The 54,129-nt window shown below is 41.7% G+C and carries 69 protein-coding genes, 7 tRNA genes and 1 pseudogene (1 of these 77 only partly in view); 65 read left to right on the top strand and 12 right to left on the bottom strand.

The window, feature by feature from the left end:
• The 49 genes from NNC77_RS05490 to NNC77_RS05255 form a co-directional block, all read left to right on the top strand.
• Window positions 1-326: the 3' portion of a hypothetical protein gene (locus NNC77_RS05490; RefSeq protein ID WP_254970056.1), read on the top strand. It extends 304 nt beyond the left edge of the window; 326 of the gene's 630 nt are visible here — the last part of the coding sequence; its start codon lies off the left edge, out of view; it ends in the stop codon at window positions 324-326.
• A complete protein-coding gene (locus NNC77_RS05485) occupies window positions 323-943 on the top strand; it encodes a DUF7222 domain-containing protein (RefSeq protein WP_254970057.1) in 621 nt (206 codons plus the stop codon). The genes NNC77_RS05490 and NNC77_RS05485 overlap by 4 nt, the downstream gene beginning before the upstream one ends.
• An 11-nt stretch (window positions 944-954) precedes the next feature.
• On the top strand, window positions 955-1,560 hold the full coding sequence (locus NNC77_RS05480) for a hypothetical protein (protein WP_254970058.1): 606 nt from the start codon (window positions 955-957) through the stop codon (window positions 1,558-1,560).
• Between the two features lie 164 nt (window positions 1,561-1,724).
• Window positions 1,725-2,060: a hypothetical protein gene (locus tag NNC77_RS05475; protein WP_254970059.1), complete on the top strand. Its 336-nt coding sequence runs from the start codon at window positions 1,725-1,727 to the stop codon at window positions 2,058-2,060.
• 125 nt (window positions 2,061-2,185) lie between these two features.
• On the top strand, window positions 2,186-2,479 hold the full coding sequence (locus tag NNC77_RS05470; RefSeq protein WP_254970060.1) for a helix-turn-helix domain-containing protein: 294 nt from the start codon (window positions 2,186-2,188) through the stop codon (window positions 2,477-2,479).
• A 7-nt stretch (window positions 2,480-2,486) separates the two neighbouring features.
• Complete coding sequence (locus NNC77_RS05465) at window positions 2,487-3,044, top strand: hypothetical protein (protein WP_254970061.1); 558 nt, start codon at window positions 2,487-2,489, stop codon at window positions 3,042-3,044.
• 286 nt (window positions 3,045-3,330) lie between these two features.
• Window positions 3,331-3,480: a hypothetical protein gene (locus NNC77_RS05460; protein ID WP_254970063.1), complete on the top strand. Its 150-nt coding sequence runs from the start codon at window positions 3,331-3,333 to the stop codon at window positions 3,478-3,480.
• A gap of 6 nt (window positions 3,481-3,486) precedes the next feature.
• Entirely contained in the window at window positions 3,487-3,744 is a 258-nt protein-coding gene (locus tag NNC77_RS05455; protein WP_254970065.1) for a hypothetical protein, read from the top strand.
• A 2-nt stretch (window positions 3,745-3,746) separates the two neighbouring features.
• On the top strand, window positions 3,747-4,268 hold the full coding sequence (locus NNC77_RS05450; protein WP_254970066.1) for a hypothetical protein: 522 nt from the start codon (window positions 3,747-3,749) through the stop codon (window positions 4,266-4,268).
• Between the two features lie 15 nt (window positions 4,269-4,283).
• Entirely contained in the window at window positions 4,284-4,580 is a 297-nt protein-coding gene (locus NNC77_RS05445; protein WP_254970067.1) for a hypothetical protein, read from the top strand.
• A 23-nt stretch (window positions 4,581-4,603) separates the two neighbouring features.
• Window positions 4,604-5,596, top strand: a complete 993-nt coding sequence (locus tag NNC77_RS05440) for a hypothetical protein (RefSeq protein ID WP_254970068.1) — start codon at window positions 4,604-4,606, stop codon at window positions 5,594-5,596.
• On the top strand, window positions 5,583-5,864 hold the full coding sequence (locus NNC77_RS05435) for a hypothetical protein (protein ID WP_254970070.1): 282 nt from the start codon (window positions 5,583-5,585) through the stop codon (window positions 5,862-5,864). Before NNC77_RS05440 ends, NNC77_RS05435 begins: the two co-directional genes overlap by 14 nt.
• A 142-nt stretch (window positions 5,865-6,006) precedes the next feature.
• The gene (locus NNC77_RS05430) at window positions 6,007-6,753 is read left to right on the top strand and encodes a hypothetical protein (RefSeq protein WP_254986864.1); all 747 of its coding nucleotides are present in this window, start codon (window positions 6,007-6,009) and stop codon (window positions 6,751-6,753) included.
• A gap of 20 nt (window positions 6,754-6,773) precedes the next feature.
• Window positions 6,774-6,941, top strand: coding sequence for a hypothetical protein (locus tag NNC77_RS05425; RefSeq protein WP_254970072.1), 168 nt, complete (start codon window positions 6,774-6,776; stop codon window positions 6,939-6,941).
• Window positions 6,938-7,183, top strand: a complete 246-nt coding sequence (locus NNC77_RS05420; RefSeq protein ID WP_254970073.1) for a hypothetical protein — start codon at window positions 6,938-6,940, stop codon at window positions 7,181-7,183. Before NNC77_RS05425 ends, NNC77_RS05420 begins: the two co-directional genes overlap by 4 nt.
• 3 nt (window positions 7,184-7,186) lie before the next feature.
• Window positions 7,187-7,426 carry a hypothetical protein gene (locus tag NNC77_RS05415; protein ID WP_254970074.1) on the top strand — a complete coding sequence of 80 codons (240 nt, stop codon included), beginning with the start codon at window positions 7,187-7,189 and terminating at the stop codon, window positions 7,424-7,426.
• Between the two features lie 53 nt (window positions 7,427-7,479).
• Window positions 7,480-7,893 (top strand): helix-turn-helix transcriptional regulator, encoded by a 414-nt coding sequence (locus NNC77_RS05410; RefSeq protein ID WP_254970075.1) that lies wholly within the window; start codon window positions 7,480-7,482, stop codon window positions 7,891-7,893.
• Complete coding sequence (locus tag NNC77_RS05405) at window positions 7,890-8,387, top strand: hypothetical protein (protein ID WP_254970076.1); 498 nt, start codon at window positions 7,890-7,892, stop codon at window positions 8,385-8,387. The genes NNC77_RS05410 and NNC77_RS05405 overlap by 4 nt, the downstream gene beginning before the upstream one ends.
• Window positions 8,388-8,435: 48 nt before the next feature.
• Entirely contained in the window at window positions 8,436-8,891 is a 456-nt protein-coding gene (locus tag NNC77_RS05400) for a hypothetical protein (RefSeq protein ID WP_254970077.1), read from the top strand.
• Window positions 8,888-9,208: a hypothetical protein gene (locus NNC77_RS05395; RefSeq protein ID WP_254970078.1), complete on the top strand. Its 321-nt coding sequence runs from the start codon at window positions 8,888-8,890 to the stop codon at window positions 9,206-9,208. Before NNC77_RS05400 ends, NNC77_RS05395 begins: the two co-directional genes overlap by 4 nt.
• A 364-nt stretch (window positions 9,209-9,572) precedes the next feature.
• Entirely contained in the window at window positions 9,573-9,890 is a 318-nt protein-coding gene (locus tag NNC77_RS05390; RefSeq protein ID WP_254970079.1) for a DNA mismatch repair protein MutS, read from the top strand.
• Between the two features lie 228 nt (window positions 9,891-10,118).
• The gene (locus NNC77_RS05385; RefSeq protein WP_254970080.1) at window positions 10,119-10,649 is read left to right on the top strand and encodes a hypothetical protein; all 531 of its coding nucleotides are present in this window, start codon (window positions 10,119-10,121) and stop codon (window positions 10,647-10,649) included.
• A gap of 187 nt (window positions 10,650-10,836) precedes the next feature.
• Window positions 10,837-11,235 (top strand): ribonuclease H, encoded by a 399-nt coding sequence (locus tag NNC77_RS05380; protein ID WP_254970081.1) that lies wholly within the window; start codon window positions 10,837-10,839, stop codon window positions 11,233-11,235.
• A gap of 154 nt (window positions 11,236-11,389) precedes the next feature.
• Window positions 11,390-11,462: transfer RNA gene (locus tag NNC77_RS05375), tRNA-Met, on the top strand.
• Between the two features lie 69 nt (window positions 11,463-11,531).
• A complete protein-coding gene (locus tag NNC77_RS05370; RefSeq protein ID WP_254970083.1) occupies window positions 11,532-11,741 on the top strand; it encodes a hypothetical protein in 210 nt (69 codons plus the stop codon).
• Window positions 11,742-11,922: 181 nt separating this feature from the next.
• Window positions 11,923-11,996 (top strand) — tRNA-Ala (locus NNC77_RS05365).
• A 69-nt stretch (window positions 11,997-12,065) separates the two neighbouring features.
• Window positions 12,066-12,139 (top strand) — tRNA-Ile (locus NNC77_RS05360).
• 185 nt (window positions 12,140-12,324) lie between these two features.
• Window positions 12,325-12,397: transfer RNA gene (locus NNC77_RS05355), tRNA-Trp, on the top strand.
• Between the two features lie 164 nt (window positions 12,398-12,561).
• Window positions 12,562-12,644 (top strand) — tRNA-Ser (locus NNC77_RS05350).
• A 375-nt stretch (window positions 12,645-13,019) separates the two neighbouring features.
• On the top strand, window positions 13,020-13,553 hold the full coding sequence (locus tag NNC77_RS05345; RefSeq protein ID WP_254970084.1) for a hypothetical protein: 534 nt from the start codon (window positions 13,020-13,022) through the stop codon (window positions 13,551-13,553).
• An 82-nt stretch (window positions 13,554-13,635) separates the two neighbouring features.
• Entirely contained in the window at window positions 13,636-14,154 is a 519-nt protein-coding gene (locus NNC77_RS05340) for an Nmad5 family putative nucleotide modification protein (RefSeq protein ID WP_254970085.1), read from the top strand.
• A gap of 3 nt (window positions 14,155-14,157) precedes the next feature.
• On the top strand, window positions 14,158-14,850 hold the full coding sequence (locus NNC77_RS05335) for a hypothetical protein (RefSeq protein WP_254970087.1): 693 nt from the start codon (window positions 14,158-14,160) through the stop codon (window positions 14,848-14,850).
• 17 nt (window positions 14,851-14,867) lie between these two features.
• On the top strand, window positions 14,868-15,098 hold the full coding sequence (locus NNC77_RS05330; protein WP_254970089.1) for a hypothetical protein: 231 nt from the start codon (window positions 14,868-14,870) through the stop codon (window positions 15,096-15,098).
• Between the two features lie 34 nt (window positions 15,099-15,132).
• Complete coding sequence (locus NNC77_RS05325; protein ID WP_254970090.1) at window positions 15,133-15,303, top strand: hypothetical protein; 171 nt, start codon at window positions 15,133-15,135, stop codon at window positions 15,301-15,303.
• A 4-nt stretch (window positions 15,304-15,307) separates the two neighbouring features.
• On the top strand, window positions 15,308-15,448 hold the full coding sequence (locus NNC77_RS05320) for a hypothetical protein (protein ID WP_254970091.1): 141 nt from the start codon (window positions 15,308-15,310) through the stop codon (window positions 15,446-15,448).
• A gap of 28 nt (window positions 15,449-15,476) precedes the next feature.
• Window positions 15,477-16,088 (top strand): hypothetical protein, encoded by a 612-nt coding sequence (locus NNC77_RS05315; protein ID WP_254970093.1) that lies wholly within the window; start codon window positions 15,477-15,479, stop codon window positions 16,086-16,088.
• 109 nt (window positions 16,089-16,197) lie between these two features.
• Window positions 16,198-16,980 carry a radical SAM protein gene (locus tag NNC77_RS05310; protein WP_254970094.1) on the top strand — a complete coding sequence of 261 codons (783 nt, stop codon included), beginning with the start codon at window positions 16,198-16,200 and terminating at the stop codon, window positions 16,978-16,980.
• The gene (locus NNC77_RS05305; protein WP_254970095.1) at window positions 16,977-17,744 is read left to right on the top strand and encodes a radical SAM protein; all 768 of its coding nucleotides are present in this window, start codon (window positions 16,977-16,979) and stop codon (window positions 17,742-17,744) included. Before NNC77_RS05310 ends, NNC77_RS05305 begins: the two co-directional genes overlap by 4 nt.
• Window positions 17,722-18,165, top strand: a complete 444-nt coding sequence (locus NNC77_RS05300) for a methyltransferase domain-containing protein (protein ID WP_254970096.1) — start codon at window positions 17,722-17,724, stop codon at window positions 18,163-18,165. The genes NNC77_RS05305 and NNC77_RS05300 overlap by 23 nt, the downstream gene beginning before the upstream one ends.
• A gap of 171 nt (window positions 18,166-18,336) precedes the next feature.
• Window positions 18,337-18,669, top strand: a complete 333-nt coding sequence (locus tag NNC77_RS05295; RefSeq protein WP_254970098.1) for an acyl carrier protein — start codon at window positions 18,337-18,339, stop codon at window positions 18,667-18,669.
• A 24-nt stretch (window positions 18,670-18,693) separates the two neighbouring features.
• Entirely contained in the window at window positions 18,694-19,611 is a 918-nt protein-coding gene (locus NNC77_RS05290) for a hypothetical protein (RefSeq protein ID WP_254970099.1), read from the top strand.
• A gap of 2 nt (window positions 19,612-19,613) precedes the next feature.
• Complete coding sequence (locus tag NNC77_RS05285; protein ID WP_254970100.1) at window positions 19,614-19,829, top strand: hypothetical protein; 216 nt, start codon at window positions 19,614-19,616, stop codon at window positions 19,827-19,829.
• A gap of 2 nt (window positions 19,830-19,831) precedes the next feature.
• Window positions 19,832-20,146, top strand: coding sequence for a hypothetical protein (locus tag NNC77_RS05280; protein ID WP_254970102.1), 315 nt, complete (start codon window positions 19,832-19,834; stop codon window positions 20,144-20,146).
• Window positions 20,133-20,384 (top strand): hypothetical protein, encoded by a 252-nt coding sequence (locus NNC77_RS05275; RefSeq protein ID WP_254970103.1) that lies wholly within the window; start codon window positions 20,133-20,135, stop codon window positions 20,382-20,384. The genes NNC77_RS05280 and NNC77_RS05275 overlap by 14 nt, the downstream gene beginning before the upstream one ends.
• Before the next feature lie 93 nt (window positions 20,385-20,477).
• Window positions 20,478-20,750 (top strand): YopX family protein, encoded by a 273-nt coding sequence (locus NNC77_RS16685; protein WP_367398737.1) that lies wholly within the window; start codon window positions 20,478-20,480, stop codon window positions 20,748-20,750.
• Between the two features lie 3 nt (window positions 20,751-20,753).
• The gene (locus NNC77_RS05270) at window positions 20,754-21,014 is read left to right on the top strand and encodes a hypothetical protein (protein ID WP_254970104.1); all 261 of its coding nucleotides are present in this window, start codon (window positions 20,754-20,756) and stop codon (window positions 21,012-21,014) included.
• A 3-nt stretch (window positions 21,015-21,017) separates the two neighbouring features.
• Window positions 21,018-21,266: a DUF4884 domain-containing protein gene (locus NNC77_RS05265; protein WP_254970105.1), complete on the top strand. Its 249-nt coding sequence runs from the start codon at window positions 21,018-21,020 to the stop codon at window positions 21,264-21,266.
• A 34-nt stretch (window positions 21,267-21,300) separates the two neighbouring features.
• On the top strand, window positions 21,301-21,516 hold the full coding sequence (locus tag NNC77_RS05260) for a hypothetical protein (RefSeq protein WP_254970106.1): 216 nt from the start codon (window positions 21,301-21,303) through the stop codon (window positions 21,514-21,516).
• 12 nt (window positions 21,517-21,528) lie between these two features.
• Window positions 21,529-22,236 carry a DUF2829 domain-containing protein gene (locus tag NNC77_RS05255; protein WP_254970107.1) on the top strand — a complete coding sequence of 236 codons (708 nt, stop codon included), beginning with the start codon at window positions 21,529-21,531 and terminating at the stop codon, window positions 22,234-22,236.
• A gap of 729 nt (window positions 22,237-22,965) precedes the next feature.
• Here the strand turns inward: NNC77_RS05255 and NNC77_RS05250 are convergent.
• Genes NNC77_RS05250 through rsmA form a run of 4 tightly spaced genes read right to left on the bottom strand, consistent with a single transcriptional unit; the run spans window position 22,966 to window position 26,278 of the window.
• Complete coding sequence (locus NNC77_RS05250) at window positions 22,966-23,880, bottom strand: helix-turn-helix domain-containing protein (protein ID WP_118416570.1); 915 nt, start codon at window positions 23,878-23,880, stop codon at window positions 22,966-22,968.
• Window positions 23,881-23,928: 48 nt separating this feature from the next.
• Window positions 23,929-24,861, bottom strand: coding sequence for a ribosome small subunit-dependent GTPase A (gene rsgA, locus NNC77_RS05245; protein WP_234563524.1), 933 nt, complete (start codon window positions 24,859-24,861; stop codon window positions 23,929-23,931).
• Between the two features lie 34 nt (window positions 24,862-24,895).
• Window positions 24,896-25,456, bottom strand: coding sequence for a ribosome recycling factor (frr, locus tag NNC77_RS05240; protein WP_254970108.1), 561 nt, complete (start codon window positions 25,454-25,456; stop codon window positions 24,896-24,898).
• Between the two features lie 12 nt (window positions 25,457-25,468).
• Window positions 25,469-26,278 (bottom strand): 16S rRNA (adenine(1518)-N(6)/adenine(1519)-N(6))-dimethyltransferase RsmA, encoded by an 810-nt coding sequence (gene rsmA / locus NNC77_RS05235; RefSeq protein WP_022121436.1) that lies wholly within the window; start codon window positions 26,276-26,278, stop codon window positions 25,469-25,471.
• Between the two features lie 228 nt (window positions 26,279-26,506).
• Here rsmA and NNC77_RS05230 point away from each other — a divergent pair, with 228 nt between their 5' ends.
• The 4 genes from NNC77_RS05230 to NNC77_RS05215 all read left to right on the top strand — a co-directional run bounded on the left by NNC77_RS05230 (window position 26,507) and on the right by NNC77_RS05215 (window position 32,288).
• A complete protein-coding gene (locus tag NNC77_RS05230; protein ID WP_118191425.1) occupies window positions 26,507-27,505 on the top strand; it encodes a lysylphosphatidylglycerol synthase transmembrane domain-containing protein in 999 nt (332 codons plus the stop codon).
• Window positions 27,506-27,574: 69 nt separating this feature from the next.
• Window positions 27,575-29,038: an aminoacyl-histidine dipeptidase gene (locus tag NNC77_RS05225; RefSeq protein ID WP_022121434.1), complete on the top strand. Its 1,464-nt coding sequence runs from the start codon at window positions 27,575-27,577 to the stop codon at window positions 29,036-29,038.
• Between the two features lie 318 nt (window positions 29,039-29,356).
• Window positions 29,357-30,283 carry a magnesium transporter CorA family protein gene (locus NNC77_RS05220; protein WP_022121433.1) on the top strand — a complete coding sequence of 309 codons (927 nt, stop codon included), beginning with the start codon at window positions 29,357-29,359 and terminating at the stop codon, window positions 30,281-30,283.
• 235 nt (window positions 30,284-30,518) lie between these two features.
• Window positions 30,519-32,288: a DUF349 domain-containing protein gene (locus NNC77_RS05215; protein WP_254970110.1), complete on the top strand. Its 1,770-nt coding sequence runs from the start codon at window positions 30,519-30,521 to the stop codon at window positions 32,286-32,288.
• Window positions 32,289-32,406: 118 nt separating this feature from the next.
• Here the strand turns inward: NNC77_RS05215 and NNC77_RS05210 are convergent.
• Together NNC77_RS05210 and NNC77_RS05205 are read right to left on the bottom strand one after the other, a co-directional pair.
• Window positions 32,407-32,477, bottom strand: a tRNA-Gln gene (locus NNC77_RS05210).
• A 25-nt stretch (window positions 32,478-32,502) separates the two neighbouring features.
• Window positions 32,503-32,573, bottom strand: a tRNA-Gln gene (locus tag NNC77_RS05205).
• A 212-nt stretch (window positions 32,574-32,785) separates the two neighbouring features.
• Between NNC77_RS05205 and rsfS the strand changes: the two genes are divergently transcribed.
• The 3 genes from rsfS to NNC77_RS05190 all read left to right on the top strand — a co-directional run bounded on the left by rsfS (window position 32,786) and on the right by NNC77_RS05190 (window position 36,184).
• Window positions 32,786-33,145, top strand: coding sequence for a ribosome silencing factor (gene rsfS, locus NNC77_RS05200; RefSeq protein WP_117586022.1), 360 nt, complete (start codon window positions 32,786-32,788; stop codon window positions 33,143-33,145).
• 70 nt (window positions 33,146-33,215) lie between these two features.
• On the top strand, window positions 33,216-35,306 hold the full coding sequence (gene ftsH, locus NNC77_RS05195; protein ID WP_118139817.1) for an ATP-dependent zinc metalloprotease FtsH: 2,091 nt from the start codon (window positions 33,216-33,218) through the stop codon (window positions 35,304-35,306).
• Between the two features lie 11 nt (window positions 35,307-35,317).
• A complete protein-coding gene (locus tag NNC77_RS05190) occupies window positions 35,318-36,184 on the top strand; it encodes a phosphatidate cytidylyltransferase (protein WP_022121429.1) in 867 nt (288 codons plus the stop codon).
• 157 nt (window positions 36,185-36,341) lie between these two features.
• Here NNC77_RS05190 and NNC77_RS05185 read toward each other — a convergent pair whose 3' ends face one another.
• The 3 genes and pseudogenes from NNC77_RS05185 to surE form a co-directional block, all read right to left on the bottom strand.
• Window positions 36,342-37,295 (bottom strand): glycoside hydrolase family 5 protein, encoded by a 954-nt coding sequence (locus NNC77_RS05185; protein ID WP_234563520.1) that lies wholly within the window; start codon window positions 37,293-37,295, stop codon window positions 36,342-36,344.
• A 478-nt stretch (window positions 37,296-37,773) separates the two neighbouring features.
• A pseudogene (gene lpxB, locus NNC77_RS05180) lies at window positions 37,774-38,913 on the bottom strand (lipid-A-disaccharide synthase); the annotation flags it as partial.
• Window positions 38,910-39,674, bottom strand: coding sequence for a 5'/3'-nucleotidase SurE (gene surE, locus NNC77_RS05175; protein ID WP_254970111.1), 765 nt, complete (start codon window positions 39,672-39,674; stop codon window positions 38,910-38,912). The pseudogene lpxB and the gene surE, both read right to left, overlap by 4 nt.
• 100 nt (window positions 39,675-39,774) lie before the next feature.
• Between surE and NNC77_RS05170 the strand changes: the two genes are divergently transcribed.
• The 6 genes from NNC77_RS05170 (at window position 39,775) to NNC77_RS05145 (ending at window position 47,165) form a co-directional block, all read left to right on the top strand.
• Complete coding sequence (locus tag NNC77_RS05170; protein ID WP_117586026.1) at window positions 39,775-40,539, top strand: ParA family protein; 765 nt, start codon at window positions 39,775-39,777, stop codon at window positions 40,537-40,539.
• A 56-nt stretch (window positions 40,540-40,595) separates the two neighbouring features.
• Window positions 40,596-41,507, top strand: a complete 912-nt coding sequence (locus NNC77_RS05165; protein ID WP_022121424.1) for a ParB/RepB/Spo0J family partition protein — start codon at window positions 40,596-40,598, stop codon at window positions 41,505-41,507.
• A 56-nt stretch (window positions 41,508-41,563) separates the two neighbouring features.
• Window positions 41,564-42,250, top strand: a complete 687-nt coding sequence (locus NNC77_RS05160) for a DUF5683 domain-containing protein (RefSeq protein WP_118416577.1) — start codon at window positions 41,564-41,566, stop codon at window positions 42,248-42,250.
• Between the two features lie 80 nt (window positions 42,251-42,330).
• Window positions 42,331-43,689: a lytic transglycosylase domain-containing protein gene (locus tag NNC77_RS05155; RefSeq protein ID WP_118078744.1), complete on the top strand. Its 1,359-nt coding sequence runs from the start codon at window positions 42,331-42,333 to the stop codon at window positions 43,687-43,689.
• A gap of 65 nt (window positions 43,690-43,754) precedes the next feature.
• A complete protein-coding gene (locus NNC77_RS05150) occupies window positions 43,755-46,040 on the top strand; it encodes a RelA/SpoT family protein (protein WP_118191417.1) in 2,286 nt (761 codons plus the stop codon).
• Between the two features lie 135 nt (window positions 46,041-46,175).
• The gene (locus NNC77_RS05145) at window positions 46,176-47,165 is read left to right on the top strand and encodes a pectinesterase family protein (protein ID WP_153083487.1); all 990 of its coding nucleotides are present in this window, start codon (window positions 46,176-46,178) and stop codon (window positions 47,163-47,165) included.
• Between the two features lie 28 nt (window positions 47,166-47,193).
• On the opposite strand, the gene NNC77_RS05140 is transcribed toward NNC77_RS05145, so the two are convergent.
• On the bottom strand, window positions 47,194-47,541 hold the full coding sequence (locus tag NNC77_RS05140; protein WP_022121419.1) for a MerR family transcriptional regulator: 348 nt from the start codon (window positions 47,539-47,541) through the stop codon (window positions 47,194-47,196).
• A gap of 177 nt (window positions 47,542-47,718) precedes the next feature.
• On the opposite strand from NNC77_RS05140, the gene alaS reads away from it, so the two are divergent.
• The 3 genes from alaS (at window position 47,719) to NNC77_RS05125 (ending at window position 52,418) form a co-directional block, all read left to right on the top strand.
• Window positions 47,719-50,382: an alanine--tRNA ligase gene (alaS, locus tag NNC77_RS05135; RefSeq protein ID WP_254970112.1), complete on the top strand. Its 2,664-nt coding sequence runs from the start codon at window positions 47,719-47,721 to the stop codon at window positions 50,380-50,382.
• Between the two features lie 171 nt (window positions 50,383-50,553).
• A complete protein-coding gene (locus NNC77_RS05130) occupies window positions 50,554-51,066 on the top strand; it encodes a gamma carbonic anhydrase family protein (RefSeq protein ID WP_153087963.1) in 513 nt (170 codons plus the stop codon).
• Window positions 51,067-51,212: 146 nt separating this feature from the next.
• On the top strand, window positions 51,213-52,418 hold the full coding sequence (locus tag NNC77_RS05125) for an ATP-binding protein (protein ID WP_217326701.1): 1,206 nt from the start codon (window positions 51,213-51,215) through the stop codon (window positions 52,416-52,418).
• A gap of 248 nt (window positions 52,419-52,666) precedes the next feature.
• Here the strand turns inward: NNC77_RS05125 and NNC77_RS05120 are convergent, their stop codons facing one another.
• Window positions 52,667-52,762 carry a smalltalk protein gene (locus NNC77_RS05120; protein WP_153072405.1) on the bottom strand — a complete coding sequence of 32 codons (96 nt, stop codon included), beginning with the start codon at window positions 52,760-52,762 and terminating at the stop codon, window positions 52,667-52,669.
• A 112-nt stretch (window positions 52,763-52,874) separates the two neighbouring features.
• Window positions 52,875-53,549: an HU family DNA-binding protein gene (locus tag NNC77_RS05115; protein ID WP_215652773.1), complete on the bottom strand. Its 675-nt coding sequence runs from the start codon at window positions 53,547-53,549 to the stop codon at window positions 52,875-52,877.
• Window positions 53,550-54,129: the final 580 nt, after the last annotated feature.

Below are 54,129 nucleotides of genomic sequence, written 5' to 3'. Positions count from 1 at the left end.
TTGACAGAGTGTTCTTCACGGACATTAAGGTAAAACTGAAAGAAAAGCCAGAAATAACAGATGATATGCTCATTGTTGATTGTGATATGTTTGGTCCAAACGAAGAAGAGGATTTGACGTTTGAATTTTATGATGGCTTTGCTATTGAAGTTACGAATGGTTTAGATGAGTCACCTTTAGTACTCCTCTACCCTACTCTGGTAGAAGTAGCAGAAAATAAATCTCTTGCAGCAGAAATAAGAAATTATTGCGCTGATGAAGAGATTGACTGCTACAACATTGCGTTGAAATATGGTAAGGTATTTAAATTAAATGATTTACGATGATTTTCACAGAATATATTGAATCATGGTTCAAAGAGTTTTTGGAGGACCATTTACAGTATGACCCTAAATATATTAGCTGGCTGTTTAATGAGATGGGGTATTCATTGGCCAACGTTGAACAAGGAGAAGACGAATACTTGTATTTGTTGGAACTGAAAGGGCAAGAGATTTGGGATAAGCTGTTTTCATCTAACCCATATCACAAGATAACATGCGATGATCTTCCAGATACGTTGACATTTGTCACGCAATTGTTGACAGACACAGCATTGGAAATCTTCAATAAAAAGAAAGGGTTTACGGACTCTTTCATTGAAGATATTGCATACAGATGTGATGGATATGACCAATTGATTGGGTATTTCCAAGACTTGATGAAAGGAGGCTGCTTGTCTGGTGTAACAAATATGTTCATGTATTACGATGAAACTAAAAAGTTTTATATTGAGCACATGGACGATTTGGAAGGTTTTGTGACAGATTTGGAAGAAGAGCTTGGTGAGCCAATACAGCAGAACAAGCAGAATACACTTCCAAGATATATGTTTGTTTGTCATCTGTGCTATGAAGAGTTTGCTTCAAAGATTGCACGTGAGCTGTTCCCAGATGACTTTTAAAGAAATAAGGTATGGAAAATAAAGTAGATACATTCAAATTAGCTAAGATGGTCTCTTCAATCGAACAGAACAAATTGAACACGATCATTTCAGCAATCGGTGGAGAATATACGTTTGACGTGGACAATGATGATAATTGTCCCATCATTGGTATGCTGGGAGGCAACGCTATTGCTAACCCATTTGACATCGTTGTAAAACGTCTGTACTTCAATGAGAACAAAGTTCTGATGATTGAAGGACATGTTGTTGAAGGTGAGGATGGTGACTTTGTTGCGGATGAAATTATTCCAGGACAAGTGACATTTATCATTGATATGCTTCCAGACGTTGAATTGCCAAAGAATCAGAACCTCACAAGAAATGAGGTTCTTTTGGCACACAATGACAGATACGTTGATGTTGCACAGGAGATTTCAGTTGAATGCCTGTCAAAAATGCAAGAACTTGATGTATGTCAAAGTGATAGAGAAAAAATCAAATCATTGATACGTGATTGGGCTTTGGAGTTTATGAAAATGTATGGCAATTATGATTATACAGAGAACCCAAAGAACATGAGTTATTATGACTTGATTGATGAGTTTGTCTCACAGAAAATGAAAGCCTATGTCTAGAGTTGTTGAATACTGGAGGCATCCTACACGAACTGAGATTAAACGTGGAGAAGGTGCCATACATACAATAACGGTAGATGCCGATAAGGTTATGAAACCAGATGGGTCTTTAAAGAAATGGTTTGTTGAAAACGGACTGCGATATAACTTAAAACAATATTAGTATGTTAATAAGCAAAGGTGAATTATTAAACATAGAGTTAGAGCAATCTGCTATTCACGGTACACATAGAAACTGTGACATTATACCAGAACTCGTAGCAATGCTTTGTCAGACTCCAGAATTAATGAAAATGGAGAAAGATGAAGATTCGTTGTATAACATTGCAATGGATGCAAAAGAAGAAGGCGAATGTAGTAAGTTTTGGGACACTGAAGATGCAACAGAGTTCTGTAATGAATTGTTTGAAATAGCAGATAGTTATGCTCCAGAAGGGTATTATTTTGGTGCCCATCCAGGAGATGGTTCTGACTTCGGCTACTGGAAATGTGATCCATAATTATATAATCGAAGACCGATTTAGTGTATTGCGCTATTTCGGTCTTTTTGTTAAACAACATTAAAAAGCGGACAGCTATTCACACCTTTACACAACCTCCTATCCTATTCTTCAATAAAAACGAAATGCCGTTAAAGATTGAAGAGATTAAATTAGAAGGAACAAAATTTGATAATCGGGCCAAACTTACAGTAGAACAGCGTAAGGCCATCAAGGTATTAAGCGAGCAAGGATTTAGCCAACGCAAGATTGCCACAATGTTCAACGTCAGTAAGAGACTCGTACAATCAATAATAACGCCTCCAGTACGGAAACCAGCAAAGAAACGGTCAAAAGAATACTGGAAGGCAATCAAACAGAAACATCGTGCCAGAAAGATGGAACTCTATCTTGAAGGCAAAATTAAATTTAAAAAGTAATTATACAATGGAAGAATTAAAAATTTCTAAGCAGAATGCAATTGCTGCTTATGTAGCAGGTTCGGAAGAGACAAAGGAGACTTTGAAGAAGCTCTTCCCAGATGTTGATTTTAGTATCAAGGTGACGGACCGTATCAAGACATGGCAGGATGTCATGGATGCACTTAACATGAAGGAGTCAGACATCAATGACATGTCGAAGGCTATTAACGCCTTCCAGGTCTTCAACAAACGTGACAAGCGTTGCGTTAAGGCATTCGTCAAGGTGTTGTGCATAGTGAAAGCCTTGAATGAAGGCTGGGAGCTTACTAAGGAGACTTATGATAAGCATGAGTGCTACTTTGTGTATTGGATTCGTAAAGACGGTATCTCTGGCAAACACGAGTTGCAGGCAAGCTCTGCTTGTGCGCCTGGTTGCGTTGTTGCGAGGCACGGTTTCGGTGCTTCGATTTGGGACATCGTGCCTCGGCTTGCCTTCAAAACTCTTGAGCTGGCAGAATATGCGGTAACGCAGTTCCCAGACATCTGGCGTGAATATTATAACAATTACGAACAGGATTTGTAGTCAATTATGAGAAGGAAACGTGTAAAAAAACACGTTACCGAAATTGATTTCAAATCAACGTCATATTACGATGTAAAAAACAATATAAAAAAGTTTTTGAAATCGGTTCTCTCCCAGCTTGGACTTAAGTCTGGGAGAGACTATTTGGTAACGAAAAATTATCTAAAGATAAGACATATAAAAACTGTAATAGGTCAAATCTTAATCACGTTAAAAGAAGCGTTTCCTATGTTCAATTATTATTGGGAAACTCCAAGAATTTTAGTGTGGTTCTAACAATAAAAATATGAATAATATCCAAAATTATAAGAAAGCAATTATTAAGTTGGATGACGAGGAAGTCGTTAGAGAGTACAATGTTCAGAAAGATGCAGAAAATCTTGAGAAAATCAAGGCTGTAGAGATCGAACTTTCATATCGTGGAATTAACATTTAATTGATTATGGGTGAAGTTGATTATAATGTGACTTACAAGGGTAAGGATTACCCTGTAAAAGAAATTATCCTGTTTGCTGGCACCAATGATGCGATGCGAGTAAACGTATCTACAGAGGAATTACAGAATGCTATATATGATTCTGATTCTGGATATAGTGATAGCGAAGCAGAAAAGATAGATAATAGTATTTATTTTTTCTTGGACAATGAACACTTCAACATGAGCAAGGATGATATTGTAGAATATTTAGAACGTGATTAATCATGGTAACATTGGAAGATATTTTAAATACATACTTCGGAAGTGATGTATGTATTGGAGAAACATTGGCATATATACCTGCTGATGGCTTAAGCCTGGAAGATGCCCATCAACTTTATATGAAAACTATGAATAAGGTTGAAGAAGATGTTTTCTTCAGACTAGCAGACGGTGAGATTCAAGTTCTTACAAGTGATGATGAAGTTCATAAGAAAAGTGCTTTGGATGAATTGGTGAAATCAATTAGCTATATTGATGTTGTATTCAAGTATGACGATGAAATCTTTGTCGTAAGAGTTATCGAAGAACTTATAGATTTAGACCATTATGACGATCTTTGGGATTGGTGGTGCGGAGTCGATAATCAAACTGTCAAGCATCCAAACCTTAATGTTGAGGTAACTGGAAAGAAATATGAAAATGGAGACGTTTCTCCAGATGGAATTTACGTAAACATTTATCTTGATTCAAATGACAATGAACCAAAGAAAGCAGAAGTATTAAAAATAATATCAAACTTATAAAACATTCAATAAACAATGGAAATTCTTACAAATATCAAAAATGCAATTAACAATTTCGTTGCATCAAGTATCAAAAGTACTGAAGAGAGACAGAAGCGTGAGCTTGCTGCAAGAGAGGCACGCTTAAAGAAGAAAATCGCTACAGATGGAGATGAAATGATCCAGGTTAAAGAGTTTGATGGCTCTTTGTATTTTGCATTTGATGGCGTTCCTCTTGTACGAACCAATCTTCTGAAAGAGGATATTACAGATGCAATTAAGCATTCTCGTGAGGATTACCTGGCGTTTATGTTGAAGGAGTCAAAGAAATAGTTCACATTTAAATTATATAATTTATGGAAGAGCAAAACAAAACATTAAGATTTGAGATTTATGCACTTGGCGCAGCAGAAATTAATGTTGTGTCATACTCATATCTAAAGTATAAGAATTCGAATATCATATCAATGCAGGTAAATGATGACAAGTCATTGTGCCAGTTCATTAAATCAAAAGCTATTAATGGCATTCCTATGATGATAAAGAATGACGGTAATCACACTGTTCTTACATTTATGTTTGAAGAGCAATCTTTAAAGGTTATCATTAAAGATGTGACATTTGAAGATTGTGTTACTAACACAAAGGCTATTGATTTGCAGCCAGTTGTTACAGACTCCCCTATAGATTCAATCATGTTATCTCTGGAATTTCCAGATGACATGTTAATGATTGACGATATGATTAACATTATACAAGCTATCACAGATGAGTACGGTTATCACGATTTGTACACAATGGTAGATAACACTCCAACAGAATATACAAAGATGTTCTTCAAGTCATTGTTGAACGAAGCTTTTTACTTGGATCATAGTTCACATTACAACAAGGTAATGTCAGAATGCTGCCAGGAAATTGTTTCAGCAATTCGCAAGAAATATCTGGGCCTAGATTTAATGGAAGTTGTCAAAATATACCAAGAGAATCCAGATCGTGATATTGTGAAAGAAGTTGTTGAGGAGAAATATCCTAACTATGGGCTAACGGAGGAACAAGAAGAAATTGTTAAACGTTATGAGGCCATCAGAAAGGAAATGAAAGACGCTGGAATCATTACATTCAACGATCCAAAAGACTGTAAATCATGGGCTATTAATGGTAACAAGATTCCAAAGAATTGGTCTATTATGAACTCTTACGAACTGACTCAGAACAGGAATAAATATGCAGTTCTTTGTGTTGAAGATGATACATACACAGCAAGACAAATCACCCCAGATGATATTGCAGGTTATTCTGACTTATCTGATACTTTTATTGTAGCACCAAAAGATGAAGAAAGATAAATTAGACTTCAAATATAAAGCACAAGTAATTATGGCTATAACAATAGCTGTACTTGTGCTTGTATACCTTCAGCTTCTGATTTCATCCAGATTACGTGAAAAAGAACAGGAATACAGGACTGACAGCTTATTGTTTGAACTTGACAAATATCAACAGGCAGACAGATATGATGTCGGATATGCAGATGGTCTTGCTCATAGAAAACGTATGAGAACAGAAGCAGAAAAGGAATTGGTAAAATTAAACAAGGAATTTGACAGACAATAATATAAACAATTAAACATCAACCATTATGTTTGAAAATGCAAATACAGCTGAAGAGAAGTTACAGGAACTTCTCAAGCAATCTAATGTAAAGGATATTCAAGACTGTTCTGAAGGTCTTTTTTGGGGAATAGGAAATTACCCTATGAAAGATTGTATCTTTATTTTCCGCAGAGAAGATAAGGAAAAGTATATCAGAGTTGAAGTATTCCCTAGCTATGAGGATCTTCGAAAAGAGAAGGCTTTCTTTGAGCGTATGAAAAATGATTGTCTTGAAGGTGGTTGTTTCGAAAGACTTGGCAGATTGTACGATTGGTACGAGAATGGCACCAAAGAAAACGCCCCACACCCAGCAGATATGTTTTATGCCGATGCTATCAAGACAACTGAATATAAGAACGTGTGGAATCTTGAAGATAATGAGTTCAAAGGTGGGGATATTGTTACATGCAAGGACAATTTGCCTTTCATCTATGCTGGTAAGTGGCATAATAAGTTTGACAACGTTACAAGATACCGTTCGTATGCTGGAATTGATAGCAATGGAGAACTTGACATGCAATATAACAAAGCATGGCGTATTAGTTGTAATCATGGTAGAATCAAGCCAGCCACCGAAGAACAAAAGAAACTGCTGTTCGGTATGATTGAAAAGACTGGTATGACATGGAACAAGAATTTGTTCTGCTTCCAGAAAGCAATAACAAAAGATATGTCACTTAAGATTGGAGAGATGATTCTTGTCCGCAACACGGATAAAGAAACATGGAAACCAGCATTCTTCAGTAGATATACAAAATGGAATGGAGAGACTGTATGCAATATTATTGACGCAAGTGACAAAAAGTTCTCTCAGTTCATCAAATATGATAATAATTTAGCATATAAATAACATTTAAATAAATAAGTATAATGGCACAAAAAGCAACATCAAACATTCGCCCAGAAAATTACATTTCACAGCAAGGATCAAAAGCTACATTATCCTTAGCTGATTTTGAAGATTCTCAGTTATTTGCAGAGCTGAGAAGAAGAGGTTACAATGGAGAACTTCGTGTTACAAAATTGATTGTTGTATGATTAAGAATTCATTAAAATATAATCCATGTTCCCTTTGCGTTAATGGAAAGGATAAATATACAGGAAAATGTGTTGTTGACAAGAAGAGTTGTCCAGCTCATGTAGCTTGTAAAAATCTTGAATCATTACTAAGGGAAGATAGCTCGTTTTTAAATTATATCCCAGCAGAATTGCTTGTAGTAATTCTTCGTAAACTGGGGTATAGTGGAGAGTTGAGAACAGTAGAAGTAACTAAAATATAGTATATGAACAAAGAAAGAAGAGACAGACTCTCAGACGTTATAGCATCTCTTGAAGAAGCAAAAGACCTTCTGGAAGATGTTAAGAACGATGAACAGGATGCTTTTGACAACATGCCAGTTGGATTGCAGTGCTCAGAAAGAGGTTCAAAAATGGAAGATTATGTTGAACTTATGGAAGATGCTGGAGATCAGATTGACAAGGTGTGTGAGTTCATTGAAAAGAATATAATTAAAAAACGCTAAAATATTTGGTAGCTATCATATATTTTATTACCTTTGCATAAAAACAATATACAATGGATAGAATAAGTTTTTCAAATACACTAAAATGCCAAAGAGAGTCTTTGAATATTAGCAAATATAAGGTATCTAAAGATACTGGGTTAACATCGCTTCAGATAAATAGAATTGAAGATGCTGTTAACTCTTATTCTATGGGCAATATATTTAAATATTTGAAGGCTATTGGGTGCAACTTGCAATTAGTTAACAATTGCAACACAGATGTGCTTGATTGTGTAGAAAAGTTTGGATCATGGGTTACTAAAAGACGTGATTCAGATATGTCTATGTATTCTTTGGCAAAACAAATAGGAAGTAATGTTGTTACTATTACGAAAATAGAAACAGCACGTTCTACTGTTGGTGTAGACTTATTTCTTAAGATTGTTGATGCTTTTGGGTATAAGATAAAAATTGAAAGCGTATGACAAATAACAATTTCAAAAAGTCATCTTGGAAATATAAGAATATGTCGCCAAGTGAAAGAGGCATAACTATAGTTCTGCCTTTGCTTCCAATTACAGCAGTACTTACATTACATATAATTGGTGTAATTGGCCATACTGATGATGGCCATTACATTAAAACATATTTTGAAAGCTTTGTCAAAAGCCAGTTATCGTTATGGATATGGCTTGCATATATTTTTGTGTTTTCGCTCTTATACATAAATATCAAGAAACGACACAAATATTATGATACGTTATCAGCAGAAGAATTGGCGATTATCAAGAAGCAGCATAAAAAATATGTAATTATGTGGGGGCTGTTCGTTGTAAGCGCACCGTTTATTGGCATTGGTTTTATGATGCTTGAAGAATTTATAAAAAAGAGTGAAACAATTAAATCAACCCTTACTATTATTGGTTGGTTAATAGCAGGTATTATTTATTTGTTTGCAAAAGCAAATATAAGAAAATAAAAATGTATGATTAGTATTTTTAAAAAGTCATCTTGGAAATATAAGAATATGACACCAAGCGATAGAGGACAGGCAATAGTCATGTCATTTATGCCATTACAATTATTGTTGTTATGGCATATTGGTGGTGTCGTTGTGTCTGTTGAAAATAATTACATCATAAGATTTTTTGAATGCTTTGTGCGTAACGTATACTCATTGATCTTGTGGCTTGCATATTTTATTGCATTTTTCATTATCTATATATGTCACAAAAAACGAAAAGAATATTATTGTACATTGCCAAATAATGAATTAAAGGTAGTAAAGCAGCAACATAAAAAATATGTAATTATTTGGAGTACAGCTTCAATAATTATACCATTTTTATGTGGTGTGATTACATATATACCGTATTATATATATGAACACGAGACACTGAAATCCATTATAATTGTTATAGGTGTACTTATTGTCAGTTTAATTTGCTTACATGCAAAAACTGAATATAGAAAACGAAAATGAACAAAAGCAACATGAAGGCCGATCCAAAAGAACACAAGAAGACACTGGATGCTTTCTTCGAGTTCTTTGACTTGAGCAAAATCTTGTTTAACCGCAGACTGAAGGAAATCTACAATGTAACAGATATACCTAAAAGAAGCAGGTTTTACAAGATGGCTCAAGATATGGCCGATAACTTACAAATTGATTGGTCAACTATGACACATGCGGATAGCAATCGTATCATGTTGGCTATGCTGGAAGATTCTTTCAACAAAATAGCAGAGATAGAAGATTCCAAATCTGTGGATATTATCGTTAAAATTAGGAGTAAATGAGTCGCTTGGAAGTTTTCGATTCGTATGCGCAGAAGATTTCTGATGAAAGCTCCGTCCCATATATCAATGTCATAAGACTGAGAGATATGGGACTGCTAGATGAAAAATCAGTCAGAGATTTCTTAATTAGACATGACTGTGATGCCTTACTAAAAACAAAGAAGTTTACAGATACACAAGTGTACAATAAACTTGCTGGAATCTATGACCTAGATGTTAGACAGATACAGTATATAATCAATACCAAACGGAAAAAGCCGTATTATTGTACCTGTTGTGGTAAGCAAATCTCCAGGATTAAGTTTATGAGAAATCAAGGACTATGTGATAAATGCTTGTCTAACAAAATTTAAATTTTATTGTTATGGGTAATCTGTATTTAGATGCGTACAAGTTCTACAAAAGAACACACGCAAACAGCTTGTTGTTATTCCATGTAGGCTCCAGATATGAAGCTTGCGAAGAAGATGCAGCAAAACTGAGTGAGAAATGTGGCTATCTTTTATTGGAGAAAGATGGTATTAAGTTGTGCGGATTCCCAGATAATGAAGTTTCTGAAGTGATGGCACGCTTATCATCTGACTTTGTTAATATGTATATTGTCGAATACCGTGATGATTGCGGAAATTTCTCCATTCCAAAAGTGAAACAAATAATGGAAGATATTGAGGTAGATTATTGATGTTTTCGATATTATATATAAAAAATCTTAAACACTTGATATTAAACCATATTTAATAAGTATTTTGTTTAGTTTACACAAATCACAAAATACTGGTTTACAGAAAGTTAAGTTAAAAATATTAGTTAATTTACTTTGTCAGTTCAAAGTATTTTTATAATTTTGCCACGCAATTCTGAATGAGTTGCGTGGTTTTTTATTGCGTAAAATATAAAATTGATTATAAATATGAACAGAATTAAGACTAAATTGAAGTTCAAGAAATCTGACCAGACAGGAAACTGGGTTGGGTTCGTATCTATCAACAAGGTTAACGGAATGATCAGAGGTGTACATGAGGATGATCCAGCACCAAAGAAGGTATGTGTTGTGACTCGTGACATCATTCCTTATATAGAAGGTGGCATTCTGTACGATGTTGAGATGATACCTATGAAGGATAAGAACGCTGGCTACATTGTAGTTCAAGCAGATCCTCACGCTTTTAAGGCAACAATCGAAACATTTGTTGTAAAGAATGCGGTTTATGAGGTTCACGTGAAGTTTGGAAACAAGAAACTTGTTTTCAACCCAATGGATGGACAGCGTGATTCTGTTCGTGACATCAATTGTTTTATTAAGGTTCTGGAGCAGAGAAAGGACATTAAGGATCTGTTGACTGTAGTTGACGATTTCAAGAACACTGGCTATGCTCTTTTGAAGCAGTTTGAAAGGGATGGTTACTATGTTCCAGTGTCGCAGAAGAGGAAAGCTTCCTAGAAAGCGTAAAAAGGCTTGCATAAAGGCTGATGGTAGAATGTCCTATTACGTCACTATCAAGCTGGCATTGGCAACTGGAGAGTACCCAGTTAAATTTTGGGTTAAATCAAAGGTTGTGAATACTTTTAATCAAGATGTAGGAATACCAATCCCTACTCCAACTGAATTCTGGTAAATCTGATATATTATGTTCAATATTCCAACAGAAGGTATAGCTACAGACGCAGCTCATTCCACAAAGAATAAGGTAACAGAGTTTCAAGGAATAGACTTGAAGACTGGAAAACGAATCTTTTATGAAAACCTAGGAAACAAAACCGTTAACATCGGTGAGTTCCTGGGTGTGGTAGAAGCTGTTAAGTACATAATCGAGAATGACTATTGGCCACGAGTTATATATACGGACAGTATGACTGCTATATCGTGGTTTAAAAACAAGAAGACAGCATCTAAGAAAAAATGCAGAGACCTTCAGAAAGCAGAAATTTTTCTCAAAGCCTTCTCTTGGGATGTTGACACAATAGAAGTTAGGCATTGGAATAATCGTGAGTGGGGAGAAACGCCTGCTGATTTTGGTAATAAATAAATTTGGGCTGAATACTATTATATAGCATTATTTTTCTATTTAAACGTTTGGTAGGTATTTAGTTTGTAAAAAGATTGAGGATAACAACAACGTTCAGCTGACAATTCGTCTATTCTTCATAAATCTCGCTTGATTGAAGGCTGAACGTTTATATTGCGGAGTAGAGCAGTTGGTAGCTTGCCAGGCTCATAACCTGGAGGTCGACGGTTCAAGTCCGTCCTCCGCAACAACGCACTTTGTGCAAATAGATCTTTGACATATTGGAGAAAGCTTAACAATTTAAACGCATTATATATATGAACGATTTTAAAACAAGACGTGATAGTATCTTACAGGTATTCTCACAGGCAAAGGACGATCTTGAAAAGCTCAACTCTGACATTGATCACGAGATCGAGCAGAACAATCAGATGATAGGTGATCTTCAGAAGAGAAACGATGAGTTAGCTCAGATGAAGAAGAACAACGTAAGTTCTATCAAGTCGTTCTCGAAATTCTTCCAGTAAGAATTAAACATATTAAGGCTATAATGGTGGAAGTGGTAGACACGCATTTTGAAGTGAAGAATGGCTGTCAATTCAACGCACATGACATCTGGGTTCGAATCCCAGTTATAGCCCAAGAATTTATGTATTTGCCATAATACGATAAAATTTTAAATGTTTGAGCCGCACGTATGCGGCTTTTGGGGTTGTAGCTCAGTTGGCTAGAGCGTCTGGTTTGCATCCAGAAAGTCGTGAGTTCGAATCTCACCTTCTCCACATTGCTTATTGGATAAATGGTGTAACATGGTTTAAATTTTAAGGTAAGTTGTGAAACTTGCCTTAAATGGAACAGTAGCTCAGTTGGTTAGAGTGCTCGGCTTATATCCAAGCGGTCGGAAGTTCGAGTCTTCCCTGTTCCACAAATAAAACGGTTCTGTAGCTCAGTTGGTCAGAGCAGCTGACTGTTAATCAGCAGGTCACAGGTTCAAGTCCTGTCAGTTCCGCAGTTTGTTTTCATATTTTTTAAGGTTGATAGTTTTATTTTTATTGTTTATTGTTTGATGTTTACTAACCTGGGAGAGTGATGGCTCCCAGGTTTTTATTTGCAACAGTATTTCAATTGGCAGAATGTTAGTCTCCAAAACTAAAGGTTGATGGTTCGAGTCCATCCTGTTGTGCTAGATGTTTAATTAAATTGTTTGAAAGATGAAAGTTATTAAGTTTATCAAGAAAGCTGTAAAATGGTATTGCAAAATGGCTGTAGCAAGCAATATTGCATATCCCACTGGAACTGTACCACAAACGGTATAGCTCCTTTTTGATTGACGTGATAACTGTTTTTGGAGAAATGACCGAGTGGTAAGGCAGCTCATTGCTAACGAGTAATACAGAAATGTATCGGAGGTTCGATTCCTTCTTTCTCCGCAATTATTAATCAAAACATATTATATTATGAGTCAAAATTCTTCTTCAAACAGTGGTGGAATAGGTCTGTGCGGCCTGTTAACCGTAGCATTCATCGTTTTAAAGTTATGCAACGTAATTGCCTGGTCATGGGTATGGGTGTTGGCACCGCTCTGGATTCCAGCAGCTATCGCATTGGTCATTATCGTGATCTGTTTGCTGATTTGGCTTATTGATCATAAGTAATCTCGCTTTCTCCAGTATGTTGAAATACTGCCTCATGGTGTAACTGGAAACACAACAGATTTTGGTTCTGTTATTCATGGTTCGAATCCGTGTGAGGTAACTAACAAAATTGATGAATTAATCTCGCATATTGATTAAAGAAGTTTTTATATGAAATTTTTAAATGGAAACGGACAACAGGAAGTTGACGCATTCTTGTATCATCTCTGCAATTTATTGGCAGCAGTAGAAGAGAGCAAGCATGAACAGTCAGTTTCCGACAAACTCAACAAGAAGTTGTTTAATGATAACGCTATTGAGTTTAAAACCAACTTGCTAACATTTGTGAAGTCTGGGGACCATATCGGGTTCAACTTTATGAACGTAGTCGCATTTACAAACAAGGCTAACAACATTGTCAACCTTGTCAAGAGCAACTACAAGGAAGATGAATTCAAGCCAGTTTGCTGCCATTTGGATAACAAACAGGTACATGTGAATGATTTGCAATATGGTCTTACATACGCTTTGGTCACAAATCCACACAAGCCTTGGAATTCAATCATAGGCTTTTGCAAGTATATCGGCAACGGTAACATTTATGTCATTGGTACAGATTTGAGTGAGTGTCTTGTAACGTTGTCTGGTAAATATGAACAGTTTTTCGCTTATCGAGTAGATTTTCTTGAAGCGTACACAAAATAAATTTCAGATCGGGCTGGAGGAGTCATAAACGGCCTTCCAGCCTTTTTGTTTAATGAATTATAAACTGATAAACAATAAAATTATGAACATAACAAAGGCTATTGCAGAAGAAATTGCCGACCAGATGATAAAACCTATGGTTGATCATCAGATTGCGCAGGAAACTAAAATGAAGGAGTACTGTACGCTTATTATATTGGGCAATGTTCCTGTATCAATTCAGAAAGAATACAAAGCTCACAAAGAATATTTCCAGCATTTGTCTAACGCTTATTTGTGCAATGGAAATGCACAAATTTATGTGAGTGTTGAACCTTTTAAGGTTCCTTTGAATAATCGTTCATATCGCTATGAATGTACAAAGGAACAGTACGACTACATCGTAAAGATGGAGAAAGACATCAGCAATTTGATTTCAGAAAAGAGAAAGATAAAGGAATCAATTATATCAACCCTACTTTCTCTCAGAACGATCAAACGAGTTATTGAGCAGTTCCCAGATGCAGCTCCTTTTGCAAAGAAGTATCAAAAAGGAACGACAACTGCTGTTTCAGTTCCTATTGAAACAATAAACAAAACGTTGCGCAAATACAAGAAGTAATATATGGCTATAGTACAAGTTGACCTGTCTGAGTATGATATGCTCAGACAGGCAAAACAAAAGGCTGAAGATGAATGTGCAGAGCTGAAAGAAAACATTAAGGCTATTAAGAATTCATCAAAAGCCATTGTTAAAACGGTCCATGTAAAGAGTCGTGTTCAATTTGATATAGACAAGATAATTTCAAACACGATTCAAAAATATACGGACTATGAAAGAAAAAGATTTGATAGTCCTTTTTGGGGCAATTCAATTAACAGTACAGTATTATACGAAAGTTTACGTGCAGCATTACATGTTCGTGACGCATTTTCATACAAAGAAGATGCTGAAGGTGAAGTTTCTGAATCTTTTGTTAATTTTGAAGACGTAAGAATCAAGGTTGAAAACAAGATGCAAGATGAAATCAACAAGAGCATTAAAGAATGTGATAATGCAAAAACAGAATATCTTGCAAGAAAGGATCAGCTTGATAAAGAAAAGGATGAGATCATCCAGAAATATAAAGAAGAGTGTTATAAGCAGCTGGAGGCTAGATTTGATCAACAGATAACTGGTCTTAAATACAACTTGACAGAACAGTCTGGAAAGGTTTCTCACCTTCAAGGCGTAATTGACACGAAGGATGAAGAGATTGCTAAGTTGAAGGAAGAGATTGAAGCTTTAACGAAGAAGAAATCTCATTGGTGGGACTAGATAGCAATTATTATTGTATGGAACTTGAAGATTATAAAAGAGCAAAACAGCTACAAGAAGAAACACTCCCAGCTTTTGAAAGATTGAAAAAAGCTGTTTCTGCTGGCATGCTTGACAAGGCAACAATAAAAGAAATCGGAGATTCTTTTGCAAACGCTATGTTTTACGAAAATGATTTTGCAGAATCTCTTGAAGAATTTGTTGATGAGTGGGCTGGAAAATTCAAAGAAGAATTTGATGAATTGTAGTTATTAACTTGCCTTCTGGCACAAATTAACATATATGAAAATAAAAATATTAGAATATAGAATTGTCAAGATCGAAAAGGGTCTTTTCCTTATTGAGTATAAGACAGCACCTTTTGGAGTTTGGCATGAAGTGAAAGATAAAAAGTTTAAAACTAAGCCAAAAGCAGAAGCTTGGGCTTGGAAGAACTTTGATACAATTAAGTAAAAATATGAAGTTACAAGAGAATCAACGTTTTGAGTTATTAAAGGCATTGTGTTATAGTGTTCCACAAAATCCAAATATAGATCGTTACTATATTGCGGATGCTATTAGAGACGCATACGATGAACTGAAAAGTATTGATGTTTAACTGTCTTCGGACACAAATTAATTAGATTATGCCAAGTAGATATACAGAGCCGATTTATAACGGCCAGGACATAACATTTGAGCAATTTGCAAATAGTTGCTTAAGAAATTTCGGTATATATCTTCGATGGGAAGGTAAACAAAATGTTGGAGACTTTGAAATTCCAGACAAAATTGAACCAAGTGATTTCCATAAGAAGAGATATGATGAATTAAATGCTGAGTACATAGAGTTTATACGTCATCCAAAATCTAAAGAACAGCTTGAGAAAGAATATATTGAGTATGTTAAAGAGGTGAACGCACAGAACGAAGAGTTCGCAAAGATGAAAAATGATTTGCGTGCAAGATATGAATCCATGCTTGAAAAGGTAAGAAAGTGGGTGGTGCCATCAGCAACCTATCAAGGTGTGAAAGATTTTATGGAAAGTCAGCTTCTTGAAAGTATTGAAGTAGACTGTAACATACATGTTACTAAAATCATTCCAAAAGATAAATGGATAGCTAATCAGCAGAACCGTCCAGACTTTGTTAAAAACATGAACGACCATCTTGAACAATACCATCAAGCTGTTGCTTCAGCCGCAGAGTCAACACAATGGCTAAAGACATTTACTGAAAGCATCAGAAAGGTGAAGTAATAACTTTTTAATAAAGGCATGTAAATGGATATAGTAAGCATACTAGTAGCAGTGGTGCCAATTGCACTTATGCTTTATTTTGCTATAAATTATAAATAAAAATATAAATATGAAAGAATTGAGAAAGAAGTCATTTAAGAACGGAGTTGTATATTGTTTACAACTAGAAGATGGTTTCTTGGTAGAAACTACAGACACGTTCTTACCTTATTATACTAAGGATGCTATTGGCAGACATCAGAATAAGCTCGACAACAATGAGCTTGGTGATCGTACAGAACGCTGGATGATTGGCGTTTCGACAATGAGCGGATGTCCAGTAAGATGTAAATTCTGTGCAACAGGTAACATGAAACGTTATCGCAATCTTACAGCAGAAGAAATTGTTGCACAGGTTGAGTTTGCTATCAGTAAGGCTGGTGCCGATCCAAGTAAGGCCAAAGAGTTTAAGATTAACTACACTCGTATGGGCGAACCGTTCCTTAATATTGATGCAGTCAAGGAGGCTATTCGTATTATTACAGAGAAATATCCTAATACTCATCATTATGTATCAACAATTGGTATCAAGGGAAGCGATTTCTCGTTCATTAAAGGAAATATCACATTGCAGATTAGCTTGCATTCATTTGATGATGACAAGCGCAATTGGTTGATTCCTTATAAGAACAAGATGACTATCCAGGAGCTTGGCCAGATTCGAACAGAAAGCAATCTGAAGACAACAATCAACCTTACTCTTGTAGATACGTCAGACTTTGATGCAGACAAACTCCAGGAGTGGTTTGATAAGGATCATTTCTTTGTAAAGCTCTCTCCTATCAATGTGAATAACATATCTGAAAAGAATCATCTCGGAAACGGTGTTGTAGAAGGAATTAACTTGGTATGAAAAAGGGTATTTTCAGATATAGAATTATCACAAATCTGAATTGCAACATGAACGAAAGCACAGGAGTAAACGGAAACTGTTACTTCTGCTATCAAAAGTTCAAGTCACCGTTGCGGCTTGATTGTGATAAAATGGAGGAAACATTGAAGAAGGTTGGTGTTCTGAAAAGAGCAACTATCATGGGAGGCGAAAGCTTGCTTAACCCAGATCTGGTAAAGATTGTAAAGATAGTCAGCAACTATACGTCTGATGGTATTTGTCTTGTTACAAATGGAATACTGCTTAATGAGGACATCATTGTAGCATTGAAAGATGCTGGATTAACTGAGGTCGCTATAAGCGTATCTTCCATCGAACAGTACGAAAGGCGTAGAGACATGGCACTTCTGTGCAAGGAGATTATTCCAAACACAAGAATAAACATTCCTAAGTGCAAAGAAAGCTTGAATCCACAACTGCTGGAAACAATACTGTCAGATGGCTTCTATAGCATTGTCTGTGAAGATTTACAGGCCAGATATGGCGAGATAAGACTCCCAGAAGGTTCTGTAAAGGTTGGCGATGACGGATATGGATTTTATGATTACAAGTGGAATGGCCATACATTTGGAGTATTTGGCAATTATGGGAAGTACAACAGAAGCGATATTATCGTAACTCCTCTTGGAAATTTCTGTGATTGGGAAAAGTACTGTAAGGCCGTTAAGAACAATGAACTTGTAAGAAGAAACAATCATATTGATGATGACAAAATTGTGCATTGATTTCGGAAGTGGCTATAATCCAAAGACTGGATATAAAACTTGCGATATAACAACCTTTCCACAATTGGACTTCCAGTATGATGGGAAAGATGAGATTTTCGGTCTTAGAGAAAAATCAGTAGATGTATTTTATCTAAGAAACGTTGTTCATCATATCCCAGACTTACAGAGAACCTTCACAACCTTGAAGAAGTATCTGAAGGTGGGTGGGAAGCTAGTTGTCATTGACTGCAATAAAGATCATTACAAGACAAATGTATTTCTTGACAATTTGTGGTATAGATTTGTTGGCAACAACAACGAAATCTTTATCAGTAAACAGTATAGAGATTACATCAATGTTTTGATTAAGTTAGGCTTTAAGCAATTATATTATAAATCATTTAAAGAAAAGGAGATTACTAAGTATGAATGCAATTAAGAATCAATTGGAAAAGATGGGCTACGATTATGCTGTAGCCATTGCAACAAAGGCTGAAATCGAGAACGGTGCAGCTTGTGGCCAACTCGCTATTATTTGTGAGTAAGTAATTAACAAACAAAATCTCCCTGGTTCATGCCAGGGAGATGTAATTTAGACTATAATAAAGATATGTGGATTGATGATTATGGACCATTTCTTCCAGAAAATATTCCATATAGAGATATTTCTCCAGAAGATCAAGTGGCTCAATTAAAGAAGCAAATGGCTCAACAAAAGAGACAACAATTATTTGAAGAAATATCTGAAATAATATATGATGTATTGTCAGTATATCCAGACACACCAAACAGTAAACTGGAAGATGACTTGTATATGGACAATATTGATCTGGTTGAATTGATCATAAGATTAGAGCAAGAGTACAGCGTACCTATCAGAGATGATGAAACCAACTGGGTTAACGTTGAAGATATTATAAAAACAATAGAACGTAAAATTTAAATATAACAATAAATAGAAACTATTATGGGATGTTATAATACTACAGGATTTGTGTCTGGACTGAATGTCAGATGCGGTGATCCAATAGTTGCAATACCATGTGTTGTAACTAATAAGCGTGGATTTAGTGCTGCCAATTATTATACGACAACACAAATAACACCTATTTCATTGCCTATTTTTGGTACATACAATGATTATGGCGGTATTGAAAATGTAGAAGACACACCTTCAGCTAATGCGTGGAAACGATGTGTGTGTAACGATATTAAAAGTTCTGTAAATCTCTTTGAGAGAGCCAATGTATGGAGAAATACGTTAGCCGAAATATTAGGGCACGAAAAGCAATATATTAAAGACGGAGCAGATGAAATTGAAGAAGGCTTGAACAGCATATTAAAGCAAACTGATCGCATTTGTCTGATAATTGAGCATAAAGGAGTATATGAAAAATTAGCTAGTAAGTCAGATACGGATAGTAGTATTGATTTCTTCAATGACATTGCGCATTTCAATTGCTTACTGCAAAAATGCGGAATTTATGCTGACCATATTAATATGGGAGAAAGTGCTTTTAGCACAATGCTCATTAATGCAATTTTAAAGAATCCAGACGATATTCCAGATGAGTATAAGACAATATCAAAAACTGGCTCTAATTTGTCCGATAAATACAAATACAAAGTATCTTTGTCGGATTATTTCTTTAATTGGCATATTGGATTCAACGCATATAAAAAGAATATCTGGGACATAGAAGGTATCGCAAAGGCCTTTTCTGATTTTAGCATTTTCGATATGGAAATAGCAAAATTAAACATTGGCTATAGAGTACCAAGTTGTGGTTGTGGTAGTCAAAATGACAACAACAATAACGTCATTGAGTTCTATGGTTTTCTAAAAGAATTCTATGAGAGTAATTTAAAAGAAGAAGAAGAATAGTTATGTATAGGCCAATAACAATGTATCAGATTGTTTGCGATAGATGCGGAGAAGTATTTGGCGGTACAGATACTTGCTCTGCACTATTCAGTAACAAAGATGTTGATATTAGTGACTACTCTGATTGGGAAATGATAGATGGTAAGCATTATTGTCCCGATTGCTACGAGGTGGATGTCATTGATGGAGTGTATAACGTTAAAGCAAAGGAGAAATAGGTATGGAAGTATTAAAAGACATAAGTCAGTTAACAAAAGGTTGCTTAGTGACATTTATTAAAAATGATAAATTCCACTACTACGAGTACCTTATGGTACATCCTAATCGTGAAACCTATTATCTTTTTATAGATAACTGGACGCAAGACGTTGTGCGAATACACGTCAGCGAACTCTTAAATGGAGATTACTATATAGGTAAATATGATTCTGTTTTCGTTAATGAAAAGATGATAGAATTTTATAAACGTATGATTCAGTGTCACGAGAAGAGAATTAAAGAGAGTTTAAAGAAAAATAGTTATGGCAACCTATAGAATAGTAGATATGTATCGTAAAAGCAAGGCTGTTAAAGGCATACATTATGATTCTTGGAATGAGCCAATCTTTGCTTTTCGTGTAGATAAGAAACATACATTGCTCTTTGGACTTATCCATTATTGGGATTATGGCGCAAATGACCTTTTAGAGTGCTTTTTCTGCTCTATAGACAAGGCAAAGGAGGCTATACTAAAAGTGAACAAAAATAGAAGAGTAACAATTTTATATGAATAGTTTATGGAAAGAGAAATTAAGTTTAAAGCTAAATGTCTTGCTTCTCACAGCTGGGTTTAAGGAGATTTACTCCACAAAGATGGAAGAACTTATATAAGAAAGGATAAAGTCGTTTTAGCTGATGTTGACCATTCTACAGTCTGCCAGTTCACAGGACTGAAAGACTGCGAGGGAAAAGAAGTTTGGGAAGGAGATATTATTGAAGGTAATCGTAAAGCAGAAATCTTTTTTGCCCAAGGAGCCTTCCTTATTCGCTCAATTGACGATAATGGTAAAGAAACACTTCATTCTTTGTTTAATTATGTTGAATGGAATGGAAAACTAATGTGTAGAGTTGTTGGTAATAAATTCGATAAGGAGAAGTAGCTTATGATAAAAACAATATTAGAAAAAGTATCTCAAAAACTGAATGCTTTAACTGCTAAGGTGTTTAAGAAAGAGACTTATCCTTATCCTCCTCTTTCAAGAAGAGAACGAAGAAAGTTTGAACGTGACAACAAAAAAGCTGAGAAGAATATTGCAATATGTCGTAGATGTATGAAGGATGCTCCTAGTTGGTGGTGTCCAGGGGAATGTTGCTATTTCTTCCCTTATCGAAGACACGTATTATTTGGAGATAAAAAGAAGTAGCGTATGAAGAAAGTTTTATTTTTTGCACTGGCGATTCTAATTGCTAGTTGCGTCAGTAGAGGAACCAAGGTTCCTGTAACAGATTCGGTTGATAATTTTAAAGTTGAAAAGCTTTTTAATGTTGACGGTGTAACTGTATATCGCTTCTATGATTCTGGAAGAGGGTATGTATATTTCACAAACAAGACAGGTAAGATTTGCCACTACAACGAGTCTGATGAATACAGAGTAGAAACTCTGTGTAACGAATAAGTTAGAGTTGTAATATGTTTTAAATAAAAATTATATGAAAGATTTTAGAGGCAAAGAACTCAAAGAAGGTGATATTGTTGCCTTCTTTGAATGTACAAGTACTAGAGCTGGCAGATTGATTGAAGCTCAGGTAATAGGAAGCTGCAAGCGCGGCGGGTATGACTGTGTTGAAATGAAGGTTCTCAGTGGAAGACAATATTGCATTGGCGACATTGAAGTACGTGCCGAGCATAATGTTGCAAAGTTATAAATCATTATAGATATGAAAAAGTACATTGGAACAAAAGAGGTAATGGCAGAACCTATGTTAAAATCTGTCGCAGTAGCTAATGGTTGGGCAAGAGTTTCAAATGATAAGGTTGACCTGGCAGGTTATCACGTACAGTACAACAATCCAGATGGAACAACTTATGACAGTTGGTCTCCAAAGGATGTTTTTGAGAAGTCGTACAAGTGCGCTGAGACATACGTAAACAGACTCTATATTGAGCTGGAAGATGTTGAAAGCCGCCATAAGAAATTGGCCGCATTCCTGGAAAGTGAGTACTTCCGCAAGATTAAGGAAGAAGGCACTAAATTCTTGTTGACTCTTCAGAGTATGGTAATGACTCAATACTCTTGTATTTTGAGCCAGCGCATCAACGACAAGTTTGTTGGTGATCTTCCAGGAATGCCATTTGGAATCGCTATCGAAGCATTAAAGTTCGGATTGCCAGTAAGACGTAAGGGCTGGAATGGTAAGGGTATGTTCGTTGTCAAGCAGATTAGCTGCAATGTAGAAGGAGATGTTATACCTAAAATGCAATCACTTCCTAAGCAAGTTAAGAATATCTTGATGAAACGTAAGCAACCTTGCATTAATTATACATACCAGTTGCTTCTTGTACAGAAGTCTGGACGTGCAGATTCCTGGACCGCTTCTTCCAGCGATATTTTTGCTGATGATTGGGAGATTGTTATGGAGGAGTGATCATGTGCAAAGAGTCGTTGGATAGTATAGTTGCTGGAGACAAAGTTGTTTTGTCAACCATGAACAAGATGACTGTTCTCATAGTTAGCAGAACAACGAAAACGAAAATCATTTGTGGAAACAAAAGGTTTGCCAGAAAAGATGGTTTACCTACTCCACGGTACAGTTGGTGTTGCGAACACATTGTACCGTGGACCACAGAACTACAAAAGGAAATTGATGAGGCATATAAGCGATCTCAGTTAAGAAAAGAGTTTGTTGAATGCCTGGATTATTTCGATGAGCTTCCTATTAATGTTATTGAACAGATTATATCTATATTCAAAGAACATAAGAAGAAGTGATTTTAAGTCCCAATATATATGGTCTAGCTATGTATATTGGGACTTTTTATGCAGTTTATGAATCTAGTGCATAAAAGAACACAAAACAATAATAATACATATATTAATTGTTATCGAATATTAATTATAGTTACTTAACATAAAATATAAGAACTTTATAGTTATTTTTCAAACCTAAATCAGTATCTTTGCACTATCAAGTTGAACCGCAGACGTGATGATTTATGAGTCTTATGCACAAAATTTTTATGCAGTAAAAATATAAAGCATTGACAATCAGACAAATAAACGGTGTGCAGTGAATTCCCTCCAGCTCCACCCTATTTGATAGAAACAAAAAACTCGCAGATTCTTTCTTTAGAATTTGCGAGTTTTTATTTTGCTGTTATTGTTTTCTCAAACTTTCACGATACTTCAGAGGTGACATGTGCAGATGCTCTCTTACATATTTACCGAAGAATGAAGTATTGGAGAAGCCCAGTATACCAGAAATCTCCTTGATTGTTTTCGTTGTAGAACGGAGATAATAGGTGATATCTGCAAGCGTATACTCCGTAATCCACTCGATGGCTGTCTTGCCGGAATGGCGCTTGCAGATGATGGAGAGATATTTTGGCGTGATGCAAAGCTGCTGCGCAAAATATTCTACAGGCTGATGCTTGATTTCGCTCTGCTGCAACATCTCCAGAAACTTATCAAAGAAATCGCTGGCACTGGTTCCCAAAGTTTCTTTCGGGAGATCTGTCAGCAAAAGATTGCTCACAGCAAGAAGAGCACTCTTCAGGAGCGTCTCCACTATCTCACGGCGATAAGGTTTCCACGAACTGCGGTCGTTGAACTTCGGATCCAGACAGAGGCGCACCAAGTCGGTAAACTTAGAATAGAATACCATATCCACCTCGTTCATCTTCAACACCGAAACCTTGCTCACATACATGGCACGGTTCCATACCGAGATATGAGAACGAAGAATACCAAGCAAGCCGTGATTGCTGACACACATGGCTGTGCATGCAAAATCTTCCGACACCTCTTTGATGTCGAGAATAGAGTTAGGCGGACTGATAAATATATCGCCCTTCTCCACGGTGAGTTCCCGCCCGTTGAGTTCAGCTCTCAGGCTGCCTCTCTGGCAGGATGCTATCATGTTCATCTGGAATCTCATAGGATCGGGGTTCTGCAACACCTTGACATTATCTATAATCAAGATGTCCTCATCCAGATAGCTCGCACTGATTTCTGCACTCTGTGCGAACTCACCTTCTTCGATACGCTGCCTGACGTCCTTCTGTTCTTTCATTAATATGATTTTTAAATTTCTTCACTCTTCGTTCTTCACTCTTCCCTATCAAAAAGCCTCTCTGTATTTATTTTCGTCCTTATCCTCCAACATAGAGAGATAACTCTGATAGCGGCTAGCTGCAATATAATGTTCCTCAACCGCCTTGATTACCGCGCACCCCGGTTCGTGGGTATGGGTACAGTCAGAGAACTTACAATCCTGAGAGAACTTGAAGATTTCCTTAAAATAGCTGGTCAGCTCTTCCTTTTCGATATCAAAGGTACCAAAGCCCTTGATGCCCGGAGTATCAATGAGATAACCACCTTCCGGCAGTTCCAGCATCTCACTGAAGGTTGTGGTATGCATTCCGCTATTATGCGCCTCGCTGATTTCTGCGGTACGCTGCTCTGCATCAGGAATGAGCTGGTTGATGAGGGTTGACTTTCCTACCCCGCTGTTGCCGCTCAACAAAGATTTCTTATCCTTGATAAGAGGTCGCAACAGTTCAACACCTTCGCCTGTAGCTGCCGACAATTCGAGACATTTATATCCGATGGTCTCATAGAGCGTACACATCATCTTCTCGTAATGCAATTCTTCTTCTGAAAGTATGTCACTTTTATTGAAGATGATGATAACAGGCACTCTATAGGCCTCAGCGCCAGCCAGGAATCGGTCGATGAAGGTAGTAGAAGTCTGCGGATAATTCACCGTTACCACAAGCAGCGCCTGGTCTACATTAGCAGCCAGAATGTGACTCTGCTTACTGAGGTTAGGTGATTTACGAATGATATAGTTTTGGCGGTCTTCGATAGAAGAGATAAATGCCGTACCCTCCTGATTGGTAATAAGCTGCACATAATCGCCTACAGCCACAGGATTGGTGCTGCGGATGCCCTTCAATCTGAAATTGCCCTTGATTTTACTTTCAATCAGCTGGCCATCGTCTGTCTTGACGGTGTACCAGCTGCCTGTATTTTTAATAACGAGTCCTCTCATTATCACTTATTAAATAATGTAAGTCCAGAATGATTTAGACTGTCATGATTTCCTTCTCCTTCTCGTCCATCAGGTTTTCGAGCTGCTTGATGTACTTGTCGTGGAGTTTCTGCAAATCGTTCTCAGCATCCTTCTCCAAGTCTTCAGAAAGTCCATCCTTGATAGCTTTCTTCAACTTATCCTTGATTTCCTGGCGCACGTTGCGCACCTCAATCTTAGCACGCTCAGCAATCTTATTACACTGCTTTACGAGTTCCTTACGGCGCTCACCTGTTGGCTGAGGAATACCCAGACGTACGATTTCGCCATTGTTCTCAGGAGTGATACCTACACCACTATCCATAATAGCCTTTTCGATATCCTTGATAGCCTTTTTGTCCCAAGGGCGGATAGCGATAGTACGGGCATCAGGGGTTGTAACTGTAGCTACCTGGTTCAGAGGAACCATACTGCCATAACTATTTACACGCACACCATCGAGGATAGCTACATTAGCACGACCAGCACGAACATGAGAGAGTTCCTCTACGAGATACATTGCTGCCATCTCCATACGCTCTGCTGCAGAATTCAAAGTTTCTTTAACGTCTATCATAATTATATGTTTTTATTTTATTAATTCTAATCTTTTCAATTCTTCGCCCACATAGTTGGTGAGTTCTACAAACTGCTGGATAGTGAGCTGCTCAGGGCGCTTGGTCATGATGTCGGTGGTGTAGAAATCCTCGCGTGGGGTTACACCCGGGAACATCTGCTTGAGGCTTACACGGAGCATCTTGCGACGCTGGTTGAAGACTGTCTTAACCAGACGCTTAAACAGTTTTTCATCACAGCCAAGGTCAGTCACCTTGTTACGAGTCATACGGATTACCGCACTCTTTACCTTGGGTGGTGGGTTGAACACATTCTCATCTACCGTAAAGAGATATTCCACATCATACCATGCCTGGATGAGCACACTGAGGATACCATAGGCTTTGTTGCCTGGTTCTGAAGCCATACGCAATGCCACCTCGCGCTGAATCATTCCGGTACAGCAAGGAATGAGATCCTTGTAATCGAGCATCTTGAAGAATATCTGCGATGAGATATCGTATGGATAATTACCTGTCAGTACAAACTGCTTTCCATCGAATATCTGGTTCAAATCCATTCTCAGGAAGTCTTCACCAATAATATTATCCTTGAGTGTCGGGAAATTCTCATGAAGATACGCCACCGACTCCGAGTCGATTTCCACCGCCTTGACAGGTCTTGGTTTCTCTACGAGATATTGGGTAAGAACGCCCATACCTGGTCCGATTTCGAGAACAGGTATATCCGGGCAGGCATCCACCGTATCGGCGATGCGCTTTGCTATATTGAGGTCGGTCAAGAAGTGCTGACCGAGATTCTTCTTAGGCTTTACAGCTTTCATATCTTATCTTTATATTATATATTTTGCAAAAATACGATTATTTTTTGAGAATCCACACGAAGTATGCGATTTTTTTTATCTTTTTGGGTAAAAAAGGGAAAGAGCCACTTGTTTCTTAAAAAAAAGGCTATACTTTTAGCCATAAATGGCGCCCAAGCGTTTATTTATGCTAAAAATATGCAGATTCGAACGATATTGTCAATAAAAGTATTATCTTTGCATCTAATTATGGATATAAAGAAGATAGCAAACAACATATGGAAGGTGGCTTTGTCGCTCATTCTGGGTGGCGCCATCCTTTATTGGATGTATCGCGGATTCGACTTCAAGCAAGTAGAAGATGTTCTGCTTCACAAGATGAGTTGGACCTGGATGCTGCTGTCGTTCCCTTTTGGCATCTCTGCCCAGGTGTTCAGAGGATGGAGATGGAAACAGTCGCTGGAACCATTAGGCGAGAAGGCACGCTCCAGTATCAGCATCTACTCCATCTTCCTGTCCTATGCTCTGAGTCTTGTAATTCCTCGTGCGGGCGAGTTTGCCAGATGCGGCGTATTGAAGAAATGGGATGATGTTTCGTTTCCGAAAGCCTTGGGTACCGTCGTTACAGAACGAGCCATCGATTCACTCCTCGTGCTGCTGATTACGGCGCTGGTCTTTGTAATGCAGATTCCGGTATTCCTCAATTTCTTTGAGAAAACAGGTACGAGCATGGACAGTTTACTCTGCCAGTTTACAGCCACAGGTTACATTGTGACCGCTATCTGTGGCATAGCAGTACTCATCCTGGCTCACTATCTGCTCAAGCGACTCGCTATATATAATAAGGTGAAAGCAACACTGGGAGGACTCTGGCAAGGTATCATCTCGCTGAAAGGTGTCAGAAATGTACCGCTCTACATCGCCCTTACACTGGGCATCTGGTTGAGCTATTTCTTCCACTACTATCTCACCTTCCAATGCTTCGAGGCAACCTCCCATCTCAATCTGATGTGCGGTCTGGTAACATTCATCGTGGGCAGCATAGCGGTCATCGTACCAACTCCTAACGGAGCCGGACCTTGGCATTTTGCCGTCAAGACAATGCTCATACTCTATGGCATTCAGGCAAACGATGCCCTCTTCTTCGTTCTCATCGTACACTCCGTGCAAACCCTGCTTGTAGTCCTTTTGGGAATCTATGCCTGGATAGCACTGGCGTTTACCGGGAAAGTGAAGAGTGAGGAGTGAAGAATCCTCTTGCTTTAGGGGCGTATGTCCAACTTAACATTGAACATTTAACATTAAAATAAAAATAATATGGCTGACATTAAGAATTTGAACCCAGTTGAAATCTGGCGCAACTTTGACAAGTTAACACAAGTTCCACGTCCATCAGGACATTTGGAAAAGATTCAGGCTTATTTGCTCGATTGGGCAAAAGAAGCAGGTGTAGAGGCTTTCCAAGACCCAGCAGGCAACATCGTGATGCGCAAACCTGCTACTCCAGGTATGGAGAACCGCAAAGGCGTTATTATGCAGGCGCACATGGACATGGTTCCTCAGAAAGCACCAGACAGCAAGCATAATTTCGAAACAGACCCTATCGAAACCATCATCGATGGCGACTGGGTACGTGCTAATCATACAACACTCGGTAGCGACGACGGACTTGGCGTAGCTACAATCATGGCTGTAATGGAATCAAAAGATTTGCAGCATGGTCCTATCGAGGGCTTGATTACCGCCGACGAAGAGACAGGCATGTATGGTGCCAACGATCTCCCAGCAGGCGAACTGAACGGCGACATTCTCTTAAACTTCGATACCGAGGTTTGGGGTGAGTTCGTTATCGGTAGCGCTGGCGGTATCGACATCACAGCAACTCTCGACTATAAAGAGGTAGAAACCGACAAGGAAGATGCTGCCGTTAAGGTAACCCTCAAGGGATTGAAGGGCGGTCACTCCGGTATCGAAATCAACGAAGGCAGAGCGAATGCCAACAAGTGCATGGTTCGTTTCGTGCGTGAAGCTATTTCAGAACTCGATGCCCGTCTAGCTTCATGGCAGGGCGGCAACATGCGCAATGCCATCCCATTCCAGGCTGAGGTTGTTCTGACCCTGCCTAAGGAGAACATTGAAGCTTTGAATGACCTGGTAGCAGACTGGAAGGACGAAATCTGTGATGAGTTCGAAGGCATTGAAACAACTGAGAACATCGAGTTCTTCGCTGAGAATGTAGAGACTCCTAAGATGCAGGTTCCTGCCGAAATCCAGGATAATCTTGTAGATGCAATCTACGCTTGCCACGATGGCGTATTGCGTATGGCTCCATCTATGCCTGAAATCGTAGAGACCTCTTCAAACCTCGCAATCGTTGAGATTGGTGACGGCAAGGCTGCTATCAAGATTCTGGCCCGTTCCAGCCACGAATACTACAAGATGTATCTTGCCACAATGATAGAAAGCTGTTTCAACATGGCAGGCATGAAGGTTGAATTCAGCGGCAGCTATATGGGATGGAACCCTAACCCTAAGAGCGACATTCTGGAACACGTATTGAAGGTTTACAAAGAGCAGAACGGCACAGACGGTAAGGTACAGGCTGTTCACGCAGGTCTGGAGTGCTCTATCATCCTGAGTAAGTATCCTAACCTCGATGTCGTATCATTCGGTCCTACTCTTCTTAGTCCTCACACAGCCAATGAGCGTTGCCAGATCAGTTGCGTAGCTCCTTTCTGGAACCTCGTCAAGCAGCTCCTGACAGAGATTCCTGCAAAGTAAAAAATGGGGAACGAAATTACAAAAAGATTAAAAAAGAAAGCCGAGAGTGAAAATTCTCGGCTTTTTTGTTCCAGTTTTCAAAAGAAATCATTACCTTTGCAGTCGATTTCGCAAGTCTTGTAAAATCTCTGTAGCAGATCATACAAATTCACTTGCATAAGTTTCATTAAAATAACACCAAAATGGACGATTATCACGCGGAGAACAATAATGAATTGTAAGGCGTGGAGATTCAGCAACGATGAAGCCTTTCAGTAGGCCGTACCCAAGCGCTAGTCTCCATACCCCAAACTTTTATTATGTGGAGATTAGCAAACTATGAAGACTTATTGGAATATAGACAAGAATCTGACTGTACTCAATGAGTGGCAGCCAAACTGCTGGATACAAGTAACATGTCCAACTGATGAAGACCAGCGCTTGCTGGAAGAAGAATTCAAGATCCCTGATTATTTCCTCTCGGATATCAGCGATACCGATGAGCGTGCCCGCTATGAATATGACGATGGCTGGATGCTCATCATCCTCCGTATCCCTTATGTCAAGGAAATACGCAGCCGTACCCCATACACCACCGTGCCTCTGGGTATCATCCATAAGCGCGATGTTACCATCACCGTATGCTATTATGAAACCAACATGATGATTGATTTCGTAAGCTACCAGCAGAAGCGCAGCGAGGGGTTCACCGACTATGTAGACATGACCTTCCGTCTCTTCCTTTCATCAGCGGTTTGGTATCTGAAGCGATTGAAACAGATCAATTCGCTCATAGAAAAGGCAAAACGAAACCTCGATCATGGTGTAAACAATGAGAGCCTGATTGGCCTGAGCCGCCTGCAGGACTCCCTTACATACTTCATCACCTCTATCCGAGGCAACGAGAATCTCCTGTCTAAGTTGAAGTTCAAGCTGCAGGTGGACGAACTTGATGCCGACCTCATCGAAGACGTAAACATCGAGATGACACAGGCACGCGAAACCACAAGCATCTACTCCGACATTCTGGAGTCGACGATGGATACCTATTCGAGCATCATCAACAACAACATGAATACCACGATGCGTACCTTGACCAGTATCAGTATCGTCATGATGTTGCCTACGCTGATTTCCTCATTGTTCGGTATGAACTTAATCAACGGTATGGAAGACAGCCATTACGGATTTGCCATTGCCCTGGTTATCTCCGTGCTCGTTTCTGCACTTTCATGGGGCTTCCTCAGATACAAACGCCTGCTCTAAGCATATACCACTCTGATATGCATTAAATAGCCCGAAAGAGCACATAAAACGATGATTAGCAAGAAAAAGGCAATTATAAATACAAAAAAAATTAAAAAATCGAATATCATGGCAAGATATTCGATTTTTTTTTTTAAGTTTGCAACTTATTAATAATATAATTTTGTATGGGGTCGAATTGCGGATAAGCGACTACCGGCCCAAGAAACTCGAATCATAAACTAAACAAAGTGACATGATGGACTCTCAAGAAAAAGCTCTGTTGCAGCAGAGCACCCTGGAAGACCCTGCCAAGAAGGCTTATGCCACCAAGCAGGAAGTGCTCGAAAGAGTAAAGGAAATCGCTCATAGCAGCGAAAATCCAAACAAGGAGGAACTCGACCTACTCAAGACTACTTTCTACAAGATTCATCTCGCAGAAAGAGACGCACAGATGAAAGAGTATCTCGCAAAAGGCGGTGACCCAGAGAAGTATATCCTTCTACCGGATGACACCGAAGAAGCCTTCAAGGCTGAGATGCAACTCATCAAGGAGAAAAGAGCCAAGATCTTCCTAGCACAAGAAGAAGAAAAACAAGATAATCTCCGCAAAAAAGAGGAAATTATCGAAAAGATAAAGGCCATGACCACCTCACCGGAGGAGGCCAACAAATCATATCAGGACTTCAAGGCCTTGCAGCAGGAATGGAAGGAAATCAAGAACATCCCTGCAGACAAGGCAAACGAGGTATGGAAGAACTACCAGCTCTATGTAGAGCAGTTCTACGACATGCTCAAGTTGAACAGCGAAGCCCGCGAATATGACTTCAAGAAGAATCTTGAAGCCAAGACCAAACTCTGCGAGGCTGCAGAGAAACTCAATGAGGAAGAGGATGTTATTTCTGCCTTCCACCAGCTTCAGGACCTCCACCAGCAATATCGTGAGATTGGTCCTGTTGCCAAGGAGTTGAGAGAACAGATTTGGGAGCGTTTCAAGGCTGCCAGCACTGTTATCAACAAGAAGCACCAGCAGCACTTCGAAGACCTGCGTGCCAAGGAAGAGGAAAACCTCGCCAAGAAAACTACCCTCTGCGAAAAGGTAGAGGCTGCCAACCAAGGAGAATACAAGACTGCCAAGGACTGGGAGAAGGTTACCCAGGAAATCATAGAGATTCAGAAAGAGTGGCGCACTATCGGTTTTGCCCCTCAGAAAATGAACGTCAAGATTTTTGAGCGTTTCCGCATCGCCAACGATGAATTCTTCAACAAGAAGGCAGAATTCTTCAAAGGACTGAAAGATACCTACTCTACCAATCTCGAAAAGAAACAGCAACTCGTAAACAAGGCAAAGGAACTGGCTGACAGTACAGACTGGAAGAAGACTGGCGACAAGTTCATCGCTCTTCAGAAAGAATGGAAGAAGGTGGGTACCGTACCTCATAAACAAGGCGAATTGCTTTGGAAGGAATTTCTGGATACCTGCAACAAGTTCTTTGAAGCCCGCAACAAGCAGAATGCCGGTTCACGCAGCGAGGAACATGCTAATCTGGACAAGAAGCGCAACATTATTGCCCAGCTCAAGGAACTTGTAGTTGCAGAGATTTCAGACAACGATTTCCAAAAGAAGCTCAAAGATCTTGCCAAGCAATACAGTGCAATCGGACACGTTCCTTTCAAAGAGAAAGACAAGGTCTATAAAGAGTATCATGAGGCTATCGATGCAGCCTACGAGAAACTTCATGCCACCAACGCAAAGCGCCACTTCGACAACTTCAAGAACAACTTGAAGAATGTTGCCAAGGAAGGCGGCAATGCACTCGGCAATGAGCGTGGCAAACTCTTGCGCCGCTACGACCAGTTGCGCAGCGAGATTACTACCTACGAGAACAACCTCGGTTTCTTCAATACGGCCAGCAAGAAGGGCAACAGCCTGGTAGAAGAAATGAACCGTAAGATTGAGAAACTCAAGGCTGACCTCGAAATGGTAAAGCAGAAAATCAAGGCTATTGATGCCGAGAAGAAATAAATACAATAAACCCCAGGGCGAAAGCCCTGGGGTTTATTGTTATGAATACTCCATAAAACAGAATTCCTATAAACAAAAAAAACACCTTTCATTACTGAAAGATGCCTTACCGTATGAGTTGGGATACCCGGACTCGAACCAGGAATGACAGGACCAGAATCTGTAGTGTTACCATTACACCATATCCCAAACTTAAAATAGAACTTTTTGATTGTTGGGATACCCGGACTCGAACCAGGAATGACAGGACCAGAATCTGTAGTGTTACCATTACACCATATCCCAATATCAGCAAACGAGATGTTCATTTCTCAATTGCGAGTGCAAAGGTACTAGTTTTTTTTGAACCTACAAAATTTTTCGGCACTTTTTTCTAAAAAAAGCGCAATTTCTTTAATTTTCCACATTTTTTTTGCCTTTTAAGTCGATTTTCCATTATAATAATGTATCTTTGCAGAAAAATAGAGAATATAAATTAAGTAAGAAAGAAAAGATAAATGAACACAGTTAAACAACTCGTAGAGACTATTAAAGAAGGTATACAAGAAAAGAAAGGTCAAGACATTGTTATCGCCGACCTGACAGAAATTGATGGAAGCATTGCCAAGTACTTCATCATCTGCCAGGGAGGAAGCCCTACTCAGGTTGAAGCTATCGCAGGTTCTGTGGGAGACATCGTGCGCAAGAATCTGAAAGAAAAACCTGTAAATGTAGCAGGTCTCGGCAACGACCAGTGGGTGGCAATGGACTTTGTTGACGTATTGGTGCACATCTTCCTTCCGGAAGTACGCGCTTATTACGACCTCGAACATTTATGGGAGGATGCAAAGCTTACCCATATACCTAATCTCGACTAGTCAGTCTCTCCCATCCTACATGATGGATCAGACATTGTTTTTCGACTAAAAGTTATACATATAAAATAAAATGGAACAAAGCAATAATATGAAGCCTCGTGGCAATGGCGGACCAAAGATGCCACGATTTAATATGACCTGGCTTTTCACCATCTGCCTCATCACCATGATTATCCTCTTCTTTACAGGAGGAGGCGATGCGATTGGAGGCAGCGCTGCCAAGGAAGCCACATACACCCAGTTTAAACAGTATGTAGACAAGGGTTATGTGCTCAGTGTTGTGGCCAATAAAACAGAAAGCACCCTCAAAATATACATCAACCCGAAATATACGCGCGATGTATACAATATGCCGGCAAAGTCTGTAGGTCCTAACCCATACGTAAAAGTACAGTTCGGCTCGGTTGACGAAGTGGAACGCTATGCCAACCAGATGTTGAAGGAAAAGAAGATACGCTCCTTCAGCTACGACAACCAGAAGGATAACGACTTCTTAAGCACGCTCTTCAATCTGGCACCTCTGCTCTTCTTCGTATTCTTCATCCTTTGGATGTCTGGAAGATTCAGCGGCGGTATGGGCAGCGGCGGTATGGGCGGCGGCATCTTCAGCGTGGGCAAAAGCAAAGCTAAGATGTACGAAAAGGGAAATGCCATCGGCATCACCTTTAAAGATGTGGCCGGACAGGAAGGTGCCAAGCAGGAAGTGAAGGAAATTGTAGACTTCCTGAAAAACCCACAAAAATATACCGACTTGGGTGGTAAGATTCCAAAGGGAGCCCTCCTCGTAGGCCCTCCGGGAACTGGTAAGACCCTCTTGGCTAAGGCTGTTGCCGGCGAGGCTGGCGTACCTTTCTTCTCCATGAGCGGTTCCGACTTCGTTGAAATGTTCGTAGGTGTAGGTGCCTCACGTGTACGCGACCTATTCCGCCAGGCTAAAGAAAAATCACCTTGTATCATCTTTATCGATGAGATTGATGCTGTAGGCCGTGCCCGCAGCAAGAACCCAGCCATGGGTGGTAATGATGAGCGCGAGAACACCTTGAACGCTCTCCTTACAGAGATGGATGGTTTCGGCACCAACAGTGGTGTCATCATCCTTGCAGCTACCAACCGTGTAGACATGCTCGACAGCGCCTTGCTCCGTGCCGGACGTTTCGACCGCGAAATTCATGTAGATCTCCCTGGTTTGAACGAACGTAAGGCTATCTTCCTGGTTCATCTCAAACCTATCAAGATAGACGAAACAGTAGATGTTGATCTACTGGCACGCCAGACTCCAGGTTTCTCGGGTGCAGATATTGCCAACGTTTGTAACGAGGCAGCCCTCATTGCTGCACGCCACGACAAGAAGGCTGTTTGCAAACAGGATTTCCTCGATGCAGTAGACCGTATTGTAGGCGGTCTTGAGAAGAAGACTAAGGTGATGACTGCCGACGAAAAGCGTAGCATCGCTCTCCACGAAGCAGGCCACGCAACCATCTCATGGTTCTGCCAGTATGCCAACCCTCTCATCAAGGTTACCATCGTACCTCGTGGTCAGGCTCTCGGTGCTGCATGGTATCTGCCAGAAGAGCGCCAGATAACCACCAAGGAACAGATGCTCGACGAGATGTGTTCATTAATGGGTGGACGTGCCGCAGAAGAACTCTTCACCGGTCATATTTCGTCAGGAGCCATGAACGACCTGGAGCGCGCCACAAAGAGTGCTTATGGTATGGTAGCTTATCTCGGTATGAGCAAGACGTTGCCAAACATCTGCTTTTACAACCGGAACGAATATTCATTCCAGCGTCCGTACTCTGAGTCTACAGCCCGCGAGATAGACCAGGAAGTTCTGAAGATTGTCAACGAACAGTATACCCGTGCCAAGAACATTCTGATGGAGCACAAGGAAGGCCACAATGCCCTAGCAGAGCTCCTGATCAAGAAAGAGGTGATTATGGCAGAAGACGTAGAACATATCTTTGGCAAGCGCCCTTGGTTGAGCCGTTCGCAGGAAATCATGGAAGACGAACAGCCTAAGATAGACGATGACGCCGTAAAGGAACTTCCTGAAGTTCAGGCTGCCATCAAGGAGCATGAAGAGAACCAGAAGAAGAATGCAGATTCTGATGAGACTTCCAAGAAGGATGAAGGTTCGGAAGAAAACAAGAACGAATAAAACAAACCGATATGACTGACAAACAGAAGAATCTAGTGATAAGATCCATCACAGGCGTATTTTTCGTGGTGTGCATGGTATCTTGCTTTCTCAATCCCAGGGCAATGGTTATCCTGTTCGCCCTCATTACAGGATTGAGCATCTGGGAGTATTGCGGATTAGTTAACCAGAAGGAGAATGTTACGGTAAACCGTTTCATCAGCACCGTGGCGGGTGTTTACTTCTTCCTTGCCGTGGCTGGTTTCCGCATGGGCATTGTGGGCAATTTCGTGGTTTTCGTACCTTATCTGCTCACCATCCTCTATCTCTTCATCAGCGAACTGTATACGGGCAATAAGGATGCCATCAACGATTGGGCTTACACCATGCTCTCTCAGTTGTACATCGCCTTGCCTTTCTCGATGATCAATGTATTGAGTTTCGAGACATCAGCCTTCGATGGCCAGATACATTACGACATGCTGCTGCCTTTGAGTATTTTCATTTTCCTCTGGACCAATGATACCGGTGCCTATTGCAGCGGTTCGCTTTTCGGCAAGCATAAGCTCTTTCCTCGCATCAGTCCAGCCAAGAGTTGGGAAGGCAGCATAGGCGGAGGCATATTCGTACTGATAGCAGCAGGCATTATTGGCTATATTGCCAACGATGGGGAAGCCCACCGTCTCAGCATTCTCGGTTGGGAAGGTTTAGGTCTGGTTGTGGTATTCTTCGGCACATGGGGCGATCTGGTAGAAAGCCTCTTCAAGCGTACCCTCGGAGTAAAGGATAGTGGCAACATCCTGCCAGGACATGGAGGCATGCTCGACCGCTTCGACTCTTCGCTCATGGCGATACCGGCAGCAGTAATCTACCTATACACCATCCAGTTGTTTGGATAATACATCTTTTATGAGATAAAGGCCAAACCTGCAGTTTGACCAAGCACAAAGAAAGGCAGGGATTCCTCAAAGAGAACCCCTGCTTTTTTTTCATATCACCATAAAAAACACAAGTAGCTTCGTTGGCTCACGAAAGTACTTGCGATAAACTATGCTGTTATCTGTTATATTTCTTCAGTGCCTGCTTCACCATCTTGCCCCATGGCTTGATGAGATCATCTGTCCAGTTGCCGGTAGCCTTGGCACGTGGCAAAAGCATGGAACAGGTTTCATCCTTATCCGAAACCGACCAGTTTACCCAACTCACCTTGTTTTTCTCCATTACATCAAGCCATTTCTGATACTCATCAGGAGCCAGAGGACCATTACCCGAAGCCTCCATACCAGCACATTCTGATACAAAGACCGGCAAACCGCTCTTCACGGCAGCCTCCAGTTTATCACGCAGATAATCTTTATGGGTGGCTGCATAGAAATGAAGGGTATACATCACATTCTCCACACCCTCGATAGGGCTCTTTGCCACGATATCAATATCCTGGTCCCAATGCGGACAGCCCATCAGGATGATATTATCCGGATCATACTTTCTGATTTCCGTGATGATGGTTTTAGCGTATACCTTCAAGTCTTCCCATTTATCCTCAACAGGTTCATTGTAGAGTTCGTAAAGCACATGAGGATATTTACCATACTTCTGCGCCATCTTTCCGAAGAAGGCCTTAGCCTCGGCTGTATGCATCTTGTGTGCATGCCAGTCGATAATCACGTAGGTATCATTCTTGATGGCGGCATCTACCACCTGGGTAATGCATTTCAGAGCAAAGTCTGGATTTTCCAGATAGTTGTCGTCTATCTGAATTCCCATGGCTGCTCTGATGATGTTGGCATGCCAGTCTTGCACAAGCCATTTCACCGCTTTTTTGTTGTAGAACCGAGGCCAGATGTTGTGCCATCCCAGACTCACGCCTCTCAACACTACAGGATTACCACTCTGGTCGCAAAGCTGCGCACCTTTTACCTGCAACTGTCCCCATTGCTTTACAGGGTTTGCTGCATACACTTGTGCCATACAAAAGAGGGCACAAATGAGAGTCATTAGTTTTTTCATTTTTTTTAGGGTTTAAAATTAAATATATATTTTTGGGTTTGTTTTTTTAGGATAGCTAATACTCCTACATAGGTAGCAGATTACAAATCTGCCTTAGTCAGCAGTTCTGCAGCGGATTGATATCCGCCACAGAACTGAAAGAGATTACTTTTTATTAAAACATTTCACCTTTTTTCTGTTCTTCTTCAAAGTGTTCACCCTTCTGGGCTTCCTGCGCCTCATACTGTGCCTGGGCTGCACGCTGCTGAGCCTCACGTGCTTTAGCCTCAGCCGCCAGTCGGGCTTTTTCTGCTCTTATTCTTGCCAGTTCAGCCTCTTCTTCTGCCCGTTTCTGCGCCGCCAAAGCTTCCTCTTCGGCACGTTTCTTAGCAGCCTCGGCTTCAGCTATCGCCTTCTGTCGCGCACGTTCTGCAGCCTCAGCTGCAGCTTTGGCTTCAGCTTCAGCACGCTCACGAGCCATACGGAGAAGCATTTCCCTACGCTTAACCAGAAGATCAAGCATGATGCCCGCAGCCTCATCCGGCGCAACCTTATCGCCCAACTGAGTTCGAACTTCCTGATATTCTGCCAACATCTTATCCCTGCCAGGTTCTCCCGGAAGAATCTGATAAAGTTCGTTGGCAATACCATCAACCGTAAAGCGGTCGGCAAGCATCTCCGGCACAATCTCCTTATTGGCGATAAGATTCACCAGCGAGATAAACTTCACCTTGATGATATGCTTGAAACCGAAACGGATGAGATGAGGTACAGGCGTTTCATAACATACCACCTGAGGCACATCGAAAAGAGCCGTCTCTAAAGTTGCAGTACCACTGGTAACAAGAGCTGCCGTAGCATGCGACAAGAGCGGATAAGTCTTGTTACGCACCAGTTTGACCGGTGTACCTTTGATAAACTTCTCATAGTATGCATCGTCTATCGAAGGAGCACCGGCAAGCACCATCTGATAATCTTCAAAACGCTCAGCCACCTCAATCATCGCCGGCAGATTGTCTTTGATTTCCTGCAGACGGCTTCCTGCCAGCAAAGCGATAACAGGGCGATAAGTGTCAAGATTATTCTCCTGACAGAATTCCGTAAAACTCTGATGATATCCCGATTTGAACTCCCCTACTTCCTGAGCCGTAGGATTACCTACATAGTGAATAGGATAACGGTGCTTCTTTTCGAAGAACGGCACCTCGAATGGCAAGATTGAGAAGAGTTCAGCGATATCACGTTTGATGCTGCGGATCCGCCACTCCTTCCATGCCCATATCTTAGGAGAAATGTAATAATAGGCAGGGATATTAGTGTTCTTTTTCAAGAACTTAGCTATCTTGAGATTAAATCCCGGATAATCTACCAGTATCACTACATCCGGCTTCCATTTCACAATATCTTCCTTGCATCTCTTCATGTTCGAAAAGATGGTACCCAAATGTAGCAGTACAGGCACAAAACCCATATAAGCCAACTCCTTAAAATGCTTGACGCGAGTGCCACCTTCAGCAGCCATCAAATCACCGCCGAAGAAACGGAATTCAGCAAACTCGTCTATTTTTTTCAACGAGCGCATCAATCTGCTGGCATGCAAATCTCCACTAGCCTCGCCTACTATCAGGTAATACTTCATAATTCAAAATTCTTTAACCAATCATAATCCGTTACATCAATCTTAGTTGGGGTAATAGCGATGTAACCATGATTCACAGCCCACTGGTCGGTATCCGTTGCCTCCGGTTCGTCATTACGGTATTCACCCACCATCCAATAATAATCATATCCATGCGGATGAGTGCGATGATCCACCTCATTGATCCAGGAGCCATGAGTCATCCGGCAGCCCTTGAAACCCTTGAACGGAGGCAAAGCCGGGAAGTTGACATTCAGACAGGTATATTCTGGCAATCCCTTCTCCAGCACCAGCTTAACAACCTTCAGTACCCCATCGTGCAAAGGAGTGAGATCAGCATTTTCATCATAATTGCAACTGCTGAAGGCTATGCTTGGAATATGCTGCATACAACCCTCCTTAGCTACGCCCATAGTTCCCGAATAATGATTATTCACGCTCGAATTGTCACCATGATTGATACCGCCGATAATCAGATCAGGCTTGCGATCTGCAAGAAACTGATCCAACGCCAGTTTCACACAGTCAACCGGTGTGCCGCTACATGACCAAACCTCCACATCATTCCCCATATTGTGGCGACGCTTCAGGCGCAAGGGAGTAGTAGCCGAGAAGGCACAGGCGAATCCCGAACGGGCACTTTCCGGTGCTACAACCAGCAGGTCGCACCAGTCTTTCAGAAAGTTCACCAGGGTCTTGATTCCATTGGCATGATAGCCATCATCATTCGAAATTAATACTAACGGTTTCTTATTTTCCATAAAAATATCTTTCTTTTTGGTGCAAAAGTACGAAAAAACCTTTAAAGATAGCGACTTTCTCACAATATTTTTGTATCTTTGCCGAAAATTTACTAAGAAAATGGGAAAAATCATCGCATTAGCTAACCAAAAAGGCGGTGTAGGAAAGACTACTACCACCATTAACTTGGCAGCATCGCTTGCCACGCTAGAGAAAACTGTACTCGTAGTGGACGCCGACCCACAGGCAAACGCTTCCAGTGGATTGGGCGTGGACATCAGCGAGGTAGACTGCTCGCTCTACGAATGCATCATCGACCATGCAGACGTGCGCGATGCTATCTACACCACCGACATTGATGGACTCGACATCATTCCTAGTCATATTGACCTGGTAGGTGCCGAGATAGAGATGCTGAATCTCAAAAATCGCGAAAAGGTGATTAAGACATTGCTGCAGCCTATCCGTGACGAATACGACTACATCCTGATAGACTGTTCGCCTTCGCTCGGCCTCATCACCGTCAATTCGTTGACGGCTGCCGACAGTGTCATCATCCCAGTTCAATGTGAATATTTCGCTCTTGAAGGTATCAGCAAATTGCTTAACACCATCAAGATCATCAAGAGCAAGCTGAATCCGAAACTCGAGATAGAAGGTTTCCTGCTCACCATGTATGATAGTCGTCTACGCCTTGCCAACCAGATATACGACGAGGTGAAACGCCACTTCCAGGAATTGGTGTTCAAGACCGTAATCCAGCGCAACGTGAAGCTGAGCGAGAGTCCGAGCCATGGTCTCCCAGTTATCCTTTACGATGCAGAAAGCAATGGAGCCAAGAACCATCTGGCCTTGGCAAAGGAGATTATCAACAAGAATAGTTAAGATTTGGAAATTGAACCCTTTTAGAAAGTTCAATGTTCAAAATTAAAAGTAAAAAAATGGCAGTACACAAGAAATACAACAACGGTACAAAGAGCAACGCTTTAGGACGCGGACTCGACGCCCTCATCTCTACCGAGGGAGTGCGCACCCAGGGCAGCAGTACCATCAATGAAATTCCTCTCGACCAGATTGAGGCGAATCCCAATCAGCCACGCCGGGAGTTTGACGACGAAGCCCTACATGAGCTCGCCGAAAGCATCAAGGCCATAGGCATCATCCAGCCTATCACCTTAAGACAGGTTTCAGAAAACAGATTCCAGATTATCGCCGGTGAACGCCGCTGGCGCGCTTCACAACTTGCGGGGCTGACAGCTATCCCTGCATACATCCGCACCATCAGCGATGAGAACGTAATGGAAATGGCGCTCGTAGAGAATATCCAGCGCCAAGACCTCAACGCCATAGAAATAGCACTCGCCTACGAACACCTTCTGGAAAACGAGGGTATGACACAGGAGAAAATTTCAGAACGTGTGGGCAAGAGCCGTGCAGCCATCGCCAACTATCTGCGACTGCTCAAACTTCCTGCCCAGGTGCAGATGGCACTACAGAAGAAAGAAATCGACATGGGTCATTGCCGTGCCCTACTGGCCCTCGACTCACCTTCGCTGCAAATCAAGTTGTTCAAGGAGATACAGAAGAACGGCTACTCAGTAAGAAAGGTTGAAGAGATGGTACAGCGACTCAAGAGTGGAGAAGACATCGAGAGCGGTAAGAAAACCATCACGGCTAAGGCTCAGATGCCTGAGGAATTTACACAACTCAAAAACCGCCTGTCACAGTTTCTCAATACCAAAGTGCAATTCACCTGCTCTGCTAAGGGCAAGGGAAAAATCAGCATTCCATTCGCCAACGAAGAGGAGCTGGAGCACATCATGAATGTTTTCGATCAGTTAAAGCAAGAATAAAAGTGAAACTCAGTATATCACAAATCTGTTTGGCAACCCTGCTGCTTCTGGCACCGATGGGCGCACAGGCACAGAAGTCGAAACAAAAAAAACAAGTGACTGATGTGCCAACCATTGCATCAGCCGACTCGGCAAAAATAGCCATCGACTCGATGCTTACCGCACAAGACAGCAGCAAACTGGCAAGCCTCAACCAACCAGCAAAGCCTGTACGCAAAAAGCGCAACTGGGCAACCTGGCGACCTGATACCAAGCGTGCCATGTGGTTGGCACTTGTATTACCTGGTGCCGGACAGATATACAATCGCAAATATTGGAAACTGCCTTTCATCTATGGCGGTTTCGTAGGCTGTACATACGCCATCACCTGGAACAACCAGATGTATCACGACTATTCGCAAGCCTACATGGATATTATGGACGATGACCCCAACACCCAGAGCTACAATCAGTTTCTGCACTTGGGCGCCCAGATCAACGAATCGAACATAGAACGCTATAAGGAAATCTTCCGCAAGCGAAAAGATAAATATCGCCGTTGGAGAGACTTGGGAACCTTCGTCATGATAGGCATCTATGCCTTCTCAGTGATTGATGCCTACGTAGATGCATCGCTCTCGGAATTTGACATCTCCGATGATCTCTCGCTCAGAATAGAGCCTACCATGCTGAATAACGGCAACAAGACTGCCAATCCGCTGCGGTCTGGAAGCCTCGGCGTAAGTTGCTCACTCACATTTTAATGCGTGAGGAGTTAGAATACACCTATATATATTATAACGCAAAATAGAAATTAGAAACATAGACGAGATAAAACATCAATATGAAGAAAATACTAGTCATGGCAGCAGCGATGCTGTTCAGCTTACAAGGCATTCATGCCCAAACCGACGTTACAGAAGAAACAGATAACGATGATATCATCACCGTTACCGACAAAGACGGAAAGCAGGAGGAAATCGAAGTACCTGAGGGAATGGAAGATAACCTCGACAGCCTGCTCCACCTTTACAATGCACAGACTTACATGATGGCAGATACAACCTGCAAATACCGCGATGTAAACCCTGTCTTCGAGAAGGAAGTGTATATCGACCGTCTGAAGAGAATGCCTACCATCATCGAAATGCCATACAATGAGGTAGTACAGAAATTCATAGACCGATACAGCGGCAAACTACGCCGTTCGGTAAGTTTTATGTTGGGAGCAAGTAACTTCTACATGCCTATCTTCGAAGAGGCATTAGAGGCTTACAACCTGCCACTGGAATTGAAATATCTGCCAGTTATTGAATCGGCACTCAACCCTAAAGCTGTATCACGCGTTGGTGCCACAGGTTTATGGCAGTTTATGCTGCCTACCGGCAAGCGATATGGACTGGAAGTAAACTCACTCATCGATGAACGCCGCGACCCGGTAAAAGCATCCTATGCAGCCGCTCACTATCTGAGCGACCTGTACAAAATATTCGACGATTGGAGTCTCGTGATTGCAGCTTACAACTGCGGTCCAACCAATATCAACAAGGCCATCCATCGTGCAAAAGGCAACGCCGACTACTGGAACATCTATCCATATCTGCCAAAGGAAACACGTGGATATGTACCAGCTTTCATCGCTGCCAACTACATCATGAACTACTACTGCGATCATAACATCTGCCCTATGGTAAGCGAACTGCCAGTAAAGACAGACACTATCGTAGTATCAAAAGATATCCACCTGGAGCAGATTTCCAAAGTGCTGAACATCAACATCGAGCACCTGCGCAATCTGAATCCACAGTATCGTCATGATATCATCAACGGATTGAACCATCCGATGGTATTGCGTCTTCCATCTACCCTCATCGGCAGTTTCATCGACCAGCAGGACAGCATCTGTGCTTACAGAGCCGATGAACTCTTTCTGAAGCGCGCTACAGTAGATGTCAACGATGCACAGCCTACCTATAGCCGCCCACGAAGCAGCTACAGTCGCCACAGCGCTTCTTCACGCAGCAAGAAGAGCAGCAAGCGAGGCAGAAACAGGAAACAAGGCAGCAAGAGTGTAACCATCAAGAATGGTGATACCCTTTCTGAAATAGCAGCACGCCACGGAACAACCGTTAAGAAACTGCGCAAACTGAACGGCATCAAGGGTAACAGTATCCGTGCCGGAAAGAAAATCAAAGTGAAATAAAAGAACTACGTACGCTGTAGTTTTTTCAGTCTAATTAAGAACATTATTTATTGGAGGGACCCACTATGGATGACCAGAACATGAAAGACCTCGAAAGAGAGCAGGCTGACAACCAGTTGATTGGCGATGCCTTTCAACACCTGCTTGACACCTACCTGAGTTCACGACACCGCAAGAAGGTAGATATAGTGACCAAGGCATTCAACTTCGCCCGACAGGCGCACAAAGGTGTGCGCCGCCTCTCGGGCGAACCATATATCATGCACCCTATCGCCGTGGCTCAGATAGCCTGCGAGGAGATGGGGCTCGGCTCAACGAGCATCTGTGCCGCACTGCTTCATGATGTGGTAGAAGATACCGACTACACAGTAGAAGATATCTCAAACATCTTTGGAGCCAAGGTGGCACAAATCGTTGATGGACTCACCAAGATCAGTGGTGGAATCTTCGGCGATAAGGCATCCGCACAGGCAGAAAACTTCAAAAAGCTATTGCTCACTATGAGCGATGACATCCGTGTTATCCTTATCAAGATTTGCGACCGCCTGCACAACATGCGCACGCTGGAATCGCAACCGGCCAACAAACAATACAAGATTGCGGGCGAAACCTTGTATATTTATGCACCTCTCGCCAACCGATTGGGCTTGAACAAAATCAAGACCGAACTCGAAGACCTCAGCTTCCGCTACGACCATCCACAGGAGTATGCCAATATTGAGCATAAACTTGCCGATACCGAATCGCAGCGCGATACCCTCTTCGAGAGTTTTACTGCACCTATCCGCGAAGAACTCGACAAGTTAGGCGTAGAATACAAAATCAAAGCACGCGTGAAGAGCCCTTATTCTATTTGGAACAAGATGCAGAACAAGCACGTTACCTTCGATGAGATTTACGACATTCTTGCTGTGCGCATCATCTTTACGCCAAAGGTGAGAGCAAACGAAGTAAACGAATGCTTCAATATCTACGTAGCCATCAGCAAAATCTACAAGAGCCATCCAGACCGTCTGCGCGACTGGTTGAACCATCCGAAAGCAAACGGTTATCAGGCACTCCACGTTACCCTGATGAGTAAGCAGGGAAGATGGATAGAAGTACAGATCCGTTCCGACCGTATGGACGAGGTAGCAGAAAAGGGGTTTGCTGCCCACTGGAAATACAAAGAAGGAAACGAAGGTGAATATACAGAAGATGAGAACGAACTGAACGACTGGCTCAGCACCATCAAGGAGATTCTGGACGATCCGCAGCCGGATGCCATGGACTTCCTCGATGCCATCAAGCTGAACCTCTATGCTTCAGAAATCTTCGTCTTCACACCAAAAGGAGAAATCAAGACGATGCCGGCAGGCTGTACTGCCCTCGACTTCGCCTTCCAGATTCATACCTTCCTAGGCAGCCACTGCATTGGAGCCAAGGTAAACCATAAGCTGGTTCCGCTGAGCCATAAGCTGCAAAGTGGCGACCAGGTTGAGATTCTTACTTCCAAGAGCCAGCATGTACAGGAAGAATGGGTAAACTTCGTCAGTTCGGCCAAGGCAAAGAGCAAGATTCTTGCCATCCTGCGCCGCGATTCACGAGAGGTTCAGAAGAAGGGAGAAAACATACTCACCGAATGGCTCAAGAAGAACAGCATTGAGATGAGTGCGTCGGTGGTAGACCGCCTATGCGATTTTCATAATATCCAGAAGCCTGAAACCCTCTTCCAGTCATTGGGAGACCATCAGATTATCCTGGGCGATAAAGATTTCGATGAGTTGCAGGGCAAGCCTAAGAAACAGCAGGCCAGCAGCTGGCGCAATTATATCCCATTCCTGGGCAAGAGCAAGGAGAAGGCTCCAGAAAAAGGCATCGTGAAACCTCAGGATCTTTTCGTGGTAGGTAAGGACTTCAACAAGAAGAAGCCACTCATCCTAACCGAGGAGAACATCAACCAGTTTATCTTCCCTAGCTGCTGCCATGCGATTCCTGGCGATGACGTTATGGGCTTTATCGACAACAAGAACCGCATCGAAATACATAAGCGCTCTTGCAGCATAGCAGCCAAACTGAAGTCCAGTTTCGGCAACCGCATCGTAGATGCCAAATGGGATATGCACAAGCAGATACTCTTCGATGCTACCATCGAAATCAAGGGTATCGATCGTAAGGGCATGCTGCTGGATGTAAGTAAGGTGATTAGCGACCAGTTGGGTATCAATATCCACAAGATAACAATCAGTAGTGATAACGGCATCTTCGACGGAACAATCGAACTCCGTATTCACGACCGCGAAGAAGTCAAAACCATTATGAATCAACTCCGAAATATTGATGATCTGCAGGAAGTACAGAGAATCCTATAAGTTAGGAGTTTATGATAATAAAGAAAAGATAAATAATAGAGAATCGCCGGATTTTAAACCTGGCGATTCTCTATGAAATCATACAGATTTCAACATCTTATAAAACAGATTCAAAACAACAAGCTTAAAAACAATATGAAAAAATTATTCTTATCATTTTTAATGATGTTGACCCTGTTGCCTCTGGCAGCAGCCAACAAGTATGACAACCCCGACACGATTGTAGTTTCCCGTGATGGTACCGGCGAATTCCGCACCATCGACGAAGCCATCGAAGTATGTCGCGCTTTCATGGATTACAGCAAGGTAATCTACGTAAAGAAAGGCGTGTACAAGGAGAAACTCATCCTCCCTTCATGGCTCACCAACATCACCATCTGTGGTGAAGACCGTGATAACACGATCATCACATGGGACGATCATGCCAACATCAAGATGCCTGTAGGTGGACTCGATTCAGAAGCTGCTGTAAAGGGTAAACCGATGGGCACATTCCGCACTTATACCCTGAAGGTACAGGGCAGTTACATCACCCTGAAGAACATCACCATTGAGAACAATGCTGCCAAACTGGGACAAGCAGTCTCCCTGCATCTTGAAGGCGATCATATCCTGGTTCAGAACTGCCGTCTGCTGGGCAATCAGGATACCGTTTATACAGGTATAGCCAACAACCGTTCAGCCTTCTACGATTGCTACATCGAAGGAACCACCGATTTCATCTTTGGTCCGGGAAGAGCATGGTTTGAGAATTGTGAGATTCGCAGCAAGGCCAACAGCTACATTACAGCTGCCTCCAGCCCAGCCGGTCAGGAATATGGCTATGTATTCAACAAGTGCAAGCTTACCGCCGAGCCAGGTGTAGACAAGGTTTATCTGGGCCGTCCATGGCGCCCTTATGCAGCTACCCTCTTCATGAATTGCGAAATGGGCAGCCACATCCGTCCAGAAGGATGGCACAACTGGGGCAAGCAGAGCAACGAACAGACAGCCCGCTACAGCGAATATAACAACCACGGTGCAGGTGCTGCAACCAAGGCACGCGTAGCCTGGAGCCGTCAGCTCACCAAGAAAGAAGCTGCTAAAGTTACCATCGAGAATGTCTTCGGCGAAGAAGCGTGGTAACTCTAGCTAATCATAAAGTCAAAAGTTACTAAACCAGTCCATCGAGCTGCTTTTTGAGTTCTTTGAGCTGGTCTCTTACAGAAATAAGGGTGTCGAGAACTTCAGAAGATTTCTCGGCACCCGTTCTGTTTTGGTTCAGATACTTACGGGCAGCCGCAATCTTCAATCCCTTCACCTTGATAAGGTTGTAGATGAGCCTTACCTGCTCAATATCCTTATCGGTATACTGACGCACTTTGTTGCCAGCAACCTTCGGTTTGAGAAAAGGAAACTCCTTTTCCCAATATCTCAACGTAGAGTCGTTTAGACCAAACATTTCACCTACTTCCTTGATAGAATAGTACAATTTCGTTGTTTTATCTGGAATTATTGCCATTTTTTCCGTCTTTAATTTCAAAAATAATTAATTTAGTTGCAAAATTAAACAATTCTTCTTATCTTTGCAAAGATTTTCGGAAGAAAATGCCCTAAAGGGCAAAAATATTTTCTGAGAGGACTCTCAATCCCCTCTTCAAAACAGGAAAAAGAAATTAAAGATAAATATAAAAAAGATATGATGACAGCTAATGAAGTGCGCGAATCCTTCAAGAAATTCTTCGAAGGTAAAGGCCACAAGATTGTTCCATCAGCACCTATGGTTATCAAGGATGACCCAACGCTGATGTTTACAAACGCTGGTATGAACCAGTGGAAAGACATCATCCTCGGTACAAAAGACCCAGGCAAGGATGTTCGTCGTGTTGATACTCAGAAATGTCTCCGTGTAAGCGGTAAGCATAATGACCTCGAAGAGGTGGGTCACGATACTTACCACCACACCATGTTCGAGATGCTCGGTAACTGGAGCTTCGGCGACTACTTTAAGGAGGGTGCCATTGATATGGCATGGGAGTATCTTACTGAAGTTTTGAAACTCAACCCTGCCGATCTCTACGTTACCGTATTCGAGGGTAGCAAGGAGGAAGGTCTGGAACGCGACAACGAGGCTGCAGGTTACTGGGCTAAGCACGTGCCAGCCGACCACATCATCAATGGTAACAAGCACGACAACTTCTGGGAGATGGGCGAAACAGGTCCTTGCGGTCCTTGCTCAGAGATTCACGTGGATTCTCGTACTCCAGAGGAGAAGGCTCAGGTGCCAGGCCGTGAGTTGGTAAACAAGGATAACCCTCAGGTCATCGAAATCTGGAACATCGTGTTCATGCAGTACAACCGCAAGGCTGACGGTTCTCTCGAACCACTCCCAATGCACGTTATCGATACAGGTATGGGCTTCGAGCGCTTGGTTCGCATGTTGCAGGACAAGCACTCTAACTATGATACAGATATCTTCCAGCCAATCATCAAGGAAATCGAGGCTATCTCTGGCAAGAAGTATGGCTTCACTACTCCTACTGGTGAGAATGGTGAGGGCAAGGATGAGCAGGAGAAGATTGATATCGCTATGCGTGTCTGCGCCGACCACCTCCGTGCCGTAGCCTTCTCTATCGCCGACGGCCAGTTGCCAAGCAACGCCAAGGCAGGTTACGTAATCCGACGCATCTTGCGCCGTGCCGTACGTTACGCTTACACATTCCTCGGCCAGAAGCAGGCATTCATGTACAAGCTCGTCAATGTATTGGTAGAGCAGATGGGTGCAGCCTTCCCAGAGTTGCCAGCTCAGCAGGAGCTCATCACCCGTGTGATGAAAGAGGAAGAGGATTCATTCCTCCGCACCTTGGAGAAGGGTATCAACCTCCTCAATGGCGATATGGACGAGCTCAAGGCTCATGGCGAGACTCAGCTTGATGGCGTAAGTGCATTCCGCCTCTTCGATACCTATGGTTTCCCTCTCGACCTGACAGAGTTGATCTGCCGTGAGAAAGGTTACACCGTAGATGCTGCAGGCTTCGACGAGGAGATGAAGAAGCAGAAGGAACGTGCCCGCAATGCTGCTGCTGTAGAGAACGGCGACTGGGAAGTCTTGAAGGAAGGTGACCAGAACTTCGTAGGTTACGACTATACAGAATATGAGTGCCACATCCTGCGCTACCGCAAGGTGACTCAGAAGAAGAACTCTTTCTATGAGTTGGTACTCGACAACACTCCATTCTATGGTGAGATGGGTGGACAGGTTGGCGACAAGGGTGTACTCGTTAGCGAGGATGAGACCATCCAGGTTATCGACACCAAGCGCGAGAACAACCAGAGCATCCACATCGTGAAGGAGTTGCCAAAGGATGTAAACGCTGATTTCATGGCTTGCGTAGATATCGAGAGCCGCGAGGGAAGCGCTGCCAACCATACAGCTACCCACTTGCTCGACTACTGCCTGAAGCAGGTTTTGGGCGACCACGTAGAACAGAAGGGGTCTTATGTAGATAAGGACACCTTGCGTTTCGATTTCTCTCACTTCCAGAAGGTAACTGATGAGGAGCTCCGCAAGGTAGAGCACATGGTAAACGAGATGATCCGTGCCGACTATCCATTGGATGAGCACCGCGATACTCCTATCGAGGAGGCTAAGGAACTTGGCGCTATCGCCCTCTTCGGCGAGAAGTATGGCGACAAGGTTCGTGTGGTTCGCTTCGGTCCATCTGCCGAGTTCTGTGGTGGTATTCATGCCAAGAGCACAGGTAAGATTGGTTTCTTCAAGATTATCTCTGAGAGCAGCGTAGCAGCCGGCATCCGTCGTATCGAGGCTTTGACTGGCAAGGCTTGCGAGGAGGCTATCTACGGCTTACAGGATACCATCGTAGCCTTGAAGGGCTTGTTCAACAATGCCAAGGATCTCGAAGGTGTCATCAGAAAGTACATCGACGAGCACGATGCCTTGAAGAAGGATGTTGAGAAGTTCCAGGCTCAGGCTGTAGAGCGTGCCAAGGATAAGCTTGTAGAGAATGCAAAAGAAATCAATGGTGTGAAGGTTGTTACAGCCGTATTGCCAATGGAGCCAGCAGCTGCCAAGGATTTGGTATTCAAGGTTCGCGAGGCATTGCCAGAGAACATGATCTGCGTGGTAGGTTCTGTTTATAACGACAAGCCTATGCTCAGCGTAATGTTCAGCGATGATATGGTAAAGGATCATGGTTTGAACGCTGGTAAGATGATTCGCGAAGCTGCCAAGTTGATTCAGGGTGGCGGTGGCGGTCAGCCTCACTATGCTCAGGCTGGCGGTAAGAACAAGGACGGCTTGAGCGCTGCAGTAGATAAGGTTGTAGAGTTGGCTCAGCTGTAATCAGCTTCCACAAATGAATATATGATAGAGTTATCTTAACTCTTATATATAATAAGGTATAAAGGGTTGCAATCCATCTTTTCGAGGATTACAACCCTTTTTCTGTAAAATGCTGCGTATGATTTCAATATTTTTGCTACCTTTGCACCCAAATTTAAATATATATTCAATATGGCTATTATAAAGACAGTAGAGGGAAAGACTCCTCAATGGGGAAAGAATTGTTTTATCGCTGAGAATGCCGTACTGACCGGTGACTGCATTCTTGGTGATGACTGCAGCATCTGGTATAGTGCGGTATTGCGCTCTGACGTGGATGCCATCAGATGTGGAAACAGGGTAAATGTGCAGGATTGCGCCTGCATCCATCAAACCGGTACGATGCCTTGCATCCTGGAGGATGATGTATCTGTGGGACATGGTGCCATCGTCCACGGAGCCACAGTCAGAAAAGGTGCACTCATCGGAATGAATGCCACCGTGCTAGATAAGGCTGACATTGGAGAAGGGGCTATTATTGCAGCAGGTGCTGTAGTTACCCATGGCACCAAGGTTCCTGCACATGAGATTTGGGCGGGTATTCCTGCCAAGAAGGTGAAAGCTTGCGCTCCCGGCCAAGCCGAGGAGTTTGCCAAGCATTATTCCGGATACATCAAAGACTGGTATCTGAAGGAAGATAAATAATCACTTTATGATTATCATAAAATGAGAATAAAACGCCATTTTTTATCTTTTATAGAAGATAAAAGCAAAATATTTAGGATTTTCATCCATTATAAAAGATAAAAATCGTATATTTGCAGAAAATTTCATTTATAAGTGATAAAAATATGGCAACTATTATTCGTCAATCATACATCGACAAGATAGAAAGGTATCTTGGAAAGGAGACCATCATCGTATTAGTAGGTCAACGTCGTGTAGGTAAAAGCTGCATGATGAAAATGATTCGTGACCGCAAGAAGGCAGATGACTGCAACAATATCATCTTTATAGATAAGGAGAAAAGAGAGTTTGACAACATTCAGACCTATCAGGATCTCAACGACTATATCGGAGAGCACTTTCAGTCCGATAAACATAACTATATCCTTATCGATGAGATACAAGACATCAAGGAATTTGAACGATCCATTCGAAGTTATCGCACAGAACCCAACACCGACATTATCATCACAGGTAGCAATGCCCGCATGCTGAGCAATGAACTGAGCACACTCATCGGTGGCAGATATAAGGAAATCTATATCCAATCGCTGAGCTATAACGAGTTTCTGGAATTTCATCAACTATCAGATAATGACGAAGCACTTGCTCTGTACATTCAGTATGGTGGTCTGCCTGGTCTGGCAAAGATAGGACTGGAAGAGGATGATGCACGTGAATACCAGATGGATATTTACCATACCGTCTTACTTAAGGATGTCATTATGCGCAACCAAATAAGAAACGTGCCATTCTTAGAGAATTTAGTACGTTTTCTCGCAGACAACACCGGTAAGTTGATTTCCGCTAACAGTATCGCCAAATATATGAAATCACAAGGCGAATCTATAACGTCCACGGCTATCATCAATTACATATCCTTCCTTTGTGAAGCCTATATCCTACACAAGGTGAACCGCTATGACATCCACGGCAAACGCATCTTTGAAACCAACGATAAGTTTTATTTCGAAGACAACGGCATTAGAAATGCCATTGCCGGGGGAACACGTGAAGGAGACATCGAGAAAGTGATAGAGAATATCATCTATCAGAACCTCATACGCTTGGGCTATCAAGTTTATGTAGGACAACTGCAAGCTGGAGAAATCGACTTTGTTTGTACCAAGCCAGAAGGCGAACGCATCTACGTGCAAGCTTCCTACATCATAGCCGACGATGCAACCAGAGAGCGTGAGTTTGGTAATCTCCGTGCTATCAAGGACAACTACCCGAAGTACGTTATCTCCATGACTCCTCTGCTCACCAAAAATGATAATGACGGAATCACGCACCTGCATCTTCGCAAGTTCCTGACAGAAGGAATATAAAACGATAGAGCAAAACTATTACATAGCCATTGCCATAACCTTCGTGGCACTCTCAATGGTATTCAATTGCGCACACAGTGTATTCGCATTTTGAACCCCCAAAATCCTTAATGACCGAAAATGACCGTGACCTTAATGACCGGAATTCTCGGTAGAACGAAAAAGACCGCTCTCCTCGTATTGAAGTGAGCGGTCGTTTTTCATTTATGATTGAGTCTGCTTATTATAATAAGGTGGACTCCATGTTTTTATCCCATGCAGCTCGTTACTCCGAGCGTAGTAGCGATAGCGGTCAGTATGCTGATGGCTATCTGCAGAATTGTTTTCCAAGTGTTCGCTTTCATTTTTTTGAATGTTGAATGGTTTTTTAATGTTGAATGTTGAGTGTTGAATGTTGAATTTTTGGGGCGGATAGGCTGGACTAGGGGCTAGCACCCTAGCCAGTCTATCCTTGGACTATTCAAGGCCGTCGCCAGTATCGTCCTTGCCGGTAGTGCCGCCGCCTGATTCAGAGCCTTGGCCATCGCTGCCGGTCTGACCGGTATTTGAACCACCTGGGGTAGAACCGCCTGGCGTATTATCCGGAGTGGTTGGGGCGTTGAGATCAACGTTGGTTTTACCCTCCTTAATCGCCTTGATAACGGCTGCCTGAGCGCTGCGGCTGGCTACGAGGTTGAACTCGGCGTCATCGCGAAGGTTCTTGAACTCCTGACCTGGCTCCCACTGAACCTTCACACCGGTGATGTTCTGTGCGGTGAACTTGTCAGCATCCTCAGCACCCTTTGAGGTGAGAAGGAGAGAAAAATCACCAAGATCGCCCAGACGAATCTTCTTGCCCTCGAGCAACATCTCACGCATGCAGTCTACGGCAATGTAGAGGATGGCGCTGATGTCGGCTCTCGAATAGACACTGCCATGAGAGGTGATGTGCTTGGCAAACTTCTCGATGGTCATGATGTCAGTGTACTGCGAAATGGCGAAAGCATTCTGTTTCTCAGTCTTCACGAGTTCCAGGTCCTTAGGGTCAGGGGTAGTACCCTCCTTCTTTGCCTGGTTGATGCGTGACTTAGCCTGGTTGATTTCCAGAAGATTTGCGTTCACGCTACGCATTACGATGCTGTAATTAATCATAGTCGTTTGTAGTATGTTTAGAGTCCTTTGTTTTGCAACTCCCCAGAACGCCCCGTTCCTGCCGTTTTCGGGGTCTTCATTGATGACCGGCGCCTGCCATCATTTATGACCCGTGTTGGTCTTAATAGAAGACCGCCTTCAGGCACCTAAGGCATTTCCTTCGATTGCTGGTGCAAAGATACGAATAAATCCGGTATCTACCAAATTTAGACATGTGATAAGGGGCGATTTTCAGCAAACTTACGATTTGAAAGTTACTTATAAATACTAACTCTATGTTTTGTGGGGCGCATCTCTATGTTTTCGCGGTATAGAAGCAGAGTTTTGCTGTATAAATCAGTATATTACAAAGTAATAACCTATTTGCAGGAACGTGTTCAGTATTCAGTATTCAGTTTTTTTCGCTGTTGTTTCCATTCTCTGTATAGATAGTATATTATATATATAAATATATATATAATCACTGCTGTCCCGTTTAGAAATCGTCGGGGCTGAAAAGGCTAGGATATAGCCAATCCTCCGTCTCTTCTGTTGGAACAGCTTTGTTAAACAAATCATTTAAAGGAGTCTTGTCCGTAAG

The organism is Segatella copri, assembly GCF_024330485.1.
Classification (GTDB): domain Bacteria; phylum Bacteroidota; class Bacteroidia; order Bacteroidales; family Bacteroidaceae; genus Prevotella; species Prevotella copri_L.
The sequence above is the reverse complement of the archived record's forward strand: the minus strand, read 5'-3'. Positions and strand labels throughout refer to the sequence as shown.

What these genes read in the sequence shown, in the direction of transcription:
- NNC77_RS05425 (WP_254970072.1), top strand. Translation starts at nt 6,774, where the DNA reads ATGGCACAAAAAGCAACATCAAACATTCGCCCAGAAAATTACATTTCA.
- NNC77_RS05230 (WP_118191425.1), top strand. Translation starts at nt 26,507, where the DNA reads ATGGATATAAAGAAGATAGCAAACAACATATGGAAGGTGGCTTTGTCG.
- NNC77_RS05305 (WP_254970095.1), top strand. Translation starts at nt 16,977, where the DNA reads ATGAAAAAGGGTATTTTCAGATATAGAATTATCACAAATCTGAATTGC.
- NNC77_RS05310 (WP_254970094.1), top strand. Translation starts at nt 16,198, where the DNA reads ATGAAAGAATTGAGAAAGAAGTCATTTAAGAACGGAGTTGTATATTGT.
- NNC77_RS05145 (WP_153083487.1), top strand. Translation starts at nt 46,176, where the DNA reads ATGAAAAAATTATTCTTATCATTTTTAATGATGTTGACCCTGTTGCCT.
- NNC77_RS05390 (WP_254970079.1), top strand. Translation starts at nt 9,573, where the DNA reads ATGGGTAATCTGTATTTAGATGCGTACAAGTTCTACAAAAGAACACAC.
- NNC77_RS05465 (WP_254970061.1), top strand. Translation starts at nt 2,487, where the DNA reads ATGGAAGAATTAAAAATTTCTAAGCAGAATGCAATTGCTGCTTATGTA.
- NNC77_RS05370 (WP_254970083.1), top strand. Translation starts at nt 11,532, where the DNA reads ATGAACGATTTTAAAACAAGACGTGATAGTATCTTACAGGTATTCTCA.
- NNC77_RS05220 (WP_022121433.1), top strand. Translation starts at nt 29,357, where the DNA reads ATGAAGACTTATTGGAATATAGACAAGAATCTGACTGTACTCAATGAG.
- NNC77_RS05125 (WP_217326701.1), top strand. Translation starts at nt 51,213, where the DNA reads ATGGCAACTATTATTCGTCAATCATACATCGACAAGATAGAAAGGTAT.
- NNC77_RS05405 (WP_254970076.1), top strand. Translation starts at nt 7,890, where the DNA reads ATGACAAATAACAATTTCAAAAAGTCATCTTGGAAATATAAGAATATG.
- rsfS (WP_117586022.1), top strand. Translation starts at nt 32,786, where the DNA reads ATGAACACAGTTAAACAACTCGTAGAGACTATTAAAGAAGGTATACAA.
- NNC77_RS05410 (WP_254970075.1), top strand. Translation starts at nt 7,480, where the DNA reads ATGGATAGAATAAGTTTTTCAAATACACTAAAATGCCAAAGAGAGTCT.
- NNC77_RS05295 (WP_254970098.1), top strand. Translation starts at nt 18,337, where the DNA reads ATGTGGATTGATGATTATGGACCATTTCTTCCAGAAAATATTCCATAT.
- NNC77_RS05470 (WP_254970060.1), top strand. Translation starts at nt 2,186, where the DNA reads ATGCCGTTAAAGATTGAAGAGATTAAATTAGAAGGAACAAAATTTGAT.
- rsmA (WP_022121436.1), bottom strand. Translation starts at nt 26,278, where the DNA reads ATGAAAGCTGTAAAGCCTAAGAAGAATCTCGGTCAGCACTTCTTGACC.
- alaS (WP_254970112.1), top strand. Translation starts at nt 47,719, where the DNA reads ATGATGACAGCTAATGAAGTGCGCGAATCCTTCAAGAAATTCTTCGAA.
- NNC77_RS05450 (WP_254970066.1), top strand. Translation starts at nt 3,747, where the DNA reads ATGGTAACATTGGAAGATATTTTAAATACATACTTCGGAAGTGATGTA.
- NNC77_RS05400 (WP_254970077.1), top strand. Translation starts at nt 8,436, where the DNA reads ATGACACCAAGCGATAGAGGACAGGCAATAGTCATGTCATTTATGCCA.
- NNC77_RS05325 (WP_254970090.1), top strand. Translation starts at nt 15,133, where the DNA reads ATGAAAATAAAAATATTAGAATATAGAATTGTCAAGATCGAAAAGGGT.
- NNC77_RS05415 (WP_254970074.1), top strand. Translation starts at nt 7,187, where the DNA reads ATGAACAAAGAAAGAAGAGACAGACTCTCAGACGTTATAGCATCTCTT.
- NNC77_RS05270 (WP_254970104.1), top strand. Translation starts at nt 20,754, where the DNA reads ATGATAAAAACAATATTAGAAAAAGTATCTCAAAAACTGAATGCTTTA.
- NNC77_RS05345 (WP_254970084.1), top strand. Translation starts at nt 13,020, where the DNA reads ATGAAATTTTTAAATGGAAACGGACAACAGGAAGTTGACGCATTCTTG.
- NNC77_RS05120 (WP_153072405.1), bottom strand. Translation starts at nt 52,762, where the DNA reads ATGAAAGCGAACACTTGGAAAACAATTCTGCAGATAGCCATCAGCATA.
- NNC77_RS05215 (WP_254970110.1), top strand. Translation starts at nt 30,519, where the DNA reads ATGATGGACTCTCAAGAAAAAGCTCTGTTGCAGCAGAGCACCCTGGAA.
- NNC77_RS05330 (WP_254970089.1), top strand. Translation starts at nt 14,868, where the DNA reads ATGGAACTTGAAGATTATAAAAGAGCAAAACAGCTACAAGAAGAAACA.
- NNC77_RS05155 (WP_118078744.1), top strand. Translation starts at nt 42,331, where the DNA reads ATGAAGAAAATACTAGTCATGGCAGCAGCGATGCTGTTCAGCTTACAA.
- NNC77_RS05225 (WP_022121434.1), top strand. Translation starts at nt 27,575, where the DNA reads ATGGCTGACATTAAGAATTTGAACCCAGTTGAAATCTGGCGCAACTTT.
- NNC77_RS05320 (WP_254970091.1), top strand. Translation starts at nt 15,308, where the DNA reads ATGAAGTTACAAGAGAATCAACGTTTTGAGTTATTAAAGGCATTGTGT.
- NNC77_RS05160 (WP_118416577.1), top strand. Translation starts at nt 41,564, where the DNA reads ATGGGCGCACAGGCACAGAAGTCGAAACAAAAAAAACAAGTGACTGAT.
- NNC77_RS05455 (WP_254970065.1), top strand. Translation starts at nt 3,487, where the DNA reads ATGGGTGAAGTTGATTATAATGTGACTTACAAGGGTAAGGATTACCCT.
- NNC77_RS05480 (WP_254970058.1), top strand. Translation starts at nt 955, where the DNA reads ATGGAAAATAAAGTAGATACATTCAAATTAGCTAAGATGGTCTCTTCA.
- NNC77_RS05190 (WP_022121429.1), top strand. Translation starts at nt 35,318, where the DNA reads ATGACTGACAAACAGAAGAATCTAGTGATAAGATCCATCACAGGCGTA.
- NNC77_RS05300 (WP_254970096.1), top strand. Translation starts at nt 17,722, where the DNA reads ATGATGACAAAATTGTGCATTGATTTCGGAAGTGGCTATAATCCAAAG.
- NNC77_RS05165 (WP_022121424.1), top strand. Translation starts at nt 40,596, where the DNA reads ATGGCAGTACACAAGAAATACAACAACGGTACAAAGAGCAACGCTTTA.
- NNC77_RS05385 (WP_254970080.1), top strand. Translation starts at nt 10,119, where the DNA reads ATGAACAGAATTAAGACTAAATTGAAGTTCAAGAAATCTGACCAGACA.
- rsgA (WP_234563524.1), bottom strand. Translation starts at nt 24,861, where the DNA reads ATGAGAGGACTCGTTATTAAAAATACAGGCAGCTGGTACACCGTCAAG.
- frr (WP_254970108.1), bottom strand. Translation starts at nt 25,456, where the DNA reads ATGATAGACGTTAAAGAAACTTTGAATTCTGCAGCAGAGCGTATGGAG.
- NNC77_RS05255 (WP_254970107.1), top strand. Translation starts at nt 21,529, where the DNA reads ATGAAAAAGTACATTGGAACAAAAGAGGTAATGGCAGAACCTATGTTA.
- NNC77_RS05420 (WP_254970073.1), top strand. Translation starts at nt 6,938, where the DNA reads ATGATTAAGAATTCATTAAAATATAATCCATGTTCCCTTTGCGTTAAT.
- NNC77_RS05280 (WP_254970102.1), top strand. Translation starts at nt 19,832, where the DNA reads ATGGAAGTATTAAAAGACATAAGTCAGTTAACAAAAGGTTGCTTAGTG.
- NNC77_RS05335 (WP_254970087.1), top strand. Translation starts at nt 14,158, where the DNA reads ATGGCTATAGTACAAGTTGACCTGTCTGAGTATGATATGCTCAGACAG.
- NNC77_RS05315 (WP_254970093.1), top strand. Translation starts at nt 15,477, where the DNA reads ATGCCAAGTAGATATACAGAGCCGATTTATAACGGCCAGGACATAACA.
- surE (WP_254970111.1), bottom strand. Translation starts at nt 39,674, where the DNA reads ATGGAAAATAAGAAACCGTTAGTATTAATTTCGAATGATGATGGCTAT.
- NNC77_RS05435 (WP_254970070.1), top strand. Translation starts at nt 5,583, where the DNA reads ATGAAGAAAGATAAATTAGACTTCAAATATAAAGCACAAGTAATTATG.
- NNC77_RS05485 (WP_254970057.1), top strand. Translation starts at nt 323, where the DNA reads ATGATTTTCACAGAATATATTGAATCATGGTTCAAAGAGTTTTTGGAG.
- NNC77_RS05130 (WP_153087963.1), top strand. Translation starts at nt 50,554, where the DNA reads ATGGCTATTATAAAGACAGTAGAGGGAAAGACTCCTCAATGGGGAAAG.
- NNC77_RS05260 (WP_254970106.1), top strand. Translation starts at nt 21,301, where the DNA reads ATGAAAGATTTTAGAGGCAAAGAACTCAAAGAAGGTGATATTGTTGCC.
- NNC77_RS05275 (WP_254970103.1), top strand. Translation starts at nt 20,133, where the DNA reads ATGGCAACCTATAGAATAGTAGATATGTATCGTAAAAGCAAGGCTGTT.
- NNC77_RS05475 (WP_254970059.1), top strand. Translation starts at nt 1,725, where the DNA reads ATGTTAATAAGCAAAGGTGAATTATTAAACATAGAGTTAGAGCAATCT.
- NNC77_RS05115 (WP_215652773.1), bottom strand. Translation starts at nt 53,549, where the DNA reads ATGATTAATTACAGCATCGTAATGCGTAGCGTGAACGCAAATCTTCTG.
- NNC77_RS05285 (WP_254970100.1), top strand. Translation starts at nt 19,614, where the DNA reads ATGTATAGGCCAATAACAATGTATCAGATTGTTTGCGATAGATGCGGA.
- NNC77_RS05380 (WP_254970081.1), top strand. Translation starts at nt 10,837, where the DNA reads ATGTTCAATATTCCAACAGAAGGTATAGCTACAGACGCAGCTCATTCC.
- NNC77_RS05440 (WP_254970068.1), top strand. Translation starts at nt 4,604, where the DNA reads ATGGAAGAGCAAAACAAAACATTAAGATTTGAGATTTATGCACTTGGC.
- NNC77_RS05445 (WP_254970067.1), top strand. Translation starts at nt 4,284, where the DNA reads ATGGAAATTCTTACAAATATCAAAAATGCAATTAACAATTTCGTTGCA.
- NNC77_RS05250 (WP_118416570.1), bottom strand. Translation starts at nt 23,880, where the DNA reads ATGAAAGAACAGAAGGACGTCAGGCAGCGTATCGAAGAAGGTGAGTTC.
- NNC77_RS05185 (WP_234563520.1), bottom strand. Translation starts at nt 37,295, where the DNA reads ATGAAAAAACTAATGACTCTCATTTGTGCCCTCTTTTGTATGGCACAA.
- NNC77_RS05395 (WP_254970078.1), top strand. Translation starts at nt 8,888, where the DNA reads ATGAACAAAAGCAACATGAAGGCCGATCCAAAAGAACACAAGAAGACA.
- NNC77_RS05265 (WP_254970105.1), top strand. Translation starts at nt 21,018, where the DNA reads ATGAAGAAAGTTTTATTTTTTGCACTGGCGATTCTAATTGCTAGTTGC.
- NNC77_RS05290 (WP_254970099.1), top strand. Translation starts at nt 18,694, where the DNA reads ATGGGATGTTATAATACTACAGGATTTGTGTCTGGACTGAATGTCAGA.
- NNC77_RS05430 (WP_254986864.1), top strand. Translation starts at nt 6,007, where the DNA reads ATGAAAGATTGTATCTTTATTTTCCGCAGAGAAGATAAGGAAAAGTAT.
- NNC77_RS05140 (WP_022121419.1), bottom strand. Translation starts at nt 47,541, where the DNA reads ATGGCAATAATTCCAGATAAAACAACGAAATTGTACTATTCTATCAAG.
- NNC77_RS05460 (WP_254970063.1), top strand. Translation starts at nt 3,331, where the DNA reads ATGAATAATATCCAAAATTATAAGAAAGCAATTATTAAGTTGGATGAC.
- ftsH (WP_118139817.1), top strand. Translation starts at nt 33,216, where the DNA reads ATGGAACAAAGCAATAATATGAAGCCTCGTGGCAATGGCGGACCAAAG.
- NNC77_RS05170 (WP_117586026.1), top strand. Translation starts at nt 39,775, where the DNA reads ATGGGAAAAATCATCGCATTAGCTAACCAAAAAGGCGGTGTAGGAAAG.
- NNC77_RS05150 (WP_118191417.1), top strand. Translation starts at nt 43,755, where the DNA reads ATGGATGACCAGAACATGAAAGACCTCGAAAGAGAGCAGGCTGACAAC.
- NNC77_RS05340 (WP_254970085.1), top strand. Translation starts at nt 13,636, where the DNA reads ATGAACATAACAAAGGCTATTGCAGAAGAAATTGCCGACCAGATGATA.